General features: G+C 71.5%; 50 protein-coding genes (2 of these 50 only partly in view). 34 read left to right on the top strand and 16 right to left on the bottom strand.

Annotated features, from left to right (window positions below; genetic code table 11):
- Positions 1-1,276: the 5' portion of a leucyl aminopeptidase gene (locus JI751_RS11875; RefSeq protein ID WP_201936434.1), read on the bottom strand. 233 nt of this gene lie to the left of the window's left edge; the window shows 1,276 of its 1,509 coding nt (coding positions 1-1,276); it begins with the start codon at positions 1,274-1,276; its stop codon lies off the left edge, out of view.
- A gap of 47 nt (positions 1,277-1,323) precedes the next feature.
- Here JI751_RS11875 and gcvT point away from each other — a divergent pair, with 47 nt between their 5' ends.
- Genes gcvT through JI751_RS11860 form a run of 3 tightly spaced genes read left to right on the top strand, consistent with a single transcriptional unit; the run spans position 1,324 to position 3,595 of the window.
- Entirely contained in the window at positions 1,324-2,433 is a 1,110-nt protein-coding gene (gene gcvT, locus JI751_RS11870; RefSeq protein WP_201936431.1) for a glycine cleavage system aminomethyltransferase GcvT, read from the top strand.
- Positions 2,434-2,435: 2 nt separating this feature from the next.
- A complete protein-coding gene (locus JI751_RS11865) occupies positions 2,436-2,684 on the top strand; it encodes a hypothetical protein (RefSeq protein ID WP_201936429.1) in 249 nt (82 codons plus the stop codon).
- A gap of 50 nt (positions 2,685-2,734) precedes the next feature.
- Positions 2,735-3,595: a hypothetical protein gene (locus JI751_RS11860; protein WP_201936427.1), complete on the top strand. Its 861-nt coding sequence runs from the start codon at positions 2,735-2,737 to the stop codon at positions 3,593-3,595.
- 37 nt (positions 3,596-3,632) lie between these two features.
- Here the strand turns inward: JI751_RS11860 and JI751_RS11855 are convergent, their stop codons facing one another.
- Positions 3,633-4,286: a maleylpyruvate isomerase family mycothiol-dependent enzyme gene (locus JI751_RS11855; protein WP_201936425.1), complete on the bottom strand. Its 654-nt coding sequence runs from the start codon at positions 4,284-4,286 to the stop codon at positions 3,633-3,635.
- A gap of 282 nt (positions 4,287-4,568) precedes the next feature.
- On the opposite strand from JI751_RS11855, the gene JI751_RS11850 reads away from it, so the two are divergent.
- The 8 genes from JI751_RS11850 (at position 4,569) to JI751_RS21830 (ending at position 10,506) form a co-directional block, all read left to right on the top strand.
- The gene (locus JI751_RS11850) at positions 4,569-4,802 is read left to right on the top strand and encodes a hypothetical protein (RefSeq protein ID WP_201936423.1); all 234 of its coding nucleotides are present in this window, start codon (positions 4,569-4,571) and stop codon (positions 4,800-4,802) included.
- A 190-nt stretch (positions 4,803-4,992) separates the two neighbouring features.
- Positions 4,993-5,754 (top strand): class I SAM-dependent methyltransferase, encoded by a 762-nt coding sequence (locus tag JI751_RS11845; RefSeq protein ID WP_201936421.1) that lies wholly within the window; start codon positions 4,993-4,995, stop codon positions 5,752-5,754.
- Between the two features lie 9 nt (positions 5,755-5,763).
- Positions 5,764-6,558: a thymidylate synthase gene (locus JI751_RS11840; protein ID WP_201936419.1), complete on the top strand. Its 795-nt coding sequence runs from the start codon at positions 5,764-5,766 to the stop codon at positions 6,556-6,558.
- A complete protein-coding gene (locus JI751_RS11835; protein WP_201936417.1) occupies positions 6,555-7,058 on the top strand; it encodes a dihydrofolate reductase in 504 nt (167 codons plus the stop codon). Before JI751_RS11840 ends, JI751_RS11835 begins: the two co-directional genes overlap by 4 nt.
- The gene (locus JI751_RS11830; RefSeq protein ID WP_201936415.1) at positions 7,055-7,405 is read left to right on the top strand and encodes a GntR family transcriptional regulator; all 351 of its coding nucleotides are present in this window, start codon (positions 7,055-7,057) and stop codon (positions 7,403-7,405) included. The genes JI751_RS11835 and JI751_RS11830 overlap by 4 nt, the downstream gene beginning before the upstream one ends.
- A gap of 45 nt (positions 7,406-7,450) precedes the next feature.
- Positions 7,451-8,245: a phosphotransferase gene (locus JI751_RS11825; RefSeq protein ID WP_201936413.1), complete on the top strand. Its 795-nt coding sequence runs from the start codon at positions 7,451-7,453 to the stop codon at positions 8,243-8,245.
- 23 nt (positions 8,246-8,268) lie between these two features.
- Positions 8,269-8,673 (top strand): NUDIX hydrolase, encoded by a 405-nt coding sequence (locus tag JI751_RS11820; RefSeq protein ID WP_201936411.1) that lies wholly within the window; start codon positions 8,269-8,271, stop codon positions 8,671-8,673.
- A 102-nt stretch (positions 8,674-8,775) separates the two neighbouring features.
- Positions 8,776-10,506 (top strand): M12 family metallo-peptidase, encoded by a 1,731-nt coding sequence (locus JI751_RS21830; RefSeq protein ID WP_201936410.1) that lies wholly within the window; start codon positions 8,776-8,778, stop codon positions 10,504-10,506.
- 29 nt (positions 10,507-10,535) lie between these two features.
- On the opposite strand, the gene JI751_RS11810 is transcribed toward JI751_RS21830, so the two are convergent.
- Together JI751_RS11810 and JI751_RS11805 are read right to left on the bottom strand one after the other, a co-directional pair.
- Positions 10,536-11,330 carry a nucleotidyltransferase domain-containing protein gene (locus JI751_RS11810; RefSeq protein WP_201936409.1) on the bottom strand — a complete coding sequence of 265 codons (795 nt, stop codon included), beginning with the start codon at positions 11,328-11,330 and terminating at the stop codon, positions 10,536-10,538.
- Entirely contained in the window at positions 11,327-11,659 is a 333-nt protein-coding gene (locus JI751_RS11805; RefSeq protein ID WP_201936408.1) for a TfoX/Sxy family protein, read from the bottom strand. Before JI751_RS11805 ends, JI751_RS11810 begins: the two co-directional genes overlap by 4 nt.
- Positions 11,660-11,721: 62 nt before the next feature.
- Here JI751_RS11805 and dapA point away from each other — a divergent pair, with 62 nt between their 5' ends.
- The 3 genes from dapA to JI751_RS11790 all read left to right on the top strand — a co-directional run bounded on the left by dapA (position 11,722) and on the right by JI751_RS11790 (position 16,180).
- On the top strand, positions 11,722-12,612 hold the full coding sequence (dapA, locus tag JI751_RS11800; RefSeq protein ID WP_201936407.1) for a 4-hydroxy-tetrahydrodipicolinate synthase: 891 nt from the start codon (positions 11,722-11,724) through the stop codon (positions 12,610-12,612).
- Between the two features lie 31 nt (positions 12,613-12,643).
- The gene (locus JI751_RS11795; RefSeq protein WP_201936405.1) at positions 12,644-14,329 is read left to right on the top strand and encodes a ribonuclease J; all 1,686 of its coding nucleotides are present in this window, start codon (positions 12,644-12,646) and stop codon (positions 14,327-14,329) included.
- A gap of 75 nt (positions 14,330-14,404) precedes the next feature.
- Positions 14,405-16,180, top strand: a complete 1,776-nt coding sequence (locus JI751_RS11790; RefSeq protein ID WP_201936404.1) for a GAF domain-containing sensor histidine kinase — start codon at positions 14,405-14,407, stop codon at positions 16,178-16,180.
- A 79-nt stretch (positions 16,181-16,259) separates the two neighbouring features.
- On the opposite strand, the gene JI751_RS11785 is transcribed toward JI751_RS11790, so the two are convergent.
- Positions 16,260-19,994 carry a S8 family peptidase gene (locus JI751_RS11785; RefSeq protein WP_201936402.1) on the bottom strand — a complete coding sequence of 1,245 codons (3,735 nt, stop codon included), beginning with the start codon at positions 19,992-19,994 and terminating at the stop codon, positions 16,260-16,262.
- A gap of 228 nt (positions 19,995-20,222) precedes the next feature.
- Here JI751_RS11785 and JI751_RS11780 point away from each other — a divergent pair, with 228 nt between their 5' ends.
- The 5 genes from JI751_RS11780 to JI751_RS11760 all read left to right on the top strand — a co-directional run bounded on the left by JI751_RS11780 (position 20,223) and on the right by JI751_RS11760 (position 31,664).
- Positions 20,223-22,856: an FtsK/SpoIIIE family DNA translocase gene (locus tag JI751_RS11780; protein ID WP_201936400.1), complete on the top strand. Its 2,634-nt coding sequence runs from the start codon at positions 20,223-20,225 to the stop codon at positions 22,854-22,856.
- Complete coding sequence (locus tag JI751_RS11775) at positions 22,856-24,493, top strand: helix-turn-helix domain-containing protein (protein ID WP_201936398.1); 1,638 nt, start codon at positions 22,856-22,858, stop codon at positions 24,491-24,493. Before JI751_RS11780 ends, JI751_RS11775 begins: the two co-directional genes overlap by 1 nt.
- 86 nt (positions 24,494-24,579) lie before the next feature.
- Positions 24,580-26,052, top strand: a complete 1,473-nt coding sequence (gene rimO / locus JI751_RS11770) for a 30S ribosomal protein S12 methylthiotransferase RimO (RefSeq protein ID WP_201936396.1) — start codon at positions 24,580-24,582, stop codon at positions 26,050-26,052.
- Positions 26,049-26,672 carry a CDP-diacylglycerol--glycerol-3-phosphate 3-phosphatidyltransferase gene (gene pgsA, locus JI751_RS11765; RefSeq protein WP_201936393.1) on the top strand — a complete coding sequence of 208 codons (624 nt, stop codon included), beginning with the start codon at positions 26,049-26,051 and terminating at the stop codon, positions 26,670-26,672. Before rimO ends, pgsA begins: the two co-directional genes overlap by 4 nt.
- A gap of 150 nt (positions 26,673-26,822) precedes the next feature.
- Complete coding sequence (locus tag JI751_RS11760) at positions 26,823-31,664, top strand: ExeM/NucH family extracellular endonuclease (protein ID WP_201936392.1); 4,842 nt, start codon at positions 26,823-26,825, stop codon at positions 31,662-31,664.
- Positions 31,665-31,721: 57 nt separating this feature from the next.
- On the opposite strand, the gene JI751_RS11755 is transcribed toward JI751_RS11760, so the two are convergent.
- Positions 31,722-33,488 carry a glycoside hydrolase family 15 protein gene (locus JI751_RS11755; protein ID WP_201936390.1) on the bottom strand — a complete coding sequence of 589 codons (1,767 nt, stop codon included), beginning with the start codon at positions 33,486-33,488 and terminating at the stop codon, positions 31,722-31,724.
- 18 nt (positions 33,489-33,506) lie between these two features.
- On the opposite strand from JI751_RS11755, the gene JI751_RS11750 reads away from it, so the two are divergent.
- Both JI751_RS11750 and JI751_RS11745 read left to right on the top strand, forming a co-directional pair.
- Positions 33,507-34,004, top strand: a complete 498-nt coding sequence (locus JI751_RS11750) for a CinA family protein (protein WP_307814142.1) — start codon at positions 33,507-33,509, stop codon at positions 34,002-34,004.
- Between the two features lie 46 nt (positions 34,005-34,050).
- Positions 34,051-34,359 (top strand): helix-turn-helix domain-containing protein, encoded by a 309-nt coding sequence (locus JI751_RS11745; protein ID WP_201936389.1) that lies wholly within the window; start codon positions 34,051-34,053, stop codon positions 34,357-34,359.
- Between the two features lie 10 nt (positions 34,360-34,369).
- Here the strand turns inward: JI751_RS11745 and JI751_RS11740 are convergent, their stop codons facing one another.
- The 4 genes from JI751_RS11740 to JI751_RS11725 all read right to left on the bottom strand — a co-directional run bounded on the left by JI751_RS11740 (position 34,370) and on the right by JI751_RS11725 (position 42,105).
- Positions 34,370-35,161 (bottom strand): DNA-formamidopyrimidine glycosylase family protein, encoded by a 792-nt coding sequence (locus JI751_RS11740; RefSeq protein ID WP_201936388.1) that lies wholly within the window; start codon positions 35,159-35,161, stop codon positions 34,370-34,372.
- On the bottom strand, positions 35,154-39,692 hold the full coding sequence (locus JI751_RS11735; RefSeq protein WP_201936387.1) for an ATP-dependent helicase: 4,539 nt from the start codon (positions 39,690-39,692) through the stop codon (positions 35,154-35,156). Before JI751_RS11735 ends, JI751_RS11740 begins: the two co-directional genes overlap by 8 nt.
- Before the next feature lie 152 nt (positions 39,693-39,844).
- Positions 39,845-40,615 carry an amino acid ABC transporter ATP-binding protein gene (locus tag JI751_RS11730; RefSeq protein ID WP_307814140.1) on the bottom strand — a complete coding sequence of 257 codons (771 nt, stop codon included), beginning with the start codon at positions 40,613-40,615 and terminating at the stop codon, positions 39,845-39,847.
- Complete coding sequence (locus JI751_RS11725; RefSeq protein ID WP_201936385.1) at positions 40,612-42,105, bottom strand: ABC transporter substrate-binding protein/permease; 1,494 nt, start codon at positions 42,103-42,105, stop codon at positions 40,612-40,614. Before JI751_RS11725 ends, JI751_RS11730 begins: the two co-directional genes overlap by 4 nt.
- Before the next feature lie 234 nt (positions 42,106-42,339).
- Between JI751_RS11725 and JI751_RS11720 the strand changes: the two genes are divergently transcribed.
- Together JI751_RS11720 and JI751_RS11715 are read left to right on the top strand one after the other, a co-directional pair.
- Positions 42,340-43,023 (top strand): AzlC family ABC transporter permease, encoded by a 684-nt coding sequence (locus JI751_RS11720; protein ID WP_201936383.1) that lies wholly within the window; start codon positions 42,340-42,342, stop codon positions 43,021-43,023.
- Positions 43,020-43,337, top strand: coding sequence for an AzlD domain-containing protein (locus tag JI751_RS11715; protein ID WP_307814138.1), 318 nt, complete (start codon positions 43,020-43,022; stop codon positions 43,335-43,337). Before JI751_RS11720 ends, JI751_RS11715 begins: the two co-directional genes overlap by 4 nt.
- A gap of 54 nt (positions 43,338-43,391) precedes the next feature.
- Here the strand turns inward: JI751_RS11715 and JI751_RS11710 are convergent, their stop codons facing one another.
- Entirely contained in the window at positions 43,392-44,153 is a 762-nt protein-coding gene (locus JI751_RS11710) for an SDR family NAD(P)-dependent oxidoreductase (RefSeq protein ID WP_201936382.1), read from the bottom strand.
- Between the two features lie 102 nt (positions 44,154-44,255).
- Between JI751_RS11710 and JI751_RS11705 the strand changes: the two genes are divergently transcribed.
- Both JI751_RS11705 and JI751_RS11700 read left to right on the top strand, forming a co-directional pair.
- On the top strand, positions 44,256-45,101 hold the full coding sequence (locus JI751_RS11705) for a LysR family transcriptional regulator (RefSeq protein ID WP_201936380.1): 846 nt from the start codon (positions 44,256-44,258) through the stop codon (positions 45,099-45,101).
- Positions 45,102-45,166: 65 nt separating this feature from the next.
- Positions 45,167-45,577, top strand: a complete 411-nt coding sequence (locus JI751_RS11700; protein ID WP_201936378.1) for a hypothetical protein — start codon at positions 45,167-45,169, stop codon at positions 45,575-45,577.
- 6 nt (positions 45,578-45,583) lie between these two features.
- On the opposite strand, the gene JI751_RS11695 is transcribed toward JI751_RS11700, so the two are convergent.
- Positions 45,584-46,723: a CDP-glycerol glycerophosphotransferase family protein gene (locus tag JI751_RS11695; RefSeq protein WP_201936377.1), complete on the bottom strand. Its 1,140-nt coding sequence runs from the start codon at positions 46,721-46,723 to the stop codon at positions 45,584-45,586.
- 120 nt (positions 46,724-46,843) lie between these two features.
- Here JI751_RS11695 and JI751_RS11690 point away from each other — a divergent pair, with 120 nt between their 5' ends.
- Positions 46,844-47,287: a VOC family protein gene (locus JI751_RS11690; protein ID WP_201936375.1), complete on the top strand. Its 444-nt coding sequence runs from the start codon at positions 46,844-46,846 to the stop codon at positions 47,285-47,287.
- On the opposite strand, the gene JI751_RS11685 is transcribed toward JI751_RS11690, so the two are convergent.
- Positions 47,284-47,766, bottom strand: coding sequence for a nucleoside deaminase (locus JI751_RS11685; RefSeq protein ID WP_236666072.1), 483 nt, complete (start codon positions 47,764-47,766; stop codon positions 47,284-47,286). The two genes, JI751_RS11690 and JI751_RS11685, sit on opposite strands and share 4 nt — an antisense overlap.
- On the bottom strand, positions 47,747-48,415 hold the full coding sequence (locus JI751_RS11680) for a potassium channel family protein (protein WP_201936373.1): 669 nt from the start codon (positions 48,413-48,415) through the stop codon (positions 47,747-47,749). The genes JI751_RS11685 and JI751_RS11680 overlap by 20 nt, the downstream gene beginning before the upstream one ends.
- A gap of 65 nt (positions 48,416-48,480) precedes the next feature.
- Between JI751_RS11680 and JI751_RS11675 the strand changes: the two genes are divergently transcribed.
- The gene (locus JI751_RS11675; protein ID WP_201936372.1) at positions 48,481-49,884 is read left to right on the top strand and encodes an AAA family ATPase; all 1,404 of its coding nucleotides are present in this window, start codon (positions 48,481-48,483) and stop codon (positions 49,882-49,884) included.
- 1 nt (position 49,885) lies between these two features.
- On the opposite strand, the gene JI751_RS11670 is transcribed toward JI751_RS11675, so the two are convergent.
- Positions 49,886-50,623: a YqjF family protein gene (locus JI751_RS11670; protein ID WP_307814136.1), complete on the bottom strand. Its 738-nt coding sequence runs from the start codon at positions 50,621-50,623 to the stop codon at positions 49,886-49,888.
- Positions 50,624-50,667: 44 nt separating this feature from the next.
- On the opposite strand from JI751_RS11670, the gene JI751_RS11665 reads away from it, so the two are divergent.
- Entirely contained in the window at positions 50,668-50,961 is a 294-nt protein-coding gene (locus JI751_RS11665; RefSeq protein ID WP_201936370.1) for a virulence factor, read from the top strand.
- A complete protein-coding gene (locus JI751_RS11660) occupies positions 50,958-51,851 on the top strand; it encodes a homocysteine S-methyltransferase family protein (RefSeq protein ID WP_201936368.1) in 894 nt (297 codons plus the stop codon). The genes JI751_RS11665 and JI751_RS11660 overlap by 4 nt, the downstream gene beginning before the upstream one ends.
- Positions 51,852-51,864: 13 nt before the next feature.
- On the opposite strand, the gene JI751_RS11655 is transcribed toward JI751_RS11660, so the two are convergent.
- Positions 51,865-52,767 (bottom strand): NAD-dependent epimerase/dehydratase family protein, encoded by a 903-nt coding sequence (locus JI751_RS11655; RefSeq protein WP_201936364.1) that lies wholly within the window; start codon positions 52,765-52,767, stop codon positions 51,865-51,867.
- A 68-nt stretch (positions 52,768-52,835) separates the two neighbouring features.
- On the opposite strand from JI751_RS11655, the gene JI751_RS11650 reads away from it, so the two are divergent.
- The 5 genes in view from JI751_RS11650 to JI751_RS11630 are tightly spaced (at most 44 nt apart) and all read left to right on the top strand, a layout consistent with a single transcriptional unit that may run on beyond the window.
- The gene (locus JI751_RS11650) at positions 52,836-53,990 is read left to right on the top strand and encodes a PQQ-dependent sugar dehydrogenase (RefSeq protein WP_201936362.1); all 1,155 of its coding nucleotides are present in this window, start codon (positions 52,836-52,838) and stop codon (positions 53,988-53,990) included.
- Between the two features lie 44 nt (positions 53,991-54,034).
- Entirely contained in the window at positions 54,035-54,961 is a 927-nt protein-coding gene (locus JI751_RS11645) for an ABC transporter ATP-binding protein (RefSeq protein WP_443678520.1), read from the top strand.
- Positions 54,961-55,785, top strand: a complete 825-nt coding sequence (locus tag JI751_RS11640; RefSeq protein ID WP_236666071.1) for an ABC transporter permease — start codon at positions 54,961-54,963, stop codon at positions 55,783-55,785. The genes JI751_RS11645 and JI751_RS11640 overlap by 1 nt, the downstream gene beginning before the upstream one ends.
- Positions 55,785-56,591: an ABC transporter permease gene (locus JI751_RS11635; protein ID WP_201936360.1), complete on the top strand. Its 807-nt coding sequence runs from the start codon at positions 55,785-55,787 to the stop codon at positions 56,589-56,591. The genes JI751_RS11640 and JI751_RS11635 overlap by 1 nt, the downstream gene beginning before the upstream one ends.
- 44 nt (positions 56,592-56,635) lie before the next feature.
- On the top strand, positions 56,636-57,671 hold the 5' portion of the coding sequence (locus JI751_RS11630) for an AMP-binding protein (RefSeq protein WP_201936358.1). Its footprint extends 581 nt past the window's final position; only the first 1,036 of its 1,617 coding nucleotides appear in the window; it begins with the start codon at positions 56,636-56,638; its stop codon lies off the right edge, out of view.

Raw genomic sequence — 57,671 nt, 5'->3', positions numbered from 1 at the left:
CCTTCATCTCCTCCGGGATCGGCATCCGCCACTGCTGCTCACCGGCCGCGGCGCCCGCCGCGAGGACGGCCGCCACCTCGTCGTCCGTGCCCATCACGGCACCGACCTTGTCGCCGAGCGCGAGCTGCATGTGCCCGGTGAGGGTCGCGATGTCGACGACCACGTCGGGCTCGTCGTCGACGGCCATCGAGAGGGCGTCGCCGAGCAGCATCCGGCCCTCGGCGTCGGTGTTGGCGATCTCGACGGTCGTGCCGTTGTGCATCGTGATCACGTCGCCGGGGCGCGTGGAGGTGGCCGAGACCAGGTTCTCCGCCATCGGGGCGTAGGCCGTGACCTTGACGGGCACGCCGAGGCGGGCGATGGCGAGGGTGGCGGCCACGACAGTGGCGGCACCGGCCATGTCGCCCTTCATGTTGAGCATGCTCGACGACGGCTTGATCGTCAGGCCGCCGGAGTCGAAGGTGACGCCTTTGCCGACGAGCGCGAGGTGGGTCTTCGCGCCCTTGGGTGCATAGGTCAGGCGGACCAGGCGCGAGGGCGACTCGCTGGAGTTGCCGACGCTGAGGATCCCTCCGCAACCCATCTCGGCGAGCTGCTCGTGGTCGAAGACCTCGAGCTTCACCTTCGGGGCGCCGCGGCCCTTGGTGACCTCCTTGTGGGCAGCCGTCACGAGCTCGGCCAGCAGCGGGGGAGTGCAGTCCTTGGGCGGGGTGTTGACCCAGTCGCGCGTCATCGCGACGGCGTCGGCCAGCACCTCGGCCCGCGCGAGCGCGTCGGTGGCCTCGCTGCGCCGCGCGATGCCGGTCAGCACGACGACGTCGCTGGGCTCGGTGGTCTCGCTCTTCGTGCTCTTGTAGGCCGTGAACGCGTAGCTGCCGAGGCGGTGGCCCTCGACGACGGCGGCCACCAGCTCAGGGGTCTCGCTCGGCAGCGCGAGGGCGACCGACGCGGCGTTGGGCACGCTGCGGGCGGCGACGCCCGCGGCACGGCGTACGGCGACCTGGTCGGCGGGGTCGGGACCGAGGCCCACGAAGACCAGCAGGGGTGCGTTGACCTCGTCGCGGCTCGGGGCCTTGACCGCCTCTCCGGCCTTGCCGGTGACGCCCATGGTCGACAGGAACGGCTGCAGCCGCCGGCCGTAGGCCTTGCTCACGTCCTCCGCCGCGTCGCAGAGCCGAGGGCCCTTGTCGCCGGCGACGACCCCCACGACGACGGCGTCGGCGCGGGTCTTGGCGGGGCTGGCACTGCGGAGGGAGTACGAGGTCACCCGGGGCATGTTAGGGGAGACCGGAAGGGTCGGAGCGCTGCGGTAGGTTGCGCGACATGGCCGGAACGCTCAAGCAGTCGCCCCTCCACGACCGTCACGAGGCCCTCGGAGCGAAGTTCGCCGAGTTCGGCGGATGGTCGATGCCACTGGAGTACTCGACCGGCGTGGTCAAGGAGCACACCGCAGTGCGCGAGGCCGTCGGCATCTTCGACGTGAGCCACCTCGGCAAGGTGATGGTGTCGGGTCCCGGAGCGGCCGCGTTCATCAACGCGACGTTGTCCAACGACCTCGGCAAGATCGCTCCGGGCAAGGCGCAGTACACCCTCTGCCTCGACGAGTCCGGCGGCATCGTCGACGACCTCATCGCCTACTGGCACGACGACGAGCACGTGCTGCTCATCCCCAACGCGGCCAACACCGCCGAGGTCGTCCGCCGGCTGAAGGCCGAGGCGCCCGAGGGCGTCAAGGTCATCGACCACCACGACGACTACGCCGTGCTGGCCGTCCAGGGCACCCGCTCCGACGAGGTGCTCCAGAAGGTCGGGCTGCCCACCGGCCACGACTACATGTCGTTCGTCGAGGCCGAGCTCGGCGACACCGGCGTCGGGGTCGTGGTGTGCCGCACCGGCTACACCGGCGAGCGGGGCTACGAGCTGGTCGTCGTCAACGACGCGGCCGGCGACCTGTGGGACCAGCTGGTGGCAGCCGGTGAGGAGTGGGGCATCACCCCTGCGGGCCTCGGCGCCCGCGACACGCTCCGCACCGAGATGGGTTACCCGCTCCACGGCCAGGACATCAGCCTCGCCACCAACCCGGTCGAGGCCGGGCTGTCGTGGGCGGTGGGCTGGAAGAAGGACGCCTTCTGGGGGCGCGACGCCGTCACCCGCGTCAAGGAGGAAGGGCCGAAGCGCCGCCTGCGCGGCCTCGTCGCGGTGGGACGTGGCATCCCGCGCCCCGGGATGGGCGTGACGCTCACCCACGACGTACCCCTCGCCGACATCACGTCCGGCACGTTCTCGCCGACGCTCAAGAAGGGCGTCGGCCTGGCGCTGATCCCCACGATGGTGGCCGAGGACGCCGAGGTCGGCGTCGACATCCGCGGTCGTCGCGAGATCTTCCAGCTGGTCAAGCCGCCCTTCGTCGACACCTCGGTGCGGGAGTCGTGATGATGCCCGGCCAGCCGCCCACCTTCCGTCAGCCGTCCGCCTCGGAGCGGCCGTGGTGGTGGCGCCTCGAGGACGCCGCGGGTGAGCAGGTGGAGGTCGCCGACTACGCCGAGCAGCGCTTCGGCAACCAGGGCGACGCCGAGTCGTGGGTGGGCGAGATCTGGGCCGACCTCGCCGAGCACGGCGTGGCCGCGGTGACGTTGTTCGAGCACGAGCGACTGGTCTACGGACCGATGTCGCTCAGCGCCTGAGCCAGGCTGAGTCCATCCGCGGCCGGCCACCGCTCCGAAGGAGGGACGTGGTGAACGCCGACGGATCCGACTTCGCGACCTACGTCGACGCGCGCTGGCCCGACCTCGTCGGTGGCCTCGAGGACGAGGGTGTGGCGCCCGACGACGCCCGGCTCGCGGTGGCCGAGACGCTGCTCGCCAGCCGCCGCTCGTGGGCCCGCCGGGTCCGCGACGAGAACGTCGACGTCACGCTGTGGGCAGAGGTGCGCGAGCGCGCCGGGCTCACGCCGCGCCCGGGCGAGGCCGCACCCCACGGCGTACGCCCCTTCGACCTCGACGACGCGCCGGAGCCCTGGCTGGCCCGGGCCGGGCAGGTCCGCAGCGCGCGGCGTCGGCGCGGTGCCCGCCGCGGAGTGGCGTGGCTGGCCGTCGCAGCCGTGCTCGCCGCCGGATGGGCGTGGTGGGCCACGAGGCCCGAGACGCCGCCGGTGCGGCAGGAGGCGAATGCACTGCCGGTCGTCTGGTACTCCGGCAACGACCTGCACCTGGCCGACGTGGTGGTCGAGCTCCCCGACATCGACGAGTTCGTCGCGGTCGGGTCCGGTGCCGCGCTCCGGATGCGCACCGGCGAGCTGCTCCAGGTCGACGGCGACGGTGTGGTGTCCCCCCTCGACGAGGCTCCTGAGGCACTCGACGACCCGCCGCAGGTGCGCGCCTTCGAGCCGCCGGGTCGCTACGACGTGAGCGTCCAGAGCGTGCCCCTGGCCGACGGCTCGTGGGCCTACCTGATCGACTCCTCGCGCCGTGACGGCGCGACCGACGCCATCCGGCAGTCGGAGTCGGGGCGTCGCGCCCTCGTGGTCTGCGACGCCGACGGGACCTGCGCCGATCCGGTGACGATCGAGGCGGGCGGGGCGATCCGCCTGCGGTGATCCCGCCGCAGCCGGGGGGATCGCGGCCCGTCAACGGCTACGGGGTCAAGGCCCCTGACAGCGCGGCGCGCGCCCGCGGATCGGACACGTGGGTCCCGGGATCGGCACGGTGCCACAGCAGCCGCAGGAGGACCTCTGCCTCGGCCCGGACGACGATCGGCTCGCCGTCACCGAGGGCGGCGTCCCCGGACACGTCCGTGCCGGCGAGGTGGATCGTGTGTGTCAGGGGCAGGACGCGGCCGAGCCTCACCTGGCGCGGGTACATCACGTCGCGAACCTCGAGGACTCCGTCCCAGGCGAGGGAGGGGTCCATCGGACGGACCTGGTCGAGCGCGTCCTCGGCGTCCCAGACATGCATCGCGGTCTCGTGGACCTGACGCCTCCTCCAGAACGTCGCGGTCGGGTCGCGGTCGTCGAGGGTCCACGCGGGCGCGTCCGGTGCCGTCGAGGTCAGCACGTCGACCAGGTGGGAGGCGTGCCGGCGGTACCACGCGGTCAACCCCGCCCGGCTGTCGTCGTCGGGTGGTTCGGGGCGGAGGTCCGGGCTGCCCGCGACGACGGCATGGGCGGCCCACCGGTGGACACCGCCCAGGTGCACCACCAGGTCCCTCAGGGACCAGCCCGGACACGAGCGCACCGGGGCGTCGAGCTCGGCGTCACGGACGAGGTCACCGAATCGCTCGGTGTGCACGCGCAGGAGCGCCAACCAGTCAGGTGATGCGCTCGTCACTCGTCCTCCCCGTTCGCCAGCGGCAACATAACGCGGTCCGCCAGCTCACCTCAGGACAACCCGCTGCACCTCACCGTTGCGGTTGTCATCGGGCTGATCGTTGTCGGAGCCGTCCTCGTGGCGATCCTGACCTGAGACCCAGAGCAGGCCCGCAGATGCGTGGGCTGCGGACCCGACGATCTGCCGCGACGAGTGCGCGGATCTGCCGAGACGAGGGTGTCCGATCCGCGTAGCCTCATCTCTGTGGACGGCATCACCTACGTCGAGCTGCGCGACCTGCCGTACGGCGGCCCGTTCTGGGATCACGAGGGCTGCATCGGCGATGAGTGGCCGCTCTGGGAATCCGTGGGTCTGTTTCGTGACACGTACGACGAGTGCATGAGGTGGACGGGCGACTCGTCCGAGAAGGCTCGACTGCTTCGTCGGCTGCGTGATGAATTGCCGTCATCGATCACGGTCGAGGACTCGTCCGGGTGACCACGTCCGGATCTGCCGCAATCAGTGCGGTAGCTGTGGTGCGGCTGGTGGACCGCAGCAACCGCACAGCGCCACCGAGCTGACGTCCGGATCTGCCGCGTCGAGGGGCGGCGTCCACAAGCGGGTTTCGAGGCTCGCTGTGCTCGCACCTCAACCAGCGGTCGCCAGCCTGCCCGTAAGGTCCCGCCCCGTGGCTGAAGACCTCTGGACGGACGTGGCACGCACCTACGCGCGCAGCTTCGCGGGACTGTGCGCGGGCGCGATCCCCGAGATCCTCGCCGACCTGCCGTCCCGAGCCCGGTTGCTCGACGTCGGCTGCGGCACCGGTGCCCTGGTGGCGGCGGCGCGTGAGGCCGGCCTCGACGCGATCGGCATCGACCCCGATCCCGAGATGGCTGCGCTGGCGGGCTCGCTCGTCGGCGGGCTGCCCGACCTGCCGTTCGCCGACGACGGCTTCGAGGTGGTGACCGCCAGCTTCGTGCTCAACCACGTCGACCACCCGCGTGCCGGTGCGCGCGAGCTGGCCCGTGTCGCGGCGCCCGGGGGAGTCGTACGCGCGACGATCTGGGGCCGTACGCCACCCCCGCAGGCGGTGATGTGGGGTGGCCTGCTCGACGAGGTGGGTGCCGTTCGTCCGCCGTCGCCGCGACTGCCCGAGGACCGCGACTTCGACCGCTCGCCCGACGGGTTGGCCGGCATCCTGACCGAGGCCGGACTCGCGGTCACGCAGGCCGGCACCCGGTCGTGGCGGTGGCACGTCGCGCCCGACGACCTGTGGGCCGGCCTCACCTCGATCGGCAACTTCGGCGTCACCTGGCGGGCGCAGTCGGAGGACGTGCACGCCCGCCTGCGGACGGCGTACGACGACCTGGGCGAGCCGTGGCGCGACGGGGACCTCTTCGCGTTCGACGTCGAGTGCGTGTCGGTCGAGGCGCGGGTCCCGCGCGGCTAGAGTCGCCCTGTGCGCGCCTACCTCGACCTGCTCCAGCGGATCCTCGACGAGGGCGTCGAGAAGTCGGACCGCACCGGCACCGGCACGCTGAGCGTCTTCGGCCACCAGATGCGCTTCGACCTCGCCGAGGGCTTCCCGCTCGTGACCACCAAGAAGGTGCACACGCGGTCGGTCTTCGGTGAGCTGCTCTGGTTCCTGCGCGGCGACACCAACGTGAAGTGGCTCCAGGACCGCGGCATCTCGATCTGGGACGAGTGGGCCGACGACAACGGCGACCTCGGGCCGGTCTACGGCTACCAGTGGCGCTCGTGGCCCACGCCCGACGGCCGGCACGTCGACCAGATCAGCCGGCTGGTCGAGGGCATCCGCACCAAGCCCGACTCGCGGCGCCACATCGTCTCGGCGTGGAACGTCGCCGATGTCGACGACATGGCCCTGCCGCCGTGCCACACGCTCTTCCAGTTCTACGTCGCCGACGGCCGGCTGAGCTGCCAGCTCTACCAGCGCTCCGCCGACACGTTCCTCGGCGTGCCGTTCAACATCGCGTCCTACGCCCTGCTGACGCACATGGTCGCGCAGGTGACCGGGCTCGAGGTGGGGGAGTTCGTGCACACGATGGGCGACGCCCACCTCTACCTCAACCACGTCGACCAGGCCCGCCTCCAGCTCTCGCGCGAGCCGCGCCCGCTGCCGCGGCTGGTGCTCAACCCCGACATCACCGAGATCGACGGCTTCGACCTCGAGGACATCGCCGTCGAGGGTTACGACCCGCACCCGGGCATCAAGGCACCGATCGCCGTATGAGCCTGCGCCCGGACCAGCGGGTGGTCCTCGTCGCCGCGCACGCCCGCAACCGGGTGATCGGAGACGGCGGCGCGATCCCGTGGCACCTGCCGCACGACTTCGCCCACTTCAAGCGCGAGACGCTCGGCCACACGCTCGTGATGGGACGCCGCACGTGGGACTCGATCGGGCGACCGCTGCCCGGCCGCGCGACGATCGTGGTGACCCGCGACAAGTCGTTCGACCCCGGCTTCGAGGGCGTCCAGGTGGCGCACTCGCTGGAGGAGGCGTTCGGCCTCGCCGCCGAGCTGCCGGGCGACGTGATGATCGCGGGCGGCGGCGAGATCTACGCGCTCGCGCTGCCCCACGCCACCCACCAGGTGCTCACCGAGGTCGACCTCTCACCACCCGGCGACGCCTTCTACCCCGACTTCGCCGCCGACGAGTGGGTCGAGGTCCGCCGCGAGGTCGGCGAGGGCTGCCAGTGGACGTGGCTCGAGCGGATGGACCCGGCGGCATGAAGCTCTCGGTCGACACCTCGTCCGGGGTCCCGCCCTTCGAGCAGGTCCGCGAGGGGATCCGGACGCAGGTCGCCTCCGGCACCCTGGCGCCAGGGTTCCGGCTGCCGCCCGTCCGCTCGCTCGCCGCGGACCTCGACCTCGCCGCCAACACCGTCGCCCGCGCCTACAAGGAGCTCGAGGCTCTCGGCGTGGTCGAGACGCGCGGCCGCGCCGGCACGTTCGTCACCGGCACCGGAGTCTCGTCGTCGGTCCGCGCCGCCGCGTCGTCGTACGTCGCCACGGTGCGGACGCTCGGCCTCGACGACGACGAGGCGCTCGAGGCCGTACGCCGCGCGCTGGGGCAGTGAACAACTCGGTGGCCGTGGAGGTCGTCCGTCCCTAGGGTCGCCCACATGGACGACACGCAGCCCGAGAGCCGGTTCGCCGCCGCCGACCGGGCCGCGGAGGCCAACGAGCTGCACCGGCCCGTCGCGATCGAGGACGGCGTGGTCACGCGCCCGGCCGGCGAGCACACGGCCACCGTGCAGGACTACCTGCGCCACCTGCGCGCGCAGGGACTCGGGTGCGTGCCCGAGCCGTTGGGGGTCGAGGACGGTGTCGAGCGGCTCGGGTTCATCGAGGGCGCGGACGGCGGTGAGGGCTGGTACCACCAGCACACCGACCAGGGCCTCGCCTCCGCTGCCCGCCTGCTCAGGACGATCCATGACGCGGGAGTCGGCTGGACGCCGCCGGAGGACGCGGTGTGGGGCGCGGTCCCCGTCGCGGGCGAGGGCGTCGTGCCCTGCCACGGCGACCCCGGTCCGTGGAACTTCATCTGGCGCGACAACGAGGCCGTCGCCCTCATCGACTGGGACTACCTCCACCCGGCACCGCGGGTCACGGACGTGGCGTACGCCCTGCACTGGTTCGCGCCGCTGAGGTCCGACGAGCACGCGCTGGAGTGGCACCACTTCCCGGTCGTGCCCGACCGGGCCGCGCGGGCCCGCACCTTCGTCGAGGCGTACGGCGACCTCCCGGACTTCGACGTCGCGGACGCGGTCATCGCGCGGATCCGTGCCGTGATCCGCCTGCGCGCCGACCTGGCGGCGCGTGGCGTCGAGCCCCAGCGGACGTGGGTCGCCGACGGCGCCGAACAGCTCGACCTCGAGGAGATCGCCTGGATCGAGGAGCACCGCGGGGAGCTGTGAGCGGGCCTGACATGCTCCGGGGCATGGATCCCGACCGGCACATCGTCGTCGCGGCCATCGCACTGGTGCGCGACGGCCACGTGCTGACGGTGCGCAAGAAGGGCACCGAGCGGTTCATGCTGGTCGGCGGCAAGCTCGAGCCGGGGGAGTCGGCCCGCGACGCCGCGCTGCGGGAGACCCGCGAGGAGGTCGGGCTGCACATCACCGAGGCGACGCTGCTCGGCGAGTTCCACTCCGACGCCGCCAACGAGCCCGGGCACACGCTCCACTCGACGGTGTTCCTGGTCGAGTCCGACGCCGAGCCCGTGGCGTCGGCGGAGATCGCGGAAGTGCGCTGGACCCCGATGCACGACCACCCCGACGACCTCGCGCCGATGCTCGAGCACCACGTGCTCCCCCTCCTTGTTGAAACCTTGACCAACGACTGAATCTGAGGTGGCTCGACTGTCACCGTGCCGTGCATCTCTGCTCCGTATCAATAGGTCTCGTCCTCTCGGGACCATTGATTCCAGCGTGGGAGTTGCACCGTCGTGGGTGTTCGTTCGTCTCGTGTCCTTGTCGCGCGCGCATTCGTCGCGGCGATCGTCGGCGTCGCCGCCCTCGGTACGTCGGGTCCCGCCCAGGCCGCCCCGGCGACCGGGCTCCTCGACCTCGTGTGCTCCCAGGTCCTCCTCCAGCAGCCGACCCGGCTGTCGACGGCGCTCGAGTCCGGCCTCAGCACCGCCGTCGTACGCGCGCTCAACGACCTGACGGGCGAGCAGGTCGAGCACCTGGCCGCCGACGCCACGAGCTGGGTGGACGAGTGCGGCCGCGTCTTCGTCGCCGACCACGCGATCGCGTCGTCCCAGCAGGTGACGGCCGACGCGATGCCGGGTGACGCGGTCCCCTCCGACGTGTTCGCGCTGTCGTCGCGACCGGGGTCGACCCGCACCATCTACCTCGACTTCGACGGCGCCACCTACTCCGGCACTCGCTGGAAGAACGGCGCCGAGATCGTGTCGCCGGCCTACTCGATCGACGCCGACCGCTCGACGTTCAGCTCCGTCGAACGGGCGCAGATCTTCCTCGCGTGGCAGACGGTGGCCGAGGACTACGCACCCTTCGACGTCAACGTCACCACGCTCCGCCCGGATCCCTCGGCCCTCACCCGGACGTCGGCCACCGACCTGACCTACGGCATGCCGGTGGTGATCAGCCCGACCAACTCGGTCGGCTCCGGGTGCGGCTGCGGCGGTCTCTCCTACGTCGGAATCTTCGGCAGCGTCAACGCCACCGACTACCAGCCGGCCTGGATCTTCACCAACGGATCGGGCACGGGCGGCTACGACGTGGGTCAGATCATCAGCCACGAGGTCGGCCACACCTTCGGGCTGAGCCACGACGGGACCAGCCAGGCGTCCTACTACGCCGGCGCGAAGGGCTGGGCCCCCATCATGGGCGCCTCCTACGGCCGACGCGCCTCGCACTGGTCGATGGGGGAGTACGCCGGCGCGAACAACGTCGAGGACGACACGGCGGTCATCGCCCGGACGGCCCCCGTCGTCGCCGACGACCACGCCGGCTCCCTGCTCGGCGCGACCCACGTGGAGGCGGGCACCCCGGTGGCCGGGGCGATCACGACCCGCGCCGACACCGATGCCTTCTCGTTCAGCGCCTTCGGGCGGACGGCCCTCTCCGTCGCCGGACCCGCCGGCTTCTGCAACCTCGACGTCCGGCTGACGATCCTCACGCCGCTCGGCGCCACGGTGGCCACCGTCGACCCGGTCGCCGACGTCGCCGACGACGCCTCGATGAGCGCCACCTGGCTCGTCGACCTGCCCGCGACCGCGGCGAGCTACGTCGCGGTCGTGGACGGCACCGGGATGGGGACGCCCTCGGAGGCCGGTCGCTACAGCGACTACGGCTCGCTCGGTGCCTACACAGTGTCCCTGTCGACCGGTGGCAGCACGGCCACACCGTTGACGACAATCACCACCCCCACCACGTCGACCGTCGACAGCGCGTCGTCGATCGCGTTCCTCACGACCCGGCTGCCGCGGGCGCACCGCGGCACGCCCTACCGCGCCGCCATCCGGTTCCGCGGCCCTGTGTCGGAGGCACGCGTCGACTGGCGGCTGCCGCGTGGGCTGAGGTGGAAGGTCCGGGACGACCGGATCGTGATCCGGGGCCGGGTCGGGGCGAGGTCGTCGGGCAAGTTCGCCACCGTGCTTGCCGGGAAGAGCGGGTCGGTCCGTCGGGTCTTCCGGATCGTCGTCCGGTAGTCCGTGGTCCGGCAGTCCGCCAGGTAGTCCTACGGCGCGAACACGCCGAGCTCGGTGCCCCAGCCGTCGATCATCTCCGTCGTGCGCGCGTGCCCCCGCCGCTCGTCGTACGCCGCACAGGCCGCGCGGACGCGTGTGAACGTCTCCCGGAGGGCCCCGGCGTCGCCGGCGAGCGTGCGGTCGAGCAGGCCGAGCAGGTCATCGGCGGGCCACCCCTCGACCGGGTGGTGGCGCAGCTCCCAGGGGAGGTACTTGTTGTAGGGCCGCACCCGGCCGGCGATCGCGAACACCACGTCGAGCAGCCACGGGACGGACTCGGCGGCGTCGAGCCGGGCCTCGAGCGGGCGGCCGTCGCGGTCGTTCTTGAGGGCCCGGTAGGCGAAGTTGACCCAGCCGTCGAGGCGGTCGTGGTCGATCAGGACCGCGTCGGCCTCGTCGGGAGTGAGCAGCGCCTGGCGCTGGGCCGCTGCGGCGAGCTCGCCGCCCGTGCGGTCGAGCAGCACCGGAGCGCGTGCGTAGGTCCACCGGAACCACCAGTCACCGGTGCCGAACTCCGGGACGTCGAGCAGCTCCGACCAGGAGTCGACCTGCTCGTCGACATCGGGTGAGTGCGCCGTCTGCCGGGTGGCGGCCGCATCGTCGGTGAGGACCACCACGACGTCGAGGTCGGAGCGCGGGGTGGCGTAGTTGCGGCCTGCCGAGCCGCTGAGCAGGATCCCGAGCAGGTCGTCGCCGTGGGCCGCCTGGTTGCGCTCTGCCAAGGCGCCGATGGTCGACCGCTGCTCGCTCGTCAACCAGGCGGGCAGGGTCAGGTCGGGGCTCACTTCGGCGGGAGCGTGCGCACGAAGGTCGCGCCGCGCTCCACCCACAGCTCGAGCTGCTCGTCGGACGAGAGGGCGTCCGGCGACACCAGCAGCCAGCCGGCCATCTCCCGTCCGCGCATCTCCATCGGCCGCACCGTGTCGCCGTCGAGCCACTCCGCCGTCTGCGCCGGGTCGGCGCGCACCATCAGCGCGCCTGAGCTGGCGGCCGCGACGGCCATGTGGCCGTGGAGCATGAAGCCGAGGCCGCCGAACATCTTCCTCGACGTCCAGCCCTCGTCCCCGTCGACCAGGTCGTGGATCCGCTGCGCCAGCACCTCGTCGTACGCCATGCCCACGAGTATGCGGCTCGCCGACGACAGCGCGACGGACGTGGGGCGATAACCTTGCCGTCATGAGCTCCGCAGCACCGTTCGGTCGTCTCCTCACGGCGATGGCCACCGCGTTCCACGAGGACGGCAGCGTCGACCTCGACGGCACCGCGGCGATCGCGGTCCACCTCGTCGAGCACGGCAACGACGGGGTCGTCGTGAGCGGCACGACGGGTGAGAGCCCGACCACGTCCGTGGCCGAGGACGGGGAGATCCTGCGCGCGGTCCAGGACGCGGTCGGCGACCGCGCCGTCGTGATCGCGGGCGTCGGCACCAACGCCACGGCCCACTCGGTGGAGCTGGCCCGGCAGGCGGAGAAGGTCGGCGTCGACGGGGTGCTGCTGGTCAGCCCCTACTACAACAAGCCCGGGCAGGTCGGCCTGCGTCACCACTTCTCGAGCGTCGTCGAGGCCACCGACCTCCCGGTCATGCTCTACGACGTCCCCGGCCGCACCGCCAGCCTGATCGAGCTCGACACCTACGAGGCGATGCGTCGCTACGACCACGTGACGACCGTGAAGGAGGCCTCCGGCCTGCTCGCGCGCACCGCGCAGCTGGTCGAGATGGGCTACTCCGTCTACTCCGGCGACGACGTCAACACGCTCGGCTACCTCGCCTACGGTGGCGTAGGCCTGGTGTCCGTCGTCGCGCACGCCGCGGGCGACCAGCTGAAGGCGATGCTCGACGCCTGGGACGCCGGCGACCACGCGGAGGCCCTGCGGATCCACACCTCACTTCTCCCGGCGTTCGACGCCGTCATGGGGGTCCCGAACTACGGGGCCACCACCGCCAAGGCAGCCCTCGAGCTGCTCGGCGTGCTCGACAACCGCCGCGTCCGCGGCCCACTGGTCGCCCTGGACGACGACGAGGTCACGGCGCTGCGCGCCGGTCTCGCCGCCGCCGGCCTCCTGTGACATCCACGTCCCAGACACCTGAAGGAATCCCTTGAGCCACCCCCACCTCGACCTGAGCACGCCCGGCCCGCTTCCCGCCGGAGGCCTTCGGGTCATCCCGCTCGGGGGACTGGGCGAGGTCGGTCGCAACATGACCGCGTTCGAGTACGACGGTCGACTGCTGCTCGTCGACTGCGGTGTGCTCTTCCCCGAGGACCACCACCCCGGTGTCGACCTGATCCTCCCCGACTTCGAGCCCATCCGGGACCGTCTCGACGCGGTCGAGGCGCTCGTGCTGACCCACGGTCACGAGGACCACATCGGCGCCACGCCGTACCTCCTGCGCGAGCGGGGCGACATCCCGCTCGTCGGCTCCAAGCTCACCCTCGCCCTGCTGGGCTCCAAGCTCCGCGAGCACCGGCTCAAGGAGACCGCGCAGTACGAGGTCGCGGAGGGGCAGACGATCACGTTCGGCCCGTTCGTGCTCGAGTTCGTCGCGGTCAACCACTCGATCCCGGACGCGCTCGCCGTCGTGATCCGCACCGGCGCCGGCGTCGTGCTCCACACCGGCGACTTCAAGATGGACCAGCTCCCGCTCGACGGCCGGATCACCGACCTCAACGAGTTCGCCCGGCTCGGCGACGAGGGCGTCGACCTGTTCCTCACGGACTCCACCAACGCCGAGGTGCCCGGCTTCACCACCTCGGAGAAGGAGATCGGCCCGGTGCTCGACCGGGTCTTCGCCAAGAGCGAGCAGCGGATCATCGTGGCGTGCTTCGCCTCGCACATGCACCGCGTGCAGCAGGTGCTCGACGCCGCCGTCGCGCACGGCCGCAAGGTCGCCTACGTCGGCCGCTCGATGGTGCGCAACATGGCCATTGCGCAGGAGCTCGGCTACCTCACGGTGCCGCCGGGCGTCATGGTGGAGGCCAAGGAGCTCGCCGACCTGCCGCCGCACAAGCAGGTCCTCATCTCGACCGGATCGCAGGGCGAGCCGCTCGCAGCGCTGAGCCGGATGTCGCAGAGCAACCACCACTTCGTGCACCTCGAGCCCGGCGACACCGTCGTCCTCGCCAGCTCGCTGATCCCGGGCAACGAGAACGCCGTCTACCGCGTGATCAACGGCCTGTCCCGGCTCGGCGCCAACGTCGTGCACAAGGGCAACTCGCTCGTGCACGTCTCCGGCCACGCCAGCGCCGGTGAGCTCCTCTACTGCTACAACATCGTCAAGCCCCGCAACGTGATGCCCGTGCACGGCGAGGTACGCCACATGCGCGCCAACGCCGACCTCGCCCGGGCGACCGGCGTCGAGAACGTCGTGCTTGCCGAGGACGGCGTCGTCGTCGACCTGATCGACGGTGTGGCGAAGGTGGTCGGCAAGGTCGACGTCGGCTACGTCTTCGTCGACGGCACCACGATCGGCGACATCTCCGAGGCCTCGATGAAGGACCGCCGCGTCCTGGGCGAGGAGGGATTCCTGTCCGTCATCGTCGTGGTCGACTCGGTCACCGGCAAGGTCGTGTCCGGCCCCGAGATCCACGCCCGCGGCTTCGCCGAGGACGAGACGACCTTCGACGAGATCCGCCAGCCGATCGTCGACGCGATCCACGCCGCCGTGCAGGAGGGCGTCACCGACTCGCACCAGCTCCAGCAGACCGTCCGACGTGTGGTGGGTCGCTGGGTCAACCGCGCGCACCGTCGCCGCCCGATGATCATTCCTGTGGTGATCGAGGCATAGCCGCTGGGCGTACGCCCTAGGATTCCCGCGGGGCAACCGGGACGAGGTGCCGACGGATCTGGTGGGGAGGTGCACGTGGCGCACAACATGGACGCGCTGAGCCGGCTCGCCGAGCTCATGCGCCGCGTCAACTCCTCGACCGACACCGAGGTCATCCTCGAGGAGATCGCGCACGGCGTCGTCGACGTCCTCGGCTACGGCGTCTCGGCGATCGCCCGCCTCGAGGGCGACACGCTCGTGATGACCAACGTCGCCGGTCCGCCCGAGGTGGTCGCGCAGATCCTGCACCGCCGCACGCCGGCCGAGCAGATCCTCGACGAGTTCCGCGAGGCCGACCGGTGGGGGATCCTCCGGTTCGTCCCGGCGGGCCGGATGTCCGAGGAGCGGCTGCGCGCTGCGTGGATCCCCGACGTGCCGCTCAGCGACGACCCCGAGGCCTGGCACCCCGAGCACGCCCTCTACGCCCCGCTCTACTCGGCCGGCGGCGAGCTCCTCGGCAACATGGCCGTCGACCTGCCGCCCGGCGACCGCGTACCCAACCTCACCGACCGCGAGCTGCTCGAGATGTTCGCGGTCCAGGCGGGCGTGGCCCTGTCCAACGCCCGCGAGCGCGAGAGGCTCACCGACCGGCTCCGGCTGGACCGCATGCTGACCGCCGTCGCCGGGGCAGGCACCCAGCACAGCCTGCCGCAGGCGCTCACGTCGGCGGTCGCGGCGATCGCGGAGTGCTTCGGCACCGTGCAGACGGTGGTGCGGACCTTCCCCGCCGACGCCCAGGGCAGCCAGATCGGCATCGCCACGCCGCTGGCCTTCACCCCGGAGAACGACGTCCCGGAGATCCGCACCGACCTCGCCGAGCTCGGCGACCGCCCGGAGCTCATCGAGCTCGGGGTCACCGACGAGTCCTCCGCACGCCTCCCGCGCAGCGCTGCCCCGATGCAGCGGCTGATGCGGAGCATGCGCGTCGAGCGCGCCCTCGTGTGCCCGCTCGTGTCCCGCGAGGAGCTGGTCGGCTACCTCGTCCTCGGGTTCGCCCGCCACGCGCGTCCGCTGACCACTGCCGAGGCCGACGCCGTCCTCGAGGTCGGTCGCCTGCTCGCCCAGACCGTCCGCGCCTCGCGCGTCCTCGAGACCGAGCAGCGGCTGGTGCAGGAGCTGCGCGAGCTCGCGCGTTACCGCAGCGAGCTGATCGCCACGATCTCGCACGAGCTCAAGACCCCGCTGACGGCGATCCTCGGCCACGCCGAGCTCATCGCCGACCGGCACCCCGACCTCACCTCGATCGACGCGATCATCCGCAACGCCCAGCGGCTCAACAACCTCGTCGCCAACCTGCTCCACTACTCACGGATCCAGGGCCGTCGCGAGACCGTACGCCGTGCCGTCGACCTCGCCGAGCTGTGCGAGGCCAGCGTCGACCTGCTCGGGATCCGCGCCAAGCAGGCCGGCGTACGCCTCTCCTTCACCTCGTCCGGCTCCGGTCCGGTCGTCGTCTTCGGGGACCCCGAGGAGCTGGCGCGGGTGATCGACAACATGGTCGACAACGCGGTGAAGTACACGCCCGAGGACGGATCCGTCGAGGTCACGATGACGGTCTCCGACGACGAGGTCAGCGTCGAGGTCACCGACACCGGCCTCGGCATCTCGGTCACCGACCAGGCGCACGTCTTCTCGGCCTTCCACCGCTCCACCAACCCCAACGCGCTGTCCGTGCCGGGCACCGGTCTCGGGCTGCCCATCGCGCAGCGCATCGCCGAGTCGCACGGCGGCACGCTGTCCGTCTCCTCGGAGCTGGGGCGGGGGAGCACCTTCACGTTCACGTTGCCGCTGCGCTCGACGCGCGACTCCTGAGCGCAGGCGTCGCGGCCCGCACAGCCCGAAGGCCCCGGCGGATCTCTCCGCCGGGGCCTCCGGGATGGTGCGGCTCAGCTCATCGCACGACGCGGAACCTGATGCGGTCCTTGCTCGTGTCAGCAGTGTCGGAGCCCTTGTACTTCGCCAGGGCCACGTGCTTGCCCACGAAGTAGTCGCGCTTGATCCGGAACACGGCGCGGCCGTCGTCCAGCTTGACGCGACCCATCCGCTTGCCGTCGATGCGCAGCACGACCTTGCCGGTCGGTGTGGCCTCGTCCGACGCCACCGTGACCACGACCTTGAAGTTCTCCCGGTAGGAGGGCTTCTTCGGCTTGATCCGCACCGAGGTCTCCGTCTCCACCACGCCCGGCGCCGGGGTCGGCGTCGGCGTGGGGGTCACGGTCGGGGTGGGCGTCGTCGTGGGCGTCGGCGTCGTGGTCGGCGGGGTCGCCGGGTCCTGGAGCGTGACGACCTGGGCCTTCTCGCCCACCTTGTTGTGGAGGTGGACCATCATCAGGCCCTGCCCACCGTCGGCCGCGTAGGACGCGGCGTTGCGGGTGACGGTCAGCTCGGCGTCGCGCTGGTCGAAGACCAGCGGACCCTCACCGTTGGCATCGGTCACGCTGATGCCCGGGGTGAAGAGGTCGGCGCTCAGCGACACCTCGCCGGACTGCGGGTCGATGCCGACGGCGTCGATGTAGTCCGCGCTGAGGTTGGTGTAGCTGATGAACCCGTAGTTGATGCGCGGGTTGTCGACGTCGACGCCGAAGTCGGCCAGGGCACCGAGGTACACCGGCATGATCATCGTGTCGCTGTCGAACGCGGCCGAGTCGACGTTGCCGAAGCGTCCGTTGAGCAGCTGGATGTCGATCGCTCCGGCGCTGAACGGCTTGGACAGGTCGTAGAGCGAGACGACGAACACGTCCTCGTCGGTGAGCCGCGTGTTGAAGGCCACCAGGTCGGGGTTGTTGTCGCCGTCCGTGTCGATGTAGAGGTCGTACTCGATCTTCGACGCCGGGGTGCTCCACGGGCCGTGCGCGTTGACGGCGAAGTAGGCCAGCGAGTCGTCCTGGCTGCCCCACACCGGGTAGTCCGAGGTCACGCCGACGTGTGCGATGTCGGCAAAGCGCTCCTCGGGCAGGTTGAGGCAGCCCGAGGCGGCACCACCGGTGCACATCGGCTCCTGTCCGTCGACGGCCGCCAGCTCGAACCCGGCAGCGAGGGAGAAGATGTCGTTCGCCCCGTCGCTGTCGCTGGTGCCGTTGGCGCCGTTGCCCAGGTCGTAGCCGTCCAGCGTGAGCTGGGCGGCCTGCGTCGCGCCGGCGGGCATCGCGAGCTCCGAGGCCTGCGACATGTCGGACGCGGGCCGCGGTGCGGCGTAGACCGGGACGCGCAGGGCGACACCGCTCTGCGGGGTCAGCACGACCCGGCCGCTGGACGAGGAGAGCACCTCGCGCGGGTACTGACCGGCGTTGTCGAGCCGGCCCGTGGCGGGGTCGGCCGTCTTGGTGAGGAAGCCACGGCTCTTGGTGCTGAACGTGACCGTCACGTCGGTGGACCCACCGGCCGGGACGGTGACCGAGGACGGCGACACCGACCACGACGTGCCCGGGACCGACGTCGAGGCGACGTAGGACGTGCTGTAGGTCGCCGCGTTGGCGCCGGTGTTCTGCACCTTGATGGTCTTCGTCATGGTCGTCGGGTCGGAGACCTCGACCGCGCCGAACGAGACGCTGACGGCGCCCGGGTCCTCGTTGACGTAGGCGAGCACCTGGTTGGCGAGCGCCGCGTCGGCCTTGATGCGGCCGGCGCCGACCCGGTTCGGGGCGTACTTCGCGCCGGTGTGGTTCTTGCCGACGAAGAGGTCCTGGCCGGCGGTGTTCATGATGTCGGCCTTGATCATCTCCGGCGTCCACGACGGGCGCAGGCCCTTCACGAGCGCGGCCAGGCCGGCCACCATGGGCGAGGCCATGGACGTGCCGCTGAGGTCCTCACCGCGGGTTCCGGTGCCCACTCCGGTGGAGTAGACGCTGGTGCCGACAGCGGAGACGTCCGGCTTCAGCGCACCGGCGGCGTGGCCGCCGCGCGACGAGGAGGAGTTGACCGTGTCGACGTCCTCCGGGAAGTCCTGCACGACCGTGCCGTAGGTGGTGCCGGTGACCGACACGGGCTGGCTGGCGGCCAGGGCCGTACGGATGGCGTCGCCGCCGCTCTTGACGACCAGCACGCCGGGAATGACCGAGCTGCCGGTGATGCCGGCCTCGAAGGTCTCGCCGGAGTTGTGGAAGATGAACCCGGTGGCACCGGCCGCGGCCAGGTTGCCGCTGCGCAGGACCGAGCCGCACTCGAGCGCCGGGCCCTGGGTCCACTTGACCAGGGCGATCTTGCCGGTGACCTTCGCCTTGTCCTCCGTGCTGAGCGGGTCGCAGGCGGTGTCGTTGGAGCCGGTGAGCTCCACGACGTCGCCGGCCAGGTCGTCGTCGTTCTCCCAGTCGTAGGCGACGCTGCGGCTGATGCCGAAGGTCTGCGCCGCTCCGCCGTTGATGACGACGGACACGCCGTCCAGCGTGCTCTTCGCGTCGACCGTGTTGGCGACCGTGATCGCCCGCACCGACGAGCCCGGGGAGCCGCTGACGTCCTGGACGTCGCCGGAGTTGCCGGCCGAGATGGCCATCACGACGCCCGCCGCCGAGGCGGCGTCGGCCATGATCGCGTCACCGTCGTCGGGGGAGCCGTAGCCCGATCCCAGCGACATGTTGACGACGTCGACGTGGTCGTTGGGGATGCCGTCGCCGTTGGGGTCGACGGCCTTCTCGATGGCGGCGGACACGACGTTGGTCGAGCCCTCGCAGCCGAAGACCTTCAGCGCGACCAGCTTGGCGGCGGGGGCCATGCCCGGGCCGATCTTCATCGTGTCGAAGGGGGTGGAGGTGTCGTACGCCCCGGTGTAGGTCGAGCCGTCGGCGTTCTCGCCGAAGCCGGCCGCCGAGCCACCGACGTGGGAGCCGTGGCCGCCGCAGTCGAGCGGGTTGGGGTCGGGCTTCGGGGTCGAGCTGGCCGGCACCTCGGCGTCGTAGTCGTTGCCGACGAAGTCCCAGCCGCCGATCACCTTGGCCGTCGGGAAGAGCGACGAGGTGTTGGTGGCGGTGTCGGACGTGGCGAACTCGGTCTCGTACGACTCCACCGTGCCCGGGCCACCGAAGTTGGCGTGGGTGTAGTCCAGGCCGGTGTCGATGATCGCGATGGTCGTCCCGGCGCCGGTCTCGCTGTTGGCGGTCCAGGCCGCCGGGGCGCCGTGGAGCTGCACGGCCGAGGCGTTCGAGGGCGTCTTGGGTGCGATCGGGTGGACCGATGCGACGCCGGAGATGGCCTCGAGCGTCGCCTGCGAGGCCTCGGAGGTCACCGCGACGGCGGCGAGCGCGGCCTGGGTGCGGTAGAGCACGTCCGCGTCCGTCGGGAGCTGGTCGATGACCCGCTCCTGCGCGGTCCGCACGCGGCTGAGCTGGTCACGGGCGGCCGACGTGGCCGCGGTGCCCTTGCCCCCGGCGCGGTTGAACGCCGTGCTCGTGCTGGTGGTGTCGAGGGTGAGCAGGTAGGCCTGGCGGCCGGACGCTGCGCGATCCGCGAGACGCCCGGTGCCCCCGGCGTCTCCGCCGCTCTTCTGCTTCAGTGACTGCGGGCCGGCGTTGAAGTCGCCGGGACGTGTCGCCGCTGTCGTCGGCGATACCCCGAGAGTGGCCGTGGTGGCCAGTGCCGCGGCAGTGACGGCAAGGGCCGCCGTGCGCCACGAGCTACGAGAGTGCTCGGACAAGATTCCTCCATGGGAACGGGTTGATACGCGTCACCTCCGCGGGTGACCGGGGTCAACCTAAAGACAGCGTCAGACGCAAGGGAAGTGTTACGGCGAGAATTCTTTGATTTCCTACTTTTTATGGCCCACACGTTCCCGCGGCGGAGTGCCCCCTTCCCACCGCACCCGACCACGACACGCGTACCTGTGATCCGTGTGGCTGGTGGGACTTGGCCGTAGGGTCACAGCATGGCGACCCGTACGTCTTCCCCGCCGGGGTCGCGGAGCACGAGCACGTCCGGTTCGAAGAGCCGGTCCAAGGCTTCGAGCACCCGATCCCGGAGTACCAGCAAGCCCGCCCCTCGCTCGAGCTCGACGAGGGGCCGGAGCGGGTCCAGCGCGGCCAAGCGCCGTCCCGCCTCGCGTCCGGCACCCCGCGCCGTGCGCAACGGGCCGGGGCCGGTCTCGCGCGCCTTCGGCGCGGTGGGCCGCGGGATCGCGGCAGTCTGGCTGGGCATCGCCCACGCCGTGGGTGCGGTCGCCCGGTCGATCGGGCAGTCCGCCCGAGACCTCGACCCCGAGCACCGTCGCGACGGTGCCGGGCTCTTCCTCTTCGGCCTGGCGACGATCGCCGCCGCCGCCGTCTGGTGGCAGCTGCCGGGTGGCGTGATGGACTTCGCTCGCTCGCTCACCTCGGGCGCGGTCGGCAAGGTCGGCTGGTTCGTCCCGCTCTTCCTCGTGTACGCCGGCTGGCGCACCCTGCGCGACCCGGAGCGCAACGGCCCCGCTGGCCGCCAGGTGATCGGCTGGACCGCGTTCGGGCTCGGTCTGCTCGGCATCGTCCACATCGCCAACGGCAACCCGCAGCCCGTGCTCGGCGACGCCACCAACCTCCAGGAGGCCGGGGGAGCGGTCGGCTACGTCACCTCGAGCCTGCTCCTCGACCTGATGCAGACGCCGTACGTCGTGGTGCCCCTGCTGGGCCTGCTCGCGATCTTCGGGATCCTGATCATCAGCGCGACGCCCGTCTACCAGATCCCGGTCAAGCTCGCCGCGCTGCGCGACAAGGCGCTGGGACGTACCGCTCCGGAGCCCGAGGCGGTCGAGGACGAGGCCACCAAGCCCGTCCGCACCCGCCGCCGGTCGATGCTCGACGACGAGGTCGACCCCGAGATGGGCGACCCGGCCTACGACAGCCCGGTGCTGTCCGACCGCGAGCTCAGGAAGCGGCGCCGCAAGAAGGACGTCGTCCCCGAGGAGGACGCGGTCGAGGACTACGGCATCGACCTCTTCTCCGACGCCCCCACCGAGGTCACGCCGGCCGTCCCGGCGCCCGCCAGCCCTCCGGAGGCCCTCGAGCCGCCACCGCACACGCCGCTCCCGGCCCGCGTCGAGCAGCTCGCGCTCTCCGGCGACATCACCTACTCCCTGCCCGGCAACGAGGTCCTCAAGCCCGGTTCGGTCCACAAGGCCCGCTCCAAGGCCAGCGACGCGGTCGTCGAGCGGCTGATGCAGGTGATGGACGAGTTCAGCATCGACGCCACCGTCACCGGCTACACCCGCGGCCCGACCGTCACCCGCTACGAGGTCGAGCTCGGCCCCGCGGTGAAGGTGGAGAAGGTCACCGCGCTGAGCAAGAACATCGCCTACGCCGTCGCGTCGGCCGACGTGCGGATCCTCAGCCCGATCCCCGGCAAGTCGGCGATCGGCATCGAGATCCCCAACACCGACAAAGAGATCGTCTCCCTCGGCGACGTGCTCCGCTCCACCACCGCGCGGTCCGACCACCACCCGATGGTCGCCGGACTCGGCAAGGACGTCGAGGGCGGCTTCGTCGTGGCCAACATGGCGAAGATGCCGCACCTGCTCGTCGCCGGCGCCACCGGCTCGGGCAAGTCGTCGTTCATCAACTCGCTCATCACCTCGATCCTGATGCGCTCCACGCCCGACGAGGTGCGGATGATCATGGTCGACCCCAAGCGGGTGGAGCTCAACGCCTACGAGGGCGTGCCGCACCTCATCACGCCGATCATCACCAACCCCAAGAAGGCCGCCGAGGCGCTGGCCTGGGTCGTGCGCGAGATGGACATGCGCTACGACGACCTGGCCAACTTCGGCTTCCGTCACATCGACGACTTCAACAAGGCGGTGCGCGCCGGCAAGGTCGAGGTCCCGGCCGGCAGCGAGCGGGTGCTGTCGCCGTACCCCTACCTCCTCGTCATCGTCGACGAGCTCGCCGACCTGATGATGGTCTCGCCGCGAGACGTCGAGGACTCGGTCGTGCGCATCACCCAGCTCGCCCGCGCCGCGGGCATCCACCTGGTGCTCGCCACCCAGCGACCCTCGGTCGACGTGGTCACGGGCCTGATCAAGGCCAACGTGCCCTCGCGCCTGGCCTTCGCCACGAGCTCGCTCGGCGACAGCCGCGTCATCCTCGACCAGCCGGGCGCCGAGAAGCTCGTCGGCCAGGGTGACGGCCTGTTCCTGCCGATGGGCGCCTCCAAGCCGGTGCGCGTCCAGGGCGCGTGGGTCACCGAGGCGGAGATCCACCAGGTCGTCAAGCACTGCAAGGACCAGCTCGAGCCGACGTACGTCGAGGACGTGACGGCTCCGAAGGAGTCCAAGCGCGAGCTCGACGACGACATCGGCGACGACATGGAGCTCGTGGTGCAGGCCATCGAGCTGGTCGTCTCCACCCAGTTCGGGTCGACGTCGATGCTGCAGCGCAAGCTGCGGGTCGGCTTCGCCAAGGCCGGACGTCTGATGGACATCATGGAGAGCCGCGGGGTCGTCGGGCCCAGCGAAGGCTCGAAGGCACGTGACGTCCTGGTGAAGCCCGACGAGCTCGATTCCGTGATCGCCACGTTGGAGGGGGGAGCCTGATGGGCGCCGTGCTGAAGGACGACGAGACCGAGCCGGTGACGAGGGGGGCGACCGAGGGGTCTCCTGACGGCGACCTGTCCGTCGCGCCCGAGGGCATCGAGGTACGACGCCACGCCGGCGTCGCGGCCGGTGTCGGGCTGACCGCCTCCGCGGTCGCCATCGCCTACCTGGGCCGTGCGTCCCAGGGCGGTTCGGCCCTCGACTGGGCGTTCGTCGTGGTCATGGGCCTGCTCGGTGCCTACTGGCTCCTCAGCCTCGTCGACGCGCGCACGCCGCTGCTCGTCGCCGACGCCCAGGGCATCCGGATCCGGCTCGGCCGCACCTGGCGCGGCCTGCCGTGGACCGCGGTCCACCACGTCGAGCACACGCCCCGTCGCGGCCTGCTCCGCGACGGCCGGCTGGTCGTCGTGCCGCACAACCTCGAGCTGATCGAGTCTGAGATCACCGGCGCCGGCAAGCGCCACACGATGATCTCCCGGATGCTGCACGGTGCGCCCCTGGCGGTGCCGCTGGGGCTCTCCACCCGCCTCGTGGGTGCGGGTGGCGACCTCACGATCGCCCTGGGCCGGGTGGCGCGCGACGCCAGCCAGGTCGTGCTGGTGGAGCCGCTGGTCTCCGACGTCGATGTGGACGACGTCGAGGCCGGCGCTCCTGACGAGGTCGTCGAGGACACCCTCGTCGCCAGCCCGACCCCGGCGGCGCTGCGGGAGACCGGCACGGCGCGTCGCTCCGAGGTCCGCCGCGACTTCGAGCCGGCCGAGACCGCCGACGAGCCGGAGGGGCGCGAGCACCACCGTCCCGGTCGGGTCAGCCTGGTGGAGGAGACCCAGTCGTGGGGTGACCGCGTCCGCGCCATCGCCCGCGCCGGTGACCCCGTCGAGCCGCTCGTGCTCGACGACTTCGAGGTGGAGCCCGCCGAGGACCCGGTGATCGGTCCCGAGCTCGCCGCGGCCCGCACCCGCATCGGCCTCACGGTCGACCAGCTCGCCGAGCGCACCCGGATCCGCCCGCACGTGATCGAGGCCGTCGAGGTCGACGACTTCGAGCCGTGCGGCGGCGACTTCTACGCCCGTGGGCACCTGCGCACCCTCGCCCGGGTCCTCGGACTCGACGTGGCGCCGCTCCTGGCGTCGTACGACGAGCGCTACGCCCACGCCCCGATCAACCCGCGCCGCGTCTTCGAGGCCGAGCTGGCCACCGGCGCCCACGGGTCGATCCGCGGCACCCGCGGTGGTCCGAACTGGTCGGTGCTCGTCGCCGTGGTCATGGCGCTGGTCCTGTGCTGGTCGATCGCCCGCCTGGTGATGGACACCCCGCCCGAGCTCCGCGGCTCGACCCCGGTGCTCAACGGGTCGGGTGGCCCCGAGGGTGCCGGGAACGCCCCGCCGGCCAAGCCGGTCGACGTCGTCATCACCGCGCCCGCGACCGGTGGCGCGCGGGTGGTCGTGCGCGACGGGTCGGGCACGGAGGTCTTCAAGGGTGACCTGGCCGTCGGGCAGTCGCGCGAGCTCAAGGCCTCGCCGCCCGTCCGCGTGATGTCCACCGACGGTGCCGTCACCGCATCGCTCGCCGGTGGCGCGGCGCGTGCCGTCGGTGAGCCCGGGGTCGCGGGCCAGGGCACCTTCGTCGTCGACTGACGTCCCGGGCGGGACCGCCGGTGAGGTGCCTCACCGCCACGGCGTTGCGGGTCCGTGCCCGCGGACGCGGCATACTCACCCGTGCGATGACGACTGACACAGAGGCTGCCCCCACCCCGCTCAACGTCGCGGTGGTGACGCTCGGCTGCGCGCGCAACGAGGTCGACTCCGAGGAGCTGGCCGGACGCCTCGAGGCGGGCGGGTTCGTGCTCGTCGACGACGCCGAGGACGCCGACACGGTGGTGGTCAACACCTGCGGGTTCGTCGAGGCGGCCAAGAAGGACTCCGTCGACACCCTGCTCGAGGCCGCGGACCTCAAGGTCGAGCACGGCGGTCGCGCCCAGGCCGTCGTCGCCGTGGGTTGCCTCGCCGAGAGGTACGGCAAGGACCTCGCCGAGTCGCTGCCCGAGGCCGACGCGGTGCTGGGCTTCGACGACTACCCCGACATCGCGGCCAAGCTGCGGGCGATCGTCGGCGGCGAGGTGCACCACCCGCACACGCCGTCCGACCGCCGTCGACTTCTGCCGATCTCCCCGGTCGACCGCGACGCCTCGACCGTCTCGATCCCGGGCCACGAGGTCGCCGACACCAGCGAGATCGGCGAGGGCGCACCCGCGACCGGACCCCGTGCCGTACGCCGTCGCCTCGACTCCGGTCCGATGGCGCCGCTCAAGCTGGCGAGCGGCTGCGACCGACGCTGCTCGTTCTGCGCGATCCCGGCCTTCCGCGGCTCCTTTGTCAGCCGGCGCCCGAGCGACGTGCTGCAGGAGGGCCAGTGGCTCGCGACCCAGGGGGTCAAGGAGCTCTTCCTCGTCAGCGAGAACTCCACGTCCTACGGCAAGGACCTCGGCGATCTTCGGCTCCTCGAGACGCTGCTCCCCGAGCTGTCGGGCATCGACGGCATCGAGCGCGTGCGGGTGTCCTACCTCCAGCCGGCCGAGACGCGGCCCGGTCTGATCGAGGCCATCGCCGACACCCCGGGCGTCGTCCCCTACTTCGACCTCTCCTTCCAGCACGCCAGCGCCACCGTGCTGCGGCGGATGCGCCGCTTCGGCGACCCCGAGAGCTTCCTCGGGCTGCTCGAGCGGATCCGGACGCTCGCCCCGCTGGCCGGCGTGCGGTCCAACGTCATCGTCGGCTTCCCGGGCGAGACCGAGGAGGACCTCCAGACCCTGTGCGACTTCCTCGTCGCCGCGCGGATGGACGTCACCGGCGTCTTCGGCTACTCCGACGAGGACGGCACTGAGGCGGCCGCCTTCGACGAGGCCGTCAAGCTGGACGAGGACGAGATCCGGTCCCGCACCGAGCACGTGACCGGCCTGGTCGAGGAGCTCAACGCCCAGCGGGCCGAGGAGCGCATCGGCGAGGAGGTCGTGGTCCTGGTCGAGAGCGTCGACGACGACCTCGTCGAGGGACGCGCGGCGCACCAGGGCCCCGAGGTGGACGGTACGACGACACTGCAGGGTGCAGAGGGAGCGAGGATCGGCGACCTGCTGACGGCGACCGTCACGGCGACCGACGGCGTCGACCTCGTCGCGCGGGTGGAGGGAGTGGCATGAGCACCGACCGGCAGGGGCAGGTGTCCAACTGGAACATCGCCAACGTCCTGACCGTCCTGCGCATCGCCATGGTGCCGCTCTTCGGCTGGGCGCTGCTGCACGACGGCGGCAACGACCCGCTGTGGCGCTGGGTGGCGTTCGCCCTGTTCGCGGTCGCGATGATCACCGACAAGATCGACGGCGACCTGGCCCGCAAGCACAACCTCATCACCGACTTCGGCAAGATCGCCGACCCCATCGCCGACAAGGCGATCACCGGCATGGCCTTCATCGGCCTGTCGATCGTCGGGGACATCTGGTGGTGGGTGACGATCGTCGTGCTGCTGCGCGAGTGGGGCGTGACGCTGCTGCGGCTCTCCGTGCTCAAGCAGGTCGTCATCCCGGCCGCGCAGAGCGGGAAGATCAAGACCGTGCTGCAGGCCTTCGCGCTGGCGGGGCTGACCTGGCCGCTGCCGCATGGCAACGCCCACGACGGCGCCTTCGACTTCTGGCCCGGCCCGCTCGGCGAGGTGCTGTTCTACGTCAGCCAGGTCGCGCTCGCCGGTGCCGTGGTGATGACGATGTGGTCCGGGTGGGAGTTCGTCCGCGAGGTCCGCAAGCAGCGCTCGCGGGTCGGCTGACCGAACCCGGCCGTTACGGCCACTCCTCACCAAATCGCTCGTGAACTTTCGTCAACCCTCGCGCGAATTGGTGCAGGCCCGGTATCCCAATTGTCGGACCCTTGGGTGAAGATGCGTGGGTCACATCAACCCTGAAGACTCGGAGCATCCATGCGCTCACTTGCGCTCCTCTCGCCGCGTCGTCTCGCGGCAGGAGCGGGTCTGGCCGTCCTGGCCGCCGGACTCGCCCCGATCGCCGCGGTAGCCAACCCCGCCGGAACCGGCCTCGTCATCAGTGAGGTCTACGGAGGTGCGTTCTCGTCGGGCGCGTCCTACGGCAACGACTTCATCGAGCTGCACAACCCGACCTCCTCCGACATCGACGTGCGTGGCTGGTCCGTCCAGTACCACAGCGCGACCGGCACCGGCGCCTTCGCCGTGACGCCGCTGAGTGGTGTCGTCAAGGCCGGAGCGCGCTACCTCGTCCAGGAGGGCGCCTTCACGACCGGCACCCAGCTGCCCCCGGCCGACGACTTCGGCACGATCAACCTCTCCGGCAGCAGCGGCGTCGTCGCACTCGTGTCCAACACGACGCCCTACCCGACCTTCGGCTCCGGCACGACCGGCGTCGACCTGGCCGGCGTGACGGCCGACGGTCTCGTGGACCTCGTCGGCTACGGCACCACCGCACTGACCTACGAGACGGCCCGGACGGGCGTCGCGACCGGCAACTTCGTCTCGGCGCAGCGCACGGCCGACACGGACGACAACGCCCCCGACTTCACCGAGGCCGAGCCGACGCCCGTCGCCTGCGGCGTGACCTGCGAGCCGCCCCGCGAGGAGTTCACGGGCTCGATCGCCGAGATCCAGGGCACGGGCGCCACCAGCCCACACGCCGAGGACATCGTCACGACCACGGGCGTGGTGACGGCGCGGTACCCCACGGGTGGTCTCAACGGCTTCACCATCCAGACCGGCGGCACCGGAGGTGCCAACGACGCGACTCCCGGGGCCTCCGACGCGATCTTCGTGTGGGGCGGCAGCGACGGGTTCGCCACCTACCCCGCGATCGGTGCATCGGTGCAGGTCAAGGGCATCGCGGTCGAGGGTGCGGGTCCGGCCACCGGCCTGACCGAGATCGTCGCCGAGGACGCCGACGTCACGGCCGTGACCCCCGCGCTGGCGCCGGTCACCCCGCTCTCGATGGCCCTGCCCCGCGACGCCGCGGTGCGGGAGGCTCACGAGAGCGAGCTGGTGACCCTGACCGGTGCCTTCACCGTGACGAACTCCTACACCACCAACCAGTACGGCTCGGTCGGCCTCGCGGCCGGTGCGACCCCGCTGCGTCAGTGGACCGACGTCGCCCGCCCCGGCACTCCCGAGGCCCAGGCCGTCAAGGACGACAACGCCGCTCGTGCCGTCACGATCGACGACGGTGCCAGCATCGACTTCCTCTTCGGTGACACCTCGGCCAAGAACACGCCCCTGCCGTGGCTGACCCCCGACAGCGGCACCACGGCCAAGCCGGTGCGCGTCGGCGCCGCTGCGACGCTCAAGGTCCCCATGATCTTCGAGTTCCGCAACGACGCATGGACGATGCAGCCGACGACCCAGGTCACTGCGGCGACCGACCAGGAGGTCGCGACCTTCGCCAACACCCGGTCGTCCCGCCCGGAGAATGTCGGCGGTGACCTCAAGCTGGCGACGTTCAACGTCCTCAACTACTTCAACACCACCGGTGAGGCGTGGGTCTCGGCCGGGACGGGTCGCTCGTGCGAGTACGACAGGGACCGCCAGAACAACCCCATCACCGTCGACACCTGCTCGGGTGGCAACGGCCCGCGTGGCGCCGCCACTGCGGCGAGCCTGACCCGCCAGCAGGACAAGATGGTCCGTGCGATCACCAACATGGACGCCGACATCGTCGCCCTGGAGGAGATCGAGAACTCGCGGTCGATCGGTGAGACCGACCGGGACGACGCCGTCAAGCAGGTCGTCGCCGCGCTCAACGCGCGCGCCGGCTACACCCGCTGGGCGTTCGCTCCGTCCCCGGACCAGCTGCCGGCCACCGAGGACGTCATCCGCACCGCGATGATCTTCAACCCCGACACGGTGAGCCGCGTCGGGCAGTCGCAGATCCTCGTCGGCTCAGCGGCGTTCAACAACGCCCGTCAGCCGCTCGCCCAGGCCTTCAAGCCGGAGGGTGCGTCCAACAGTGAGGCGTTCGCCGTCGTGGCCAACCACCTCAAGTCCAAGAGCTCGTCCGGCGCCTCGGGTGACAACGTCGACACGGGCGACGGCCAGGGTGCCTACAACGGCGACCGCACGCGACAGGCCCAGGCGTTGGTGACGTTCGCCGACCAGTTCGCCGCTTCGCGTGGAACCAACAAGGTCTTCCTCACCGGTGACTTCAACAGCTACACGTTCGAGGACCCGATGCAGGTGCTCTACGGCGCCGGCTACCAGGTCGTGAAGTCCACCAACGCCAACGAGTGGTCCTACAGCTTCAGCGGCCTCTCCGGTTCGCTCGACCACGTGCTGGCCAACGGGCCTGCGCGGGCGATGGTGACGGGTGCGGACATCTGGGAGATCGGCGCCAACGAGTCGCCGGCCTACTCCTACGAGCGGTTCAACTACAACGTCACCAACTTCCACGCGGCCACTCCCTATGGCGCCTCCGACCACAACCCGGAGATCGTCGGGATCAACACCGCCGTCCAGGACATCCAGGTGCTCGGCATCAACGACTTCCACGGTCGCATCAAGCGCGACGGTGCGGAGTCGGGTGCGGCTGTGCTGGCCGGGGCGGTCAAGCAGCTCCGCAACCAGAACCCCAACACCGTGTTCGCCGCGGCGGGTGACCTCATCGGTGCCTCGACCTTCGAGTCGTTCATCCAGAACGACAAGCCGACGATCGACGCGCTCAACTCGGCAGGTCTCGAGGTGTCGGCGGTCGGCAACCACGAGTTCGACCAGGGCTACGACGACCTGGTGAACCGCGTGATGGCCTCCTACGACCCGGACGACAACCCGACGGGTGGGGCGGAGTGGAAGTACCTCGGTGCCAACGTCAAGTTCAAGGCAACCGGCAACCCCGCCCTCCCCGCCACCTGGATCAAGGACTTCGGTGACGTCGAGGTCGGCTTCGTGGGTGCGGTGACCGAGCACCTGCCGGAGCTGGTGTCGCCGGACGGCATCGCCGACATCCAGGTGACCGACATCGTCAAGGCGACCAACGCCGAGGCGGAGGACCTCAAGGCCCAGGGTGCCGACGTCGTCATCCTGCTCGTCCACGAGGGTGCGGCCACGACGGCCTACAGCTCGGCGGTCGACCCGGCCTCCGACTTCGGCAAGATCGTCAACGGAGTCAGCTCCGACGTGGACGCGATCATCTCGGGCCACACCCACCTCGCCTACAACCACCGCGTCCCGGTGGCGGAGTGGGCGGCGGAGGACCGCGCGGTCACCAAGCGCCCCGTGGTCTCGGCCGGTCAGTACGGCTACAACCTCAACCAGCTCCGCTTCCGGGTGGACGGCAACACGGGCGATGTCCTCGGCATCCGGACGCGCATCATCGCGCTCCAGACCAACGACGGGACGGACGCCTACACGCCCAACTACCCGGACGACGCGGCCACCAAGGCCATCGTCGACGCAGCGGTGGCCAGGGCTGACGTCCTGGGCGCCCGCCCGCTGGGCAAGCTCGCCGGTGCGTTCAACCGGCCGCGTCTGGCGTCCAACGCGGACGCGCGGGGGCGTGAGTCCACGCTCGGCAACCTCGTCGCCGAGGTCCAGCGCTGGGCGACCGAGTCGCCCACGACGGGCAGTGCCCAGATCGCCTTCATGAACCCCGGTGGTCTGCGGCAGGACATGGTCCCTGCGGCCGACGGCACGCTCACCTACCGTGGCGCGGCCAACGTCCAGCCGTTCGCGAACACGCTGGTCAACATGGACCTCACCGGCGAGCAGATCAAGGCGGCGCTGGAGCAGCAGTGGCAGCCCGCCGGTGCGAGCCGACCGTTCCTGCGGCTCGGTGCGTCCAAGGGCTTCACCTACACCTACGACCCGGCGAAGCCTGCCGGGTCGCGGATCACCGCGATGTACCTCGACGGTGTCCGGGTGCAGCCCACGCAGGTGTTCTCGGTGACGGTGAACTCGTTCCTGGCCTCGGGCGGAGACAACTTCTTCGCCTTCGCCGGTGGCACGGGCAAGCAGGACACGGGCAAGTCCGACCTCCAGGCGATGGTCGACTACATGGCGGAGTTCGCCGACGCTTCTGCGGGTGACCCGCCGCTGCCGGTGGACTACAGCCAGCGGGCGGTCGGGGTGTCCTTCCCGGCCGGGGCTCCGTCCTCCTACGCATCGGGCGACACCGTCACCTTCGACGTCAGTTCCTGGCTGATGACGGCGGCCGGTGACGTCACCGACACCAACGTCGACGTGGAGCTGGACGGCGTCTCGCTGGGCAGCTTCCCGGTGGACAAGACCCAGCCGGACGAGCGGTTCGACGAGGCCGGCCGAGCAGCGGTCTCGATCACGCTGCCCGCAGGCCTCAGCGCCGGCGAGAAGGTGATCGAGCTCGTGGGCAGCGCCACCGGCACGACGGCACTGGTCCCGGTGACGGTGGCCGGCGGCACGACCACGCCGACCCCGACGCCGACCCCGACCACCACGCCGACGCCGACGCCGACGCCCACGCCGACCCCGACTCCCACCCCGGAGCCGGAGAAGGCCGCCGCCAAGCTGAAGGTGGTCAACGCCACGGGCACGGTCGGCGACAAGGTCCGGTTCACGGTGAAGGTCAAGGCCGACGGCGTCACGCCGACGGGCTGGGTCAAGGTCCGGGTCGCGTCGACCGGCAAGGTCTACCGCTTCAAGGTCAAGAACGGCAAGGCAGTCGTCAAGCTGCCCGCGTTCGCCAAGGCCGGCAAGCAGAAGCTCGTCATCCGTTACCTCGGTGACGACGACGTGAAGCGCGCCAAGAAGATCGTGAGGCTCAAGATCACCCGTTGACCCGGGCTCACTGATACGGCCCCCGTCCTGCTCCGCAGGGCGGGGGCCGTACGCCGTTCAGCGCAGGCTCAGCGCGGCCTGGACGAGCGTGAGGTGGCTGAACGCCTGCGGGAAGTTGCCCGCCATCCGGCCGTGGGCGGCGTCGTACTCCTCCGAGAGCAGCCCGACGTCGTTGGCCAGCCCGCACAGCCGGTCCATCAGCTCCTCGGCCTCGGAGCGGCGACCCGCGCAGGCGAGCGCGGAGACCAGCCAGAACGAACAGGCCAGGAACGGGTGCTCGTCACCGGAGAGGCCGTCGACACCGGTCTCGGTGCGGTAGCGCAGCAGCAGCCCGTCCGACATCAGGTCCTCCACCACCGCGTCGATCGTGCCGAGCACGCGCGGGTCGTCACCCGGGAGGAAGCCGACGAGCGGGATGGTGAGCAGCGAGGCGTCGACCTCCCGGGTGTCGTAGTGCTGGGTGAAGGTGCCCCGCTCCTCGTCGAAGCCCTTGTCGAGGACCTCCTCGCGCACCCGGTCGCGGAGGTCGCGCCAGCGCTCCACCGGGCCGTCGAGGCCGTGGTCCTCGACCGCGCGCACGGCTCGGTCGAACGCCACCCACACCATCACGCGGGAGTGGGTGAAGTGCCGCTGGTCGCCACGGATCTCCCACAGCCCGTGATCGGGCTCGTCCCAGTGGTCGGCGAGCTCGTCGACCAGCGCGCGCTGGAGCGACCACGAGTTGCGGGTCTCGTCGAGCCCCGCCTCCCGGGCGAGCTCGAGGGCGATCATCACCTCGCCGAGGACGTCGTTCTGCCGCTGTGAGGCCGCGCCGTTGCCGATCCGCACCGGCTTGCTGCCCGCGTAGCCCGGCAGGTGCTCGACCTCGCGCTCGGGGAGCTGGCGGCCGCCGTCGACGGTGTACATGATCTGCAGGTCCGCCGGGTCGCCCGCGACGGCGCGCAGCAACCAGCGGCGCCAGTGGTAGGCCTCTTCGGCGAAGCCCGCCGCCAGCAGCGACTCCAGGGTCAGCGCGGCGTCGCGCAGCCAGCAGAAGCGGTAGTCCCAGTTGCGCACCCCGCCGAAGTCCTCGGGCAGCGACGTGGTGGGCGCGGCCACGATGCCGCCGGTCTCCTCGTGCGTCATCAGCAGCAGGGTCAGCAGGCTGCGGCGGACCATGTCGGCGTGCGGCACGTCATCGGGGGAACGGGCCGACCAGTCGCGCTGCGACTCGGTGGTCGCCGCGATCCGCTCGTCGAACCCGAGTGGCTCCGGGATGTCACGCCACGAGCGGACCCAGGTCGTGGAGAAGGTGAGCTCGTCGCCCTCCGACATCTCGAACTCGTCGGAGTGGTGACCGTCGTGGGCGCGGGGGAGCCGCGGCCCACGCAGGACGAGCTTGTCGGGTCCGGCGACGGCCACGATGAGGTCGTTGCCGTGGGCGTGCTCACGGGTGACCCACGGCCGGACGTGGCCGTAGTCGCACCGCACCACCCAGTCGTGGCGGATCCGCACGGTCCCGCGCGTGCAGGTGAGCCGGCGTACGACGTCCGCCCGTCCGTCGCCGGTGGGCATCAGGTCGAGCAGCACGACCTCGCCGTCGACCGTGGTGAACGTCGTCTCCAGCAGCGCCGTGCCGTCGACGTACCTCCGGCTGGTCGACACCACCTCGTCGGCCGGTGCGAGGAGCCAGCGACCGTTGTCCTCGGTGCCGAGCAGCGCAGCGAAGCAGGCGGGGGAGTCGAAGCGCGGCAGGCACAGCCAGTCGATGGAGCCGTCCTTCCCGACGAGTGCCGCGGTGCCGCGGTCGCCGATGAGCGCGTAGTCCTCGATGGGGAGAGCCATGCGGCTAGTGTCGCCGACGTGTGGTCGCGTGCCGGGAACCTCGTCGGGGATCTGCTCGAGTTGCTGGTCGACCGCGGCGAGACGCTCGCCACCGCGGAGTCGCTGACAGGTGGGCTGCTCGCCGCTCGCATCACCGACGTGCCGGGCGCCTCGCAGAGCTTCGTCGGAGGGGTGGTGTCCTACGCGACGCGCGTCAAGGTCTCCGTGCTCGACGTCCCCGCCGAGGTCGTCGAGCGGCACGGCGTCGTCTCGGAGGAGTGCGCGACCGCGATGGCACGTGGCGTACGCCGTCGCCTCGACGCCACCTGGGGGGTGGCGACGACGGGTGTCGCCGGACCCGACAGCCAGGAGGGCAGGCCGGTCGGGACCGTGTGGATCGCGGTGGCGGGCCCCGGCGTCGTACGCGCCCGGCTGCTGGCGCTCGACGGCGATCGCCAGCAGATCCGCGAGGCGACGTGCGAGTCCGCAGTGACCCTCCTGCGGGACCTCCTGCGGGAAGAACCGGGCCTCCGGTAGCGTTGGGCCAGATGTTCCTCAACTCCTCAGGGCAAGGACCTCGCGCATGGTGATCTTCCGACGACTGCTCGGCGACGTGCTGCGCAGCGCCCGGATGCAGCGCGGGATGACCCTGAGGGAGCTCTCCGCCGAGGCACGGGTGAGCCTGGGCTACATCTCCGAGATCGAGCGCGGGCAGAAGGAGGCGTCCTCGGAGCTCCTCGCGTCGCTGTGCGAGGCGATGGACCTGCCGTTGTCCGACGTGCTCCGTGACGTGGCCGACGCGGTGGCGATCGAGGAGATCGCGCTGGGCGTCGTGGCCACGCCGATCACGGCAGGACGGCCCACGGGCGACGTCGTCGCCTCCGCCGCCTGACGCGGTCGCGTCACCGCTCGGGCTGGCAGCTCGGGCACCAGTAGGCCGCCCGTTGGCGGCCCGGCTCGCCGAGCATCGTGACCGCGATCGGCGTGCCGCAGCGACGGCACGGCGAGCTGTCGCGTCGGTAGACCCACATCCGCTCGCGCTCGTGGAGGCTGCCGGTCGTCGACTGGATCGCGCGATCCTTGTTGACCTCGAGCATCTGCTTGGCGCGCCGGACCAGCCGTGTGAGGTCGGGGACCCCCGCGATGTCGGTCGCCGGGTTGACCCCGCTGGTGAAGCAGAGCTCGGCCATGTACATGTTGCCGATGCCGGCGAGGTTGCGCTGGTCGAGCAGCGCCTGGCCGACCGGCCGTGCGGGCTCGTCGCGCAGGTTGGCGAGCGCGCGGTCCTCGTCCCAGTCGGGTCCGAGCAGGTCGGGTCCGAGGTGCGCGACGAGGTCGGCCTCGGTGTCACGTGGCACCAGCTCGACGATGCCGAGCTGGAAGCCGACCGCCTTGCGCCCGTCGATACCGAGCACCAGGCGGACCTGGCTGTCCGGACGGCGCCACCGCTCACCGTCGGGGTAGACGTGCCACGAGCCCTCCATCTTGAGGTGCGTGTGGATCGTCCAGGCTCGCTCGTGGTCGACGCGGGTGAGCAGGTGCTTGCCCCGCGAGAGCGTGCGGATCACCTCGCCGCCGGTGAGGTCGACGGTCGCGAACGCGGGAACCCGGAAGTCGGACACGGTGAGCCGGTGCCCCGTCAGCGCGCGATCGAGCTTGTGCGCTGCGCGATAGACGGTGTCTCCCTCAGGCACGCAGTCTCAGCCCCTTCGGTGTCGCGACGAACCCGGCCGCCGAGAGGGCCTGCCGGATCGCAGTCTCGCCGCCACCGCCGATGAGCGGCTGGCCGTCGGCCTTCTCAACGGTGAGCCGCCCGAGCGCCCCGCGGCGGGCCGCGTCGGCCAGGGCGGACATCGCCGGTGTGAGGACGTCCTGGTCCTCGCTCCAGGTGAGCAGCGTGCGACCGCCGCGCTCGACGTAGACCGTCAGCGCACCGTCGACGACGACGACCAGGGCGCCGGCCTTGCGGCCCGGACGGTGACCGGCGCGCTCGGCGTCGGCCGGCTCGGGCCAGGGGAGCGCCGCGCCGAAGACGTTGGCGGGGTCGGTCGCTGCGAGGGCGACGACGGTCGGCTTGCCGCCGCCCCGGGCGCTCTCGGGCTCGGAGAACGTGCGGAGCCGGTCGATCGCGCCGGCGCTGCCGAACTGGGCCGCGCCGAGGCCTTCGATGAAGTAGCCACGTCGGCAGCGCCCGGTGTCCTCGAAGGCGCTCAGCACCTTGTAGACGCCGGCGAAGCCGCCGGCCACCCGCTCGCTCACCACCGCACCTCGCGTCACGACGCCGTGACGCTCGAGGAGGTGCTCCGCGCGGGCGTGCGCCCGGCGGGTCGGGTCGCCGTCCCGGTCGGGCAGGACGGCCCACCGACCGGCTGTCTCGGGGGGACCGGTGCGCACGGGCATGCGGCCGCCGGTCGTACGCCCCAGGCGGGGTGGCGTACGGCGGGTGCGGTGCGAGGGGGTGCCGCTGCGGACCAGGGCTCGCAGCGGGGACAGGGTGTCGTTGGTGACCAGGCCGCGCCAGACGAGGTCCCACAGGGCCGTGCTGAGCTCGGGGTCGGTGACCGGGCCGACTCGGTCGGCGATCTGGCGGAAGAACCAGGCACCGCCGGGCTCGAGCGCGTCGAGGACGGCTCGGTGGATGCCGTCGAGCTCGTCGCCGCCCTCCACCTCGGGCAGGGTGAGGTGGGCCTGGTCGGCGAGGTGGACGCTGACCCAGCCGTCGCTGCCGGGGAGCTGCGCATGTCCGGCCCAGATGACCTCACCCGAGGCGGTCAGCTCGTCGAGCATCGACGGCTCGTAGTCGCGCACGCGGGCGGCGAGGACGAGCGGCTCGAGGGCGCTGGCCGGGACCGGGCAGCCGGCGAGCTGGTCGATGGCGGCGACCACGCCGTCGAGGCCGCGGAGGCTGCCGCCCACCTTCTGCCAGGCCGGGAGGAACCGCGCGACGGCATCGTGGGTGACCGGCTCGATCTCCTGGCGGAGCCGCGCGAGCGAGCGGCGGCGGAGCTTGCGCAGCACCTCGGCGTCGCACCACTCGGTGCCCGAGCCGGACGGCCGGAACTCGCCGTCGAGCACCCGTCCGCGGTGCGCCAGCCGCTGCAGCGTCTGGCGCGCGACGGCCTCGCCCAGGCCGAGGCGGGCGGCGACCTCGGTGGTGGTGAACGGCCCGTGGCTGCGGGCGTAGCGGGAGACGAGGTCGCCGAGCGGGTCCTCGGGGAGCTCGAGGAACGCGTCGGGGGTGCCGACCGGGACCGGCACGCCGAGCCCGTCGCGCAGCCGGCCGATGTCCTCGATGGCCGTCCATCGGTCGTCACCGGCCATCCGGACCTGCACCACCCGGCGTACGTCGGCCAGGGACGCCAGCCAGCCCTCGACGTCAGCGCCCTCGACCGCGCGCTCGCTGATCTCGGCGGTGGACAGCGGTCCGACGAGCCGCAGCAGGTCGGCGACCGCCTCGGCGTCGCGGGCGCGCCGCTCGGGGTGGAGCCACTGGAGCTCGGCCTCGACCTCGGCCAGGACCTCGGGGTCGAGCAGCTCGCGGAGCTCGGCACGGCCGAGGAGCTCCGCGAGGAGGCCCTGGTCGAGCGACAGCGCAGCAGCGCGGCGCTCGGCGATGGGGGAGTCGCCTTCGTAGACGAACTGCGCGACGTAGCCGAAGAGCAGGCTGCGGGCGAACGGGCTGGGCGAGGTGGTCGCCACGTCCACGACGGTGACCTCGCGGCGCTGCACCCGGCCGAGAAGCGTGACCAGCGCGGGGAGGTCGTAGACGTCCTGGAGGCACTCGCGCACGGCCTCGAGCACGATGGGGAAGGCGGGGTACTGCGACGCGACCTCGAGCAGCTGGGCGCTGCGCTGCCGCTGCTGCCAGAGCGGACTGCGGCGGCCGGGGTCGCGACGGGGGAGCAGGAGGGCGCGGGCCGCGCACTCGCGGAAGCGGCTGGCGAAGAGCGCGGAGCCGCCGACCTCCTGGGTGACGAGCTGCTCGATCTCCTCGGGCTCGAAGACGATCACCTCGCCCGTGGGCGGCTCGGCGTCGGTGTCGGGGATCCGGATGACGATGCCGTCGTCGGAGGCGACGGCCTGGCCGTCGACGTCGAAGCGCTCGCGCAGCCGGGCGTTGATCGCGAGGGCCCACGGTGCGTGGACGGGCGTGCCGTAGGGGGAGTGGACGACGAGCCGCCAGTCGCCGAGCTCGTCGCGGAACCGCTCGACCAGGATCTGCGTGTCGCTCGGGACCACCTGCGTGGCCTCGCGCTGCTCGGAGAGGTAGGTGACGAGGTTGGTGGCGGCGTTGACGTCGAGGCCGCGCTCCCGCACGTGGGCGATGGCCTTGGCCTCGGGCTTGGCAGCCAGCTCGCGGGTGAACGCTCCGACGGCGGCACCGAGCTCGGCGGGACGGCCGAGGGAGTCGCCCTTCCAGAAGGGCAACCGGCCGGGGATCCCCGGTGCGGGTGTCACGAGCACCCGGTCGTGGGTGATGTCCTCGATCCGCCAGCTCGTGGCGCCGAGGGCGAAGATGTCGCCGACCCGCGACTCGTAGACCATCTCCTCGTCGAGCTCGCCGACCCGGCTGGCCTTCTCGCCGACCAGGAAGACGCCGAACAGGCCGCGGTCGGGGATCGTGCCGCCGCTCGTCACGGCCAGCCGCTGGGCTCCGGGCCGACCGCTGAGCGTGCCGGTGACGCGGTCCCAGACGATGCGCGGGCGCAGCTCGGCGAACTCGTCGCTCGGGTAGCGCCCGCTCAGCAGGTCGAGCGTCGCGTCGAAGGCGGTGCGGGGGAGCTGGGAGTAGGACGCGGCGCGGGTGACGAGCGCGAACACCTCGTCGACGTCCCACTCGTCCAGCGCCAGCATCGCCACGACCTGCTGCGCGAGCACGTCGAGGGGGTTGGTGGGGACGGAGAGCTTCTCGATCGCGCCGGAGCGCATCCGCTCGACCGACACGGCGGTCTGCGCGAGGTCGCCGCGGTGCTTGGGGAACAGGACTCCGCGGCTGGTCTCGCCGACCTGGTGACCGGCACGCCCGACGCGCTGGAGCGCACTCGCGACGCTGGGCGGCGACTCGATCTGGATGACGAGGTCGACCGAGCCCATGTCGATGCCGAGCTCGAGGCTGCTGGTCGCGACCACGGCGGGCAGGCGGCCGCGCTTGAGGTCGTCCTCGATGATCGCCCGCTGCTCCTTGGAGACCGATCCGTGGTGGGCCTTGGCGATCACGGTGTCCGCGCCGGTGCTCAGCCCGGCCTGGGCCATCACCTGCGCGGGCGGCTTGCCGGGCTTCGCGTCCGACTGCGCCCCGGCCCGCTCCTCCGCCCGCGTCGTCGCGATCTCGTTGAGCCGCGCGGTGAGCCGCTCGGCCAGCCGCCGGGAGTTGGCGAAGACGATGGTCGAGCGGTGCTGCTCGACGAGGTCCACCACGTGCTCCTCGACGTGGGGCCAGATGCTCGTCGAGCGGCCGGGGTCGCCCGACTCCTCGTCGTACTCCTCCGGCATCGTCATGTCCTCGACCGGCACCACGACCCGGAGGTCCCACTCCTTGGTGCTGGGGGGCGAGACGATCTCGACGGGTCGTGAGCCGCCCAGGAAGCGGGCGACCTCGTCGAGCGGGCGGACGGTCGCGCTGAGGCCGATGCGCTGGGCGGGGCGGTCGAGCAGCGCGTCGAGGCGCTCGAGGCTGAGGGCGAGGTGGGCGCCGCGCTTGGTGCCGGCGACGGCGTGGACCTCGTCGATGATGACCGTGTCGACGCTGCGCAGCGTCTCGCGCGCCTGGCTGGTGAGCATCAGGAACAGCGACTCGGGCGTCGTGATCAGGATGTCGGGTGGCGTGGTGCCGAGCTTGCGGCGGTCGGCGGGGCTGGTGTCGCCGGACCGCAGTCCGACGGTGACCTCGGGCACCGTGGCCTCGAGCCGCTCGGCGGTGTTGCGGATGCCGGTGAGGGGCGCCCGGAGATTGCGCTCGACGTCGACGCCGAGCGCCTTGAGCGGCGAGATGTAGAGCACGCGCGTGCGCCGCGACTTGTCCTCGGGCGGCTGGCTGCTCAGCAGCCGGTCGATCGCGTGCAGGAACGCGCTCAGCGTCTTGCCGCTGCCGGTGGGCGCGACGACGAGCGCGTTGCGACCCTCGGCGATGCTCGTCCAGGCGCCCTCCTGCGCTGGTGTCGCCGCCGCGAACGACGCCTCGAACCACGCCCGCGTGGGCGCGCTGAAGCGGTCGAGGGCGGTCATGCTGTGCAGTGTGTCAGGAGGCACCGACAGCGACCCCGCCCGAGCGGAGGTCAGTTGATGATCTCGGCCTGCTCCGCGTCGAGGCGCGCGACCGTCCCGCGCCACCGCGCCGCCGGTGTGCGTCCGCGACGCGGCACTTCTGGACGGGTGGTTCAGCCTGGCTCGAGCACCCGCCGCAGGAACTGCTTCGTGCGCTCGTGCTGCGGGTCGTGGAGCACGTCGGCACCGCCCCGCTCGGCGATGACGCCCTCGTCGAGGAAGAGCACCTGGTCGGCGACGTCGCGGGCGAAGCGGATCTCGTGGGTGACGATCACGAGGGTCCAGCCCGAGGTCGCCAGGTCGCGGACGACGGCCAGCACCTCGCCGACCAGCTCGGGGTCAAGCGCCGAGGTGGGCTCGTCGAGCAGCACGACCTTCGGGTTCAGGGCGAGCGCGCGAGCGATGCCGACGCGCTGTTGCTGGCCGCCGGAGAGCTGCGAGGGGTACTGGTCCTCGCGGCCGTCGAGGCCGACCTGCTCGAGCAGCCGGCGGGCGTCGGCAGTAGCCTCCTCGACCTCGCGGCCCTGTACCTGGACCGGCCCCTCGAGCAGGTTCTGCAGAACGGTCTTGTGCGGGAAGAGGTGATGCGACTGGAAGACCATGCCGCTGTGCGAACGCAGCGCGTCGACCTCGTCGCGCCTGGTGGACCGGTCCACCGAGGTGTCGCCGAAGTCGATGGTGGCGTCAGCGATTCGTACGGTCCCGCTGTCCGGCACCTCGAGGACGTTGAGGGAGCGAAGGATGGTCGTCTTGCCCGAGCCCGACGGACCGATGAGGGCGGTAGCGGTCCCGTCGTCGGCGCTGAGGTCGACGCCCTTGAGCACGACGTGGTCGTCGAAGGCCTTGCGCAGCCCGCGGACCTCGATCAATGGCGTGGTGCTCACGCGACGTACCTCCCGAGTCGCCGCTCCAGCGGCTCCTGCGCCTGCGCCACGATGAAGCAGACGATCCAGTAGTAGAGCGCCGCGAAAAGGTAGAGCGGCATGAAGTCCGCACTCGGCGACGCGGCGTTGATCGCCTGCCTCAGCAGCTCGGGCACGAGGATGACCGAAGCCAGCGAGGTGTCCTTGATCAACGAAAGCAGCGTGTTGGACAGCGGCGGCACCGCGATCCGGGCGGCCTGCGGCAGCACGATCCGGCGCATCAGCTGCGGGTAGCGCATGCCGATCGTGGTGGCCGCCTCGTACTGCCCGCGTGGGACGGACAGGATCGCGCCGCGGATGATCTCAGCGGCATAGCCGCCGACGTTGAGGCTGAGCGCGAGCATGGCGGCGGGCACGGGCGGGATGGTCAGCCCGATCTGCCCGAGGCCGTAGAACGCGATGAAGAGCTGGACCAGGAGCGGGGTGCCGCGGATCGCGGAGATATACACGCGGGCGGGCAGCTGGACCAACCGGTTGGACGACATCCTGGCCAGTGCCGTGACCAGCGCCAGCACCAGGCCGATCGCGAAGCTGGCGGCGGTGAGTGGGAGCGTGTAGACGAGCAGCCCCTTGAGCATGGGCCAGGCTGCGCCTCGGACGACCTCTGGGGTCGAGCGTGTGTCCGAGCCCGTCACGTCCTTGACCTCGGCGGCGTCCTCGATGGTCACGTCGGCGCCGAAGTAGTCCTCCGAGATGCCCGCGAGCGTGCCGTCGTCGGCCAGCCTGGCGAGCGCGTCGTCGGCCTCCTGCTGCAGCTCGGGGCTGTCCTGGCGAAAGGTGAGCGCCTGCTGTCCGACGTCCTCGCCGGCGTCGCCGACGATCTCGATCTCGTCCGACCCGGTGGAGGCGAGGTAGTCGAGGACGGCGATGTTGTCGTTGACGACGACGTCGACGCGCCCCTGCACGAGCAGCTCAGCCGCTTGGGCGAACTGATCGACCACGCGGATCTCGGCGCCGGCGTCACGGGCGACCTGCGCCCAGTTGCTCGTCTCCGACTCGGCGGCCACCAGGCCGTCGATGTCGTCGAGCGTCCTCACGTCGTCATTGCCGGCGGCGGTGACGATCACGCCGCGAGAGTAGGTGTAGGGCGCCGAGAAGAGGTACCGCGCCTCGCGCTCGGGATTGATCGTGATCTGGTTGGCGATCACGTCGACCCGGCCGGCGTCGAGCGCCGGGAAGATCGAGTCAAAAGGCGCCTCGACGAACTCGAGGTCCCACCCGGCCTCGTCGGCCACGGCGCGGATCACCTCGATGTCGAAGCCGGTGAGCTCGTCGGTGTCGGGATCGTGGAACGTGAAGGGCGGGTACGTCCCCTCGGTCCCGACGCGGACCGTGCGTGCCTCCGCCGGGCTGCTGGCCGTCTCGGCCGACGCCGCACCTCCGGTGAGGGCGACGGTCGCGACGAGCCAGCTCAGGACGACGAGCGCGAGTGCGCGCCGCGACTGCTGCATGAAAGTCACGGTAGTCGCCGGTGTTCTGACCAGTGGACTGTGGTCGCCATTGGCGGCACCGTGACGCGCGGTTCCCGACCAGTGGCCCGGGTCCGCGCAGTGACACCGTGGAGCACGGTGCGGGAGAGGGAAGTGCTGGACACAAACCCCCCGTACCCACCTGGGCACGTCGGAGTCACTGTCGTCCGAGCATCCGCCGGTGATGGGCCCCACCCGCGTTGTTAGCCTGCGCCGGTGGCAGGGCCGAGTGACGAGGATGCGCGGCAGGCGTTCCTGCGTGGGATCAAGGCGGGCGTCCCGTTCGGCGTGGTCGGCTTCTTCCTGAGCGCCTCCTTCGGCGTGCTGGCGCGACAGGCGGGGTTCAGCGTCGCGCAGGCCATCGTCACCGCGATGATCGTCTTCGCCGGCTCGGCCCAGTTCGCCGCGCTGTCCGTGATCACCGTCGGTGGCGGCATCCCCGCGGCCCTGACCGCGGGGAGCCTGATGAACGCGCGCTTCCTGGCGATGGGCATCGCGCTGGCGCCGTCGTTGCCGGGCGGCCCGATGAAGCGCGCTGTGCAGGGCCAGGCCGTCGTCGACTCCTCATGGGCGCTGGCCAGTCGCGGGGACGGCACCTTCGACCGGTGGCTGTTGTTCGGCACGACCGTCCCGCAGTACGTGACGTGGGCGCTCGGCTCGGTCGTGGGCGCGATCTTCGGAGACGCCCTCGGTGACACGCACCGGCTCGGACTGGACGCGATCTATCCGGTGTTCTTCCTGTCGCTCCTGATCACGGAGCTTCGGGACTCGAGCTCCCGCTGGGTGGCCGTCTGCGGCGGGCTGGTCGCGCTCGCCCTGGTGCCGATCAGTCCTCCGGGCGTGCCCATCCTGGCTGCGAGCGCCGTGACCCTCGTCGGTCTCGTGCGGAGGTCGCGGTGACGCTGACCCATGCCGAGGTCTGGGTGCTCATCGTCTGCCTGGCCGCGATGACGGTGCTGATCAAGGCCTTGGGTCCGGTGCTCCTGGGTGGCCGGCAGCTGCCACCGTGGTTCTCCCGTGTCATCGTGCTGATGGCGCCCGCGCTGCTCACTGCTCTGGTGGTGACCTCGGTCTTCGCCTCCGGACGCTCGTGGTCGGTGGGCGCCCACACCGTCGGCGTCGGTGTCGCCGCGGTGATGCTCTGGCGTCGGTGCTCGCTGGTGCTGTGCGTCGTCGTCGCGGTGCTCGTCACGGCAGGGCTGCGAGCGATCTGAGACCGCCGGCACCGGGGTGGTCGACCGCCTCGCCCGCGTCTGCTCTGCGACGCCTCACCAGGGCTGGGGGCCGGTCTCGTCGCGGAACGTCCCGGACGGTCCACCGTCAGGCAGGGTCGCGAGCTCCAGGAAGATCGCCGCACCCTGCTCGGGCGTACGGAAGCCCTGGAACCCGTTGAGGTCGGTCGCGACGTACCCCGGGCACCCGGCGTTGACGAGGACGCCCGTGCCGGCGAGCTCCTTGGCGTACTGGACGGTGATGGCGTTGAGGTAGGTCTTGGTGGGGGAGTACGCCGCCGAGATCGGGCCCACGGCGTCGGCCTGGGCGGTCTGCAGGCCCAGTGATCCGACCGTGCTGGACACGTTGACGATGCGCGGCGAGGCGGATTCCCGGAGCATCGGCAGCATCGCGTTGGTGACCCGGATGACGCCGACGACGTTCGTGTCGACGACCTCGAGCACCTGCGTGGCACTCACCCGGGACGGCTCCTGTGGCGTCCCGCCGGTGATCGCGGCGTTGTTGACCAGGACGTCGAGGCCGCCCTCGGCCGCGATCGCGCTGGCTGCTGCCGCGACGCTGTCGTCGGACGTGACGTCGAGGGCCACGCCGAAGACGTCGAGCCCCTCGGCCCGCAGCTTGTCGACGGCCTCCTCGCGTCGGGAGGTGTCGCGGGCGCCGACCGCGACGCGGAAGCCGCGGCGGGCGAGGCCGGCGGCGATCTCGTGGCCGATGCCCTTGTTGGCTCCCGTGACAAGGGCGGTCCTCGTGGTGCGTGTGGTGGTGTCCGGGGCGGTGCCTGCACTGTTCTCTGTCATGCCTCGATCGTGGGCTCGCGACCCCGCGCCGTTCCAACACCGATCGGGTGGCCGCCGATACCGCACAGGTATGCCCGCAGGTCAGCGACGTACGCTCGAGCCGTGGAGACCCGCGAGCTGCGCTACTTCGTGACCGTCGCCGAGGAGTCGCACGTGGGGCGCGCCGCGGAGCGGCTCGGGATCGCGCAGCCGCCGCTGTCGCGCGCGATCGCGCAGCTCGAGCGCCGGCTGGGCGCCGACCTGTTCGTGCGTACGCCGCGGGGCATGGCGCTCACGTCCGCCGGTGAGACGCTCCTGCGCGAGGGTCGCGTGGCGCTGGCCGCTGTCGAGGCCGCCGAGCGGCGCACCCGGCGCACGGCCGAGCCGGACCGGGGATCGCGAGTGGTGCTGACCGCGAAGGCCGGTGCCTCGGACGAGCTGATGGCCAAGCTCCTCGACGCCTATGCCGCCGAGCCCGGAGCCGTCGAGGTGGAGGTCGTGCTCAGCCCGCCCGGCCACCAGGCGCTGATGCTGCGAGACGGCCGCGCCGACGTGGCGATCCTGCACCGCCCCTTCGACGACCTCAGCGGCTTCGACTGTGACGTGCTCGCGGTCGAGTCGCAGGTGCTGGTCGTGCCGGCCGGGCACGAGACGAGCCACCGCACGTCGACGACGGTCGCCGAGGCCAGCTCGATCCCCGACCTGCCGCTCCCGCGGTGGCCCGAGCTCGACGGCAGCTATCCCGCAGGCGACGGGCCCGAGCTGCGGGACCTGACCCAGATCCTGCAGCTGGTCCGGCTGGGCCGGGCGGCGATCGTGCTGCCCGAGTCCGCGCGCGCCAACCTGCGCGAGGGCCTCGCGGTCGTCCCCGTCTCCGACGCCGAGGCCGTGACGACGGTGATCGCGTGGCCGCCGCACAGCACCTCGCCGGGCGTCGCCGCGCTGGTGCGGACAGCCGGTCGGCTCTAGCCCGCCATCGCGGCGGTGCACGACCGGTGTGCAGACAGGACGCCGGATCCGCCGCATACTGAGGCATGGCACTCGCCGACATCGCGCCTCACGCGCAGACTCAGGACACCCGCAGGGACCGGGGGCCGTGGTTCGCGCTCGGGGTCGCTGTGTTCAACGTGGTCGCCTACGTCCTCGTGCTCGTCGTGCCCTACTACGCGGCCGGTGCCCCCGATCCGTCGGCGCCGCAGGCCGATGGCACCTGGTCCTACCCGTCGGCAGTCGGCCCGCTGCTGACGCCGCTGGTCTTCTGGGTCCTCGGGGTGGCGCCGTTCGCCGCTGCGGTGGTCGCCGGGTGGTCGGGCCTCCGCCTGTGGTTCTTCCGCGACGTGCCGCGCGGTCGGGCGCCGGTGTGGGCCGCACTGGTGGTCTCGGTCGCGACCTTCGCCTGGTTCGTCACCGAGGGGGCCGCGATCATGGTCTGGTTCATCGACTGACGTCCGTCAGGCGGTGATCGCTCCTCCGGTCGCCGCCTCGTCGACCAGCTCGTCACGCAGCGCCACCAGCTCGCCGACCGAGGCAAGGAAGCGCTCGGTGCTGTCGCCCACCCGCAGGTCGTCGAAGTAGTGGTGGCGCATCGCTGTGCGGGCGAAGTGGTGCTCGTCGTGCGTGAGTCGCTCGACGAGGAGCGCCGTGAGCGTGTCGACGTTGGCCTCGTCGACGACGTCCGCGCACCGGCTGATCGGGACCTCGGCCAGGAGCGCCGCGAGGTCCTGGTGGCGGTCGGTGAGGACGATCGGCTTGTCGGTGTGGAGGTAGAGCCAGTCGAGGCCGACGGAGGACACGTCGGTGACGATCGCGTCGCACCCCGGCATCACCGCGAGGATGTCACCGCTCAGGACCTGCGTGTGGCCGGCGTCCGGGTCGAGCCGGGCGGCCTCGGCGACGATGCGCACGATGGCGTCATGGGCCTCGGCGATCGCGGGTGTGAGGCTGGTCGTCACCTTCGGGTGCGGCTTGTAGGCCAGGCGGACGTCGGGGACGGCGAGGATCGCGCGGACGATCGTCTCGCCGAGCGTGTCGATCGAGGTGTAGTCGTTGTAGTCGGCGTCGCCCTCCCAGGTGGGGGCGTACATGACCGTACGCCGCTCGCTGGGCGGCAGCAGCGGCGTGCGCGGCAGGTCGAGCTGGGGGCGTCCGATGCGCACCAGCTTCGTGGCGTCGAAGTCGAGCAGCCCGCTCACGTAGCGCTGGACGGCGGCGTCGCCGGCGACGAAGACGCGGTCGTAGGCCTTGGCGTTGTTGCTCGCCATCGACTGCTTGTCGCTCTCACCGTGGTTGACGTGGACGTGCAGCCGGCGCGTGTCGACGAGCGACTCGAAGTTGAGCACCGCGTTGTTGCAGTAGAGGACGACCTTGGCGTCGAGGTCGGCGTAGAGCTCGGTGAGCTCGGGGAACGTCGCCGCGACGAGGACGGGCAGGCGTGTGCGCGACGCGATGAGCGCCTCCGACGACGGGTCCCGGAGGACGACCGCGACCGGGTGCACGCCGTCGAGGACCTCGAGGACCTCCAGCCACTGGGCGAGCTGGTAGGTCCGGGTCGGGTCGCCGGCGAAGTAGGCGATCACGTGCACGTCGTTCACGACTGGATTCTAGTCGCCCCTCCCGGACCTCGGTCGGTCGTCCGTCTGGCCGATGTCGAGAACGGGCGGACGGCTCCGACCCAGGGTCGGAAGAGACCCCGACCTGATAGAGGTGGACCCATGTCCCACGTGCAGCGCTTCGACCACATCGGCATCACCGTCGCGGACCTCGAGCGGGCGACCGAGTTCTTCGTCGGCCTCGGCCTGGAGGTCGAGGGCACGACCACCGTGGAGGGCGAGTTCGTCGAGACGGTGTGTGCGATCCCCGGCGCCCGCTGCCGGATCGTGATGCTCGCCCCACCCGGCGGTGGCTCCAAGCTCGAGCTCGCCAGCTTCGTCACCCCGGACAACCTGCCCGGCTCGCCCGAGGCCCTGGCCAACGAGGTCGGCCTGCGCAACGTGTCCTTCGAGGTCGGCGACCTCGACGCCGCCCTGGAGGCGGTGGCGGCAGCCGGCTACGGCCTCGTCGGTGGTGTCGGCGACCACGAGGGCGTGGTGCGGATGGCGTACGTCCGCGGTCCCGAGGGGATCGTGGTGTCGCTCTTCGAGCAGACCGCGCGCTAGATCCCGGCTGCTCGCTGGTGGAGCTCGCGCAGCTCGGCCTCGAGCTCGGGAGCGGGACCGGACACGGGTACGCGGGGGGCCACGGCGTTGATCGAGAGCGGGAGCACCGGCCCTGCGGCCAGGCCCCAGGACGAGCGCCACTCCGAGAGCTGCGCGGTCGAGCCGGCGTACACAATCCGGCCGAGCCCGACCCAGGCGTGCGCGGCGGAGCACATCGCGCAGTGCTCGCCGGAGGTGTAGACGGTGCAGCGAGGGCGTACGTCGTCGGCGACGTTCGTCGCCGCCCACCGGGCGAGCTCGAGCTCGGGGTGGCGCGTCTGGTCGCCGCCGGAGGTCTCGTTGCGCTCCTCGCGCAGGACGGTGCCGCCGGGGTCGACCAGGAGCGAGCCGAAGGGCTCGTCGCCGGCATCGAGCGCCTCGCGGGCGAGCGCCACGCAGCGACGGAGGTGGTCGAGGTCGTCAGGCGTCAGCATGTCCATCCGCCGACGATAGGTCGTCGGCCCGCGTCTCCGCCTCGACCTGGGCCACGAGCCACGCCGCGACGCCGGCCGTGATCGCGCCGATGCAGGCGATGCCGACGACCATGAGGGCGGCTGCCACGAACCGCCCCGTCGTCGTGACCGGGAAGTGGTCGCCGTAGCCGACGGTCGTGACCGTCGTCGCGGACCACCACAGGGCGTCCCCGAAGGTCCGGATGTTGGCACCGTCGGCGTCCTGCTCGGCGTCGAGGATCGCGAGCGCCCCGAGGCCGAGGGCCATGACCGCGATGCCGGCGACGTACGTCGACACGCGTCCGACGAGCGACCCGGCGGCCGACCGGTTGAGCACCCGCGCGAAGGCGAGCAGGCGGAGCAGCCGGAGCGGCCGGAGCATCGGCAGCACGATCAGCGCGAGGTCGTACCAGTGGGAGACGGCGTACGCCCGGCGGTCGTCGGCGAGGAGGAGACGCGCCGCGAAGTCGGCGATGAAGGCGGCGTACACCGTCCAGCTCGCGACCTCGAGGCTCGTGCGGAGGTCGGAGTCGAGCCGCGGATCCAGGACCGGCCACGCGTAGGCCACCAGGAACGCGATCGCGAGGAGCAGCAACGGGATCTCGGCACGCTTCTCCCAGCGCTGGACCGGCGTCATGACGAAACGATAGGGCCAGCCGATACCCGGAGGCGCACGTCGGCGTCGCCGCCTACGCTCGCGACATGACCGACACGGGGGAGATGCAGGACGACGAGCTGCGCAACGCGCTGGGCCGCCTGGTCCGCCAGCTGCTCAAGGAGGATCAGTCGGAGCAGCGCGGTACGCCGATGTTGCCCGTCCTCGACGCGCACTTCGGCCAGCCCGCCGACGACCTGCCCGTGGTGCAGGAGTCGGTCGACGCGCACCGCGTCGTCGACATCGACATCGCGCTGGCCGAGATCGCAGGTCGTGACCCCGAGGCCCGCCTGCTCGGGATCGGGGGCGGCGACCAGCGTCACCACAGCTCGCTCAGCGACCTGATGGCGCAGGCGGAGTGGGGACGTTTTCGGCAGGGACAGGTCGACCGCCTCAACCTCCCGACCGGCCCGGACACCGACCGCGCCACCGTCGCCTTCGGCCTGCACCTCTTCTCCTACGACGGCTCGCCGGTCGCGGTGCTGCAGCGGGCCGGCAACAGCCAGTACCACTCCCAGGCACGGCTCGAGCTGCTCACGCCGACGCCCGTGGTCGCATCGGCCCTGCTGGTCGAGCTGCGCGAGCTCGCCCTGGCGCGGAGCGTGGTCCGCGGCCAGGTGATCAGCTTCAGCGGCAACCCCTACGAGCACACACTGAGCGGGATCACGTTCGTGCGTCGTCCGGACCTGTCGGCCGACCGGGTGATCCTGCCGGACGGCACGCTCGACCAGGTGCGGGCGCACGTCGTCGGCCTCGCCGAGCACCGCGAGCAGCTCCAGAGCAAGGGCCAGCACCTCAAGCGCGGAGTCCTCCTCTACGGCCCGCCCGGCACCGGCAAGACCCACACGGTGCGCCACCTGGTCGGCGCCGTGCCCGGCACCACCGTGGTGCTGCTCGCCGGCACCCAGATGGGTTTCGTGTCCGCGGCGGCCCAGATCGCTCGAGCCCACCAGCCGGCGATCGTCGTGCTCGAGGACTGCGACCTAATCGCGGAGGACCGCGAGCAGATGCACTACGGCGGCGGACCGTCGCCGCTGCTCTTCACGCTGCTGGACGCGATGGACGGCCTCGACGCGGACGCCGACGTCGTCTTCCTGCTGACCACCAACCGTGCCGAGGCGCTCGAGCGGGCGCTGGCGCAGCGCCCGGGTCGCGTGGACCTCGCGGTCGAGATCCCGCTTCCGGACGAGGAGGCGCGCCGTGCGCTGATCGCCCTCTACGCCGCCGAGGTCGACTTCTCGACCGCCGCGGTCGAGGACGCGGCAGCGGCCGCGGCGGGCACGACGGCGTCCTACGCGAAGGAGCTGGTGCGGCGGGCCGTGCTGCTCGCTGCGATGGATGGCCGCGAGCCCGCCGACGAGGACCTCGCCGCTGCCACGGCGCAGCTCCAGGCCGACGGGGCGTCGCTCACCCGCGCGCTGCTCGGCACGAGTCCGAGCGACGGCGCCTGACTCACCGTGGGCGGCGAGCGTCCACAGGGAACCCGAAGTCGGTGTGCACCCCGGGACTGAAACCGACGTGGTCAGGGGCGCGGTCGGCGAGGCCGGGGAGCCCGACCGACGCCATCAGCCCGTCCTCGAGCGCCACGACCTCCGCGTCGTGCACCGGCCACGGCTCGTGGTGGTTGGGGACGTAGAGCGTGCGGCCGCCCCACCGCGTGTGCAGGCCCCAGCGGGCGCTCAGGAAGTGGTCGAGCTCGGTGGGCTCGCGGGCAGCGCCGGGGCGTACGACGACGTGGCTCGACGCACGCGTGCCCGGCCAGCGCAGTCGCGCGTCGTACGTGTGCTCGCCTCCCGCCGATCGGTGCCGCATCCGCGCCCAGCGGTAGGGAACGCCGAATCCCGCGCGGGCGCCGGCGACGACGAGCGCCCGGTCGGTGTCGAGGCTCAGGAAGACGATGCCGCGGCGACCGGTGTCGTCGACGGAGTAGAGGCGCACGTTGGTCTCCAGGAACGTCCCGGCCCAGGGGATGCCCGGACCGCGACCGAAACCGGCGTCCACCATGCGGAAGGGGATGAGACCGACGTAGGTGCGGCCCTCGAGCACGTCGGGGCGCACGCCCGCAGGCATCCGGTCCGCGACCAGGGCCGGATCGACCGCCCAGTGCAGGAAGGTGACGTCTCGCCAGTCCTGGCTCATCAGCACGCGACCCCGCAGCTGCGGGGCTTCGGGAGACACCGGCTCGATCACTGGACAAGCGTAGGCACGCGGGCCTCGCCGCCTAGGCTCGTGCCATGACGGAGTTCCAGGTGACGCGGTGGCGCGAGCTGCCGTCGATGGTCGCGGCCCGGTCGGGCGACGAGACCGCGAAGGTGCAGCTCGCCGCGAGGTTCCAGGAGGCGATCGACGAGGCCGCGATGCGGCTCGGCGACACCGGTGCGACCGACTACCTGGAGGGCTGGGAGCGCTCGCCGTGGGCCGAGGCCGACGGCTCGCCGGCCGAGGTGCTCGACCGCGTGGCCGCCGAGCTCGACCGCGAGTGGCCGGCCGAGCGGATCGCCGGCTACCTCGACGGGCTGACCTCGTGAACCGCCTCGCCGCGCTCCTCGGCGACCACCGGCCGGTGCTCCTCGACGGCGCCATGGGCACCCTCCTCCAGGACAGCGGACTCGAGGACGGCCACCCCGGCGAGCTCTGGAACCTGGAGAACCAGGACGCGGTCCGCGCCGCGCACACGGCGTACGCCGACGCGGGCTCGCGCGTGCTCACCACCAACACCTTCGGCGGCACCCGTCCCCGTCTCGACATGCACGGCCTCGGCGACCGGCTCGCCGAGGTGAACCGCAACGCCGCCCGGATCGCGCGCTCCGTCGCCGACGGACGGGGCCTGCTCGTGGCCGGCGACCTCGGACCGACCGGCGAGCTGATGGCGCCGCTCGGGACCCTGACCCCGGAGGAGACCCAGGCCCTCTTCGCCGAGCAGGTCGTGGCCCTGGTCGAGGGCGGCATCGACCTCGTCCTCGTCGAGACGCTCAGCGACCTCGCCGAGGCGGACGCCGCGCTCGCCGCGGCCCGCGAGGTGGCGCCCGACCTCCCGATCGTCGTCACGATGAGCTTCGACACCAACCTCCGCACGATGATGGGGGTGCGGCCCGGCGACGCCGTGACCCACCTCGCGGCAGCCGGTGCCGACGCGGTCGGCGCCAACTGCGGTCGCGGTCCCGAGGAGATGGAGGTCATCGCCGCCGAGATGGTGGCCGCGCGGCCCGACGGCCTGCTGTTGGTCGCCCAGTCCAACGCCGGTCTCCCGCAGGTGGTGGGCGACCACTTCGAGTACGACGCCAGCGCGGAGGACATGGCGGCCCACGCGACGCGGCTCGCCGACCTCGGCATCGACCTCGTCGGCGGGTGCTGCGGGTCGACGCCCGGTCACGTCGCGGCCATCGCCGCTGCGCTCGGGCAGGCCGGGGTGCGCTGACCCCGGCCGTGGCTCAGGCGTCGCGGCGCGGGTCGTCGAGCACGTCGCGCCAGGAGTGCTGCGGGTCGAAGCCGACCAGCTCGCGGGCCTTGTCGATGGCGAAGAACGTCTCGTCGCGTCCCATCTCCCGCCGCACCTCGACCCCGTCGTAGAACCGCTCGATGACCTCGTCGGTCGTCGCGGCCACCGACATGTCGGGGTTGGCGACGTTGAACACCTCGAAGCCCAGGCCGTCGGTCTCCAGGCAGCGCTGGATCATGTGCCCGAGGTCGCGGACGTCGATGTAGGCGAAGATGTTGCGGCGACGCAGCGCCGGGTCGGCGAGGAAGTCGGGGAACATCTCGGCGTACTCGTGGGGCTCGATGACGTTGTTGATGCGCAGGCCGTAGATGTCGGCGCCGGAGCGCGCGTGGAACGACCGCGCCGTCACCTCGCCCGCCACCTTGGACATGGCGTAGGAGTCCTCCGGGACGGTCGGGTGCTCCTCGTCGACGGGCACGTAGAGCGGCTTGCGCTCGCCCTGCGCGAAGCAGATGCCGTAGGTCGTCTCGGACGAGGCGAAGACGACCTTCGGGATGCCGAGGCGGGTCGCCGCCTCGAGGACGTGGTAGGTGCTGAGGACGTTGATCGCGTAGGTCGCGGAGTCCGCCTGCTTGAGGATCGCCGGGATCGCGGCGAGGTGCACGACGGCGTCGTAGGTCGGCTTCTCGGGCAGGTCGAGCTCGTCGAACGTCGCCAGCCCGGCGAGCGCGGAGTAGACCTCGCCGGCGTCGGTGAGGTCGACCCGGAGGTCGTTGACGTCGGGGTGGTCGAGGGGTACGAGGTCGGCGTTGGTGACCTGGTGGCCCTGCTCGGCGAGGTAGGGGGCGACGTGCCGGCCGGCCTTGCCGCTGCCGCCGGTGAGGAAGATGCGCATGCCTCCTTCCTACCGGGCGCCTCCCAGATCGCGGCCGACGGGTTGGCGCCGTCGCGCACCATGGAGCCATGAAGTCCGCGTCGCTCCTGCTCGCCGGCGTCGTCGCCGCGCTGACGGCCGGGTGCGCCGACAGTGCTTCCTCAGGGGCGCTCGGCCCCGCGACCGGCGCAGGGGACCGGGACTGGCCGTTCGAGGTCGAGGAGCTCGACCGCTTCGACGAGCCGTGGGCGATGGCGTTCCTGCCCGACGGCGACCTGCTGGTGACCGAGCGGAGCGGGGTGCTCCACCTTCGCGACTCGGACAGCGGGGAGCGCGTGGAGGTCGCCGGAGTGCCGGAGGTGGTCGACAGCGGGCAGGCCGGCCTGGGCGACGTGCTGCCGGGACCGACGTACGACGAGGACGGCACCGTCTACCTCAGCTGGGCCGAGGAGGGCGACGGCGGCATCGGGGCGGTGGTCGGCCGGGCCACGCTCGTCACGGACGACGGTGCTCCGCGTCTCGACGGTCTCGAGGTGATCTGGCGCCAGACGCCGAAGACCAGTGGTGACGGCCACCTGAGCCACCGGCTGGCGTTCTCCCCGGACGGCGAGCACCTGTTCGTCTCCTCCGGCGAACGCCAGCAGGGCGAGCCCGCGCAGGACACCTCCAACACCCTCGGCACGATCGTGCGGCTGACGCCCGACGGCGAGCCTGCGCCGGGCAACCCGCTGGCGGACGAGGGCGGGGTCACCGCGGAGATCTGGACGTGGGGCCACCGCAACCCGCTCGGCCTGGAGTTCACTCCCGACGGGGCGCTGTGGTCCTCCGAGATGGGTCCCGAGGGAGGCGACGAGCTCAACCTCGTCGAGGCGGGCTCCAACTACGGCTGGCCCGAGGTGTCCAACGGCAGCGACTACGGCGGCGGCGAGATCCCCGACCACGCCGAGGGCGACGGGTTCGCGGCACCGGTGACGTCGTGGAACCCGAGCATCTCGCCCGGCAGCCTGATGATCTACGGCGGCGACCTCTTCGCCGACTGGGAGGGCGACGCGTTCCTCGGAGCGCTGTCCGGCGAGGCGCTGGTGAGGGTCGACCTCGACGGCACGACCGCCGGCGGGTCCGAGGTCTTCGACCTGGGCGAGCGGATCCGCGCGGTCGAGGAGGGTCCCGACGGCGCGATCTGGCTGCTGGAGGACGAGGGCGCCGGGCGTCTCCTGCGGCTGACGCCGGCGAGCGATGGCTGAAGAAGTTCGCCGGTTGTCGTCAGGCTGATCTAGGGTCATCGGCTGTGACGCAATCCATGATCTCGGCGCGCGGACTGCGGAAGTCCTTCGGGGACTTCGAGGCGGTGAAGGGCATCGACGTCGACGTCCGCAAGGGCGAGGCGTTCGGCTTCCTCGGTCCCAACGGTGCCGGCAAGTCGAGCACGATGCGGATGATCGCCTCGGTCAGCCCCGTGACCTCGGGTGAGCTGCGGATCCTCGGCATGGACCCGGCCACCGACGGCCCCGCGATCCGCGGCCGGCTGGGCGTCTGCCCCCAGGAGGACACGCTCGACAACGAGCTCAACGTCTTCGACAACCTCTACATCTACGGCCGCTACTTCGGGATCGACCGCGCCACCTGCCGCGACCGGGCCAACGAGCTGCTCGAGTTCGCCCAGATCACCGAGAAGGCGAAGTCCAAGGTCGAGGACCTGTCCGGCGGCATGAAGCGTCGCCTGACGATCGCCCGCAGCCTGATCAACAACCCCGACCTGCTGCTGCTCGACGAGCCGACGACGGGCCTCGACCCGCAGGCGCGGCACGTGCTGTGGGACCAGCTCTTCCGTCTCAAGCAGGCGGGCGTGACCCTCGTGATCACCACCCACTACATGGACGAGGCCGAGCAGCTGTGCGACCGCCTCGTGGTGATGGACAAGGGCGTGATCGCCGCCGAGGGCTCGCCGCGCGAGCTGATCGAGGCCCACTCGACCCGTGAGGTCGCCGAGCTGCGCTTCGGCGTCGGCGAGCACGAGGCGCTCGCCGAGAAGGTCGAGGACCTCGGCGACCGCGTCGAGGTGTTGCCCGACCGGCTGCTCGTCTACAGCGACCGGGGCGAGGACGTCGTCACCGCCGTCATCGACCGCGGCCTGCAGCCCATCGCGACGCTCGTACGCCGCTCGACGCTCGAGGACGTGTTCCTGCGCCTCACCGGCCGGAGCCTGGCCGACTGATGGCGACCGCCACGACGCAGTCGACGCGACCCACCGGCACCCTCTCCGCGTGGGAGGGGATGGCCCGCCAGTACGACTACTGGCTGACCGTCTACAAGCGCACCTGGCGCGGGGGAGTGATCGGCTCCTTCGCTGCCCCGCTGTTCTACGTCGTCGCGATGGGCGTGCTGCTCGGCGGCTTCATCGACGGCGACCCCAGCAGGCTCGAGGGGGCGACCTCCTACCTCGCCTTCATCGTCCCCGGCCTGGTCGCGGCGCACGCGATGCAGATCGCGGTCAGCGAGTCGACGTACCCCGTCATGGGCGCCATCAAGTGGCACAAGACCTTCTTCGCCCAGCTCGCGACACCGCTGGCGGTGCGTGACCTGGTCAACGCCTTCATCGCCTTCGTCGTCTTCCGCATCGCCTCCGCCTGCGCGGTCTTCATGCTCGTGCTGGCGCCCTTCGGGGTCTTCGAGAGCTGGTGGGGTCCGGTGCTCGCCTGGCTCGCACAGGTACTCGTCGGGACCGCCTTCGCACTGCTGACCTTCGGTGTCTCCGCGAGGCTGAAGTCCGAGGAGGGCTTCGGGCTGATCTTCCGGCTCGGGGTGCTGCCGCTGACCCTCTTCTCGGGTGCGTTCTTCCCGATCGCCAACCTCGGGCCGGTGCTCGAGTGGGTCGCGCGGCTGACGCCGCTGTGGCACGGCGTCTCGCTGTCGCGGATGTTCTGCCTCGACACCGTCGACTGGTCGCTCGCCGCCGTCAACCTGGCGGTGCTGGTCGTCCTCAGCCTGGTCGGGTGGCGCTGGGCCGTCACGGGCCTCGACAAGCGACTGGAGGTCTGATGGCCGCTCTCGACCAGGTCGCGATCCCCGCGCCGATGACTCCGGTGCACGCCACACGGCTGCTCGTGCTGCGCAACTTCATCGTCTACAAGTCCGCGTGGAAGCTCTTCCTCACGGGCTTCCTCGAGCCCGTGCTCTACCTCTTCTCGATCGGCGTCGGCGTCGGCCAGCTCATCGACAGCTTCGAGTTCCACGGCGAGCAGGTGTCCTACGCCGCGTTCGTCGCGCCGGCGATGCTGGCCACGTCGGCCTTCAACGGCGCGCTGCTCGACTCGACGTTCAACGTGTTCTTCAAGCTGAAGTACGAAAAGCTCTACGACCAGATGCTCGCGACGCCGCTGACGACCGGTGACATCGCGCGCGGCGAGATCGCCTGGGGCCTGATCCGCGGCTCGGTCTACTCCGCGGCCTTCCTCGTCGTGATGCTCGCGATGGGGCTCGTCGAGTCGTGGTGGGCGGTCCTCGCGCTGCCCGCGGCGATCCTGATCGCGTTCGCCTTCTCGGCCGTCTGCATGGCGCTGACGACGTGGATGAAGTCCTGGCAGGACTTCGACAAGATCACCCTCGCCCAGATGCCGCTCTTCCTCTTCTCGGCGACCTTCTTCCCGGTCGAGGCCTTCGGCGACAGCGTCCTGCGGTGGGTCGTCGAGGCCACCCCGCTCTACCGCGGCGTCGTGCTGTGCCGCGAGCTCACCACCGGCGTGGTCACGTGGGAGTCCGCGGTGTCGGTCGTCTACCTCGTGGTGATGGGCGTCATCGGTCTCATGGTCGTGCGCCGTCGCCTCGACAAGCTCCTGCTCACCTGACCAACCTGTAGCCAACGCGCCCGGCGCCGTCCTAGGTTGCCCGGATGGACTCCTACGCACAGGGCGAGACCACACCGGCGCTGCTGGAGGAGACGATCGGGGCCAACCTCGAGCGGACGGTGGCGGCGTACGCCGACCGCGAGGCGCTGGTGGAGTGTGCGAGCGGTCGTCGGTGGACCTGGGCCGAGCTCGACCGCGACGTCGACGCCGTCGCCCGCGGCCTGATCGGCGCGGGGATCGACAAGGGCGACCGGGTCGGGATCTGGGGTCCCAACAGCGCCGAGTGGACGCTCGTCCAGCTCGCGACCGCGAAGGTCGGCGCGGTGCTGGTCAACGTCAACCCGTCCTACCGCACCCACGAGCTCGCCTACGTCGTCAACCAGAGCGGCATGCGGATGCTGGTCAGCGCGACGTCGTTCAGGACCAGCGACTACCGCGCGATGATCGAGGAGACGGCCGACCAGAGCGACGCCCTCGAGCGGGTCGTCCACCTCGACGACGAGCACAGCTGGGCCGGGCTCCTGGCCGACGGGTCGGGGGTCTCGGACGACGACCTCCGCCGGCGATCTGCGTCGCTCGACCCGCATGACCCGATCAACATCCAGTACACCTCGGGGACGACGGGCTTCCCGAAGGGCGCGACCCTCAGCCACCGCAACATCCTCAACAACGGCTACCTCGTCGGCGAGGCGTGCCGCTACAGCGAGGAGGACCGGGTGTGCATCCCGGTGCCCTTCTACCACTGCTTCGGGATGGTCATGGGCAACCTCGCGTGCACCAGCCACGGCGCCACGATGGTGATCCCGGCCGCCGGCTTCGATCCCGCGCTGACCCTGCGCGCGGTGTCCGACGAGCGGTGCACGTCGCTCTACGGCGTGCCGACGATGTTCATCGCCGAGTGGGCGCTGCCCGACCTGACGTCGTACGACCTGGGCAGCGTGCGGACCGGCATCATGGCGGGCTCGCCGTGCCCCGAGGAGATGATGAAGAAGCTCATCGACGCCGGGATCGACGAGATGACGATCGCCTACGGCATGACGGAGACGTCGCCGGTGTCGACGCAGACCCGCACCGACGACT

Origin of the sequence: Nocardioides baculatus (genome assembly GCF_016735675.1) — a bacterium.
In the GTDB taxonomy this organism is placed as follows: domain Bacteria; phylum Actinomycetota; class Actinomycetes; order Propionibacteriales; family Nocardioidaceae; genus Nocardioides; species Nocardioides baculatus.
This window is presented reverse-complemented; position numbering and strand designations above follow the sequence as displayed.

Bases quoted from the DNA above. Each gene is read 5' to 3' on its own strand.
- gcvT (WP_201936431.1), top strand. From the start codon at position 1,324: ATGGCCGGAACGCTCAAGCAGTCGCCCCTCCACGACCGTCACGAGGCC.
- JI751_RS11865 (WP_201936429.1), top strand. From the start codon at position 2,436: ATGCCCGGCCAGCCGCCCACCTTCCGTCAGCCGTCCGCCTCGGAGCGG.
- JI751_RS11835 (WP_201936417.1), top strand. From the start codon at position 6,555: ATGAGCCTGCGCCCGGACCAGCGGGTGGTCCTCGTCGCCGCGCACGCC.
- JI751_RS11830 (WP_201936415.1), top strand. From the start codon at position 7,055: ATGAAGCTCTCGGTCGACACCTCGTCCGGGGTCCCGCCCTTCGAGCAG.
- JI751_RS11825 (WP_201936413.1), top strand. From the start codon at position 7,451: ATGGACGACACGCAGCCCGAGAGCCGGTTCGCCGCCGCCGACCGGGCC.
- JI751_RS11820 (WP_201936411.1), top strand. From the start codon at position 8,269: ATGGATCCCGACCGGCACATCGTCGTCGCGGCCATCGCACTGGTGCGC.
- JI751_RS11805 (WP_201936408.1), bottom strand. From the start codon at position 11,659: ATGGCGTACGACGAGGTGCTGGCGCAGCGGATCCACGACCTGGTCGAC.
- dapA (WP_201936407.1), top strand. From the start codon at position 11,722: ATGAGCTCCGCAGCACCGTTCGGTCGTCTCCTCACGGCGATGGCCACC.
- JI751_RS11780 (WP_201936400.1), top strand. From the start codon at position 20,223: ATGGCGACCCGTACGTCTTCCCCGCCGGGGTCGCGGAGCACGAGCACG.
- JI751_RS11775 (WP_201936398.1), top strand. From the start codon at position 22,856: ATGGGCGCCGTGCTGAAGGACGACGAGACCGAGCCGGTGACGAGGGGG.
- rimO (WP_201936396.1), top strand. From the start codon at position 24,580: ATGACGACTGACACAGAGGCTGCCCCCACCCCGCTCAACGTCGCGGTG.
- pgsA (WP_201936393.1), top strand. From the start codon at position 26,049: ATGAGCACCGACCGGCAGGGGCAGGTGTCCAACTGGAACATCGCCAAC.
- JI751_RS11760 (WP_201936392.1), top strand. From the start codon at position 26,823: ATGCGCTCACTTGCGCTCCTCTCGCCGCGTCGTCTCGCGGCAGGAGCG.
- JI751_RS11755 (WP_201936390.1), bottom strand. From the start codon at position 33,488: ATGGCTCTCCCCATCGAGGACTACGCGCTCATCGGCGACCGCGGCACC.
- JI751_RS11745 (WP_201936389.1), top strand. From the start codon at position 34,051: ATGGTGATCTTCCGACGACTGCTCGGCGACGTGCTGCGCAGCGCCCGG.
- JI751_RS11735 (WP_201936387.1), bottom strand. From the start codon at position 39,692: ATGACCGCCCTCGACCGCTTCAGCGCGCCCACGCGGGCGTGGTTCGAG.
- JI751_RS11725 (WP_201936385.1), bottom strand. From the start codon at position 42,105: ATGCAGCAGTCGCGGCGCGCACTCGCGCTCGTCGTCCTGAGCTGGCTC.
- JI751_RS11710 (WP_201936382.1), bottom strand. From the start codon at position 44,153: ATGACAGAGAACAGTGCAGGCACCGCCCCGGACACCACCACACGCACC.
- JI751_RS11700 (WP_201936378.1), top strand. From the start codon at position 45,167: ATGGCACTCGCCGACATCGCGCCTCACGCGCAGACTCAGGACACCCGC.
- JI751_RS11690 (WP_201936375.1), top strand. From the start codon at position 46,844: ATGTCCCACGTGCAGCGCTTCGACCACATCGGCATCACCGTCGCGGAC.
- JI751_RS11685 (WP_236666072.1), bottom strand. From the start codon at position 47,766: ATGGACATGCTGACGCCTGACGACCTCGACCACCTCCGTCGCTGCGTG.
- JI751_RS11680 (WP_201936373.1), bottom strand. From the start codon at position 48,415: ATGACGCCGGTCCAGCGCTGGGAGAAGCGTGCCGAGATCCCGTTGCTG.
- JI751_RS11675 (WP_201936372.1), top strand. From the start codon at position 48,481: ATGACCGACACGGGGGAGATGCAGGACGACGAGCTGCGCAACGCGCTG.
- JI751_RS11665 (WP_201936370.1), top strand. From the start codon at position 50,668: ATGACGGAGTTCCAGGTGACGCGGTGGCGCGAGCTGCCGTCGATGGTC.
- JI751_RS11655 (WP_201936364.1), bottom strand. From the start codon at position 52,767: ATGCGCATCTTCCTCACCGGCGGCAGCGGCAAGGCCGGCCGGCACGTC.
- JI751_RS11650 (WP_201936362.1), top strand. From the start codon at position 52,836: ATGAAGTCCGCGTCGCTCCTGCTCGCCGGCGTCGTCGCCGCGCTGACG.
- JI751_RS11640 (WP_236666071.1), top strand. From the start codon at position 54,961: ATGGCGACCGCCACGACGCAGTCGACGCGACCCACCGGCACCCTCTCC.
- JI751_RS11635 (WP_201936360.1), top strand. From the start codon at position 55,785: ATGGCCGCTCTCGACCAGGTCGCGATCCCCGCGCCGATGACTCCGGTG.